Source organism: Metaclostridioides mangenotii, from assembly GCF_018917235.1.
Taxonomy (GTDB): Bacteria; Bacillota; Clostridia; order Peptostreptococcales; family Peptostreptococcaceae; genus Metaclostridioides.
The window spans coordinates 288,357-346,027 of record NZ_JAHLOF010000002.1; the positions used below are offsets into that span (position 1 = coordinate 288,357).

Annotated in this window: 53 protein-coding genes, 1 riboswitch and 1 other annotated feature (1 of these 55 only partly in view); of the genes, 8 read left to right on the forward strand and 45 right to left on the reverse strand. The window is 31.8% G+C overall.

The window, feature by feature from the left end; genetic code table 11:
* From KQI18_RS04595 to KQI18_RS04650, 12 genes are all read right to left on the reverse strand, one after another.
* A protein-coding gene (locus tag KQI18_RS04595) for a selenate reductase (protein WP_216466502.1) crosses the window boundary here: on the reverse strand, positions 1 to 1,037 show its 5' portion. 649 nt of this gene lie to the left of the window's left edge; only the first 1,037 of its 1,686 coding nucleotides appear in the window; its start codon is at positions 1,035 to 1,037; its stop codon lies beyond the left edge, outside the window.
* A gap of 240 nt (positions 1,038 to 1,277) precedes the next feature.
* The gene (gene ssnA / locus KQI18_RS04600) at positions 1,278 to 2,606 is read right to left on the reverse strand and encodes a putative aminohydrolase SsnA (RefSeq protein WP_216466503.1); all 1,329 of its coding nucleotides are present in this window, start codon (positions 2,604 to 2,606) and stop codon (positions 1,278 to 1,280) included.
* A gap of 78 nt (positions 2,607 to 2,684) precedes the next feature.
* The gene (locus tag KQI18_RS04605) at positions 2,685 to 4,265 is read right to left on the reverse strand and encodes an N-acyl-D-amino-acid deacylase family protein (RefSeq protein ID WP_216466504.1); all 1,581 of its coding nucleotides are present in this window, start codon (positions 4,263 to 4,265) and stop codon (positions 2,685 to 2,687) included.
* A gap of 52 nt (positions 4,266 to 4,317) precedes the next feature.
* The gene (locus KQI18_RS04610) at positions 4,318 to 5,505 is read right to left on the reverse strand and encodes a YgeY family selenium metabolism-linked hydrolase (protein WP_216466505.1); all 1,188 of its coding nucleotides are present in this window, start codon (positions 5,503 to 5,505) and stop codon (positions 4,318 to 4,320) included.
* Between the two features lie 97 nt (positions 5,506 to 5,602).
* Positions 5,603 to 6,844, reverse strand: coding sequence for a diaminopropionate ammonia-lyase (gene dpaL / locus KQI18_RS04615; RefSeq protein WP_216466506.1), 1,242 nt, complete (start codon positions 6,842 to 6,844; stop codon positions 5,603 to 5,605).
* 228 nt (positions 6,845 to 7,072) lie between these two features.
* Positions 7,073 to 8,890: a sigma 54-interacting transcriptional regulator gene (locus KQI18_RS04620; RefSeq protein ID WP_216466507.1), complete on the reverse strand. Its 1,818-nt coding sequence runs from the start codon at positions 8,888 to 8,890 to the stop codon at positions 7,073 to 7,075.
* 248 nt (positions 8,891 to 9,138) lie between these two features.
* Positions 9,139 to 9,519, reverse strand: coding sequence for a RidA family protein (locus KQI18_RS04625; RefSeq protein ID WP_216466508.1), 381 nt, complete (start codon positions 9,517 to 9,519; stop codon positions 9,139 to 9,141).
* A 368-nt stretch (positions 9,520 to 9,887) separates the two neighbouring features.
* Positions 9,888 to 10,763: an Hsp33 family molecular chaperone HslO gene (gene hslO / locus KQI18_RS04630; RefSeq protein WP_216466509.1), complete on the reverse strand. Its 876-nt coding sequence runs from the start codon at positions 10,761 to 10,763 to the stop codon at positions 9,888 to 9,890.
* Between the two features lie 75 nt (positions 10,764 to 10,838).
* Complete coding sequence (locus tag KQI18_RS04635; RefSeq protein WP_216466510.1) at positions 10,839 to 11,585, reverse strand: class I SAM-dependent DNA methyltransferase; 747 nt, start codon at positions 11,583 to 11,585, stop codon at positions 10,839 to 10,841.
* A 1-nt stretch (position 11,586) separates the two neighbouring features.
* On the reverse strand, positions 11,587 to 11,856 hold the full coding sequence (locus KQI18_RS14425) for a small, acid-soluble spore protein, alpha/beta type (protein WP_216466511.1): 270 nt from the start codon (positions 11,854 to 11,856) through the stop codon (positions 11,587 to 11,589).
* A gap of 72 nt (positions 11,857 to 11,928) precedes the next feature.
* Positions 11,929 to 13,047 carry an N-acetyldiaminopimelate deacetylase gene (locus KQI18_RS04645; protein ID WP_216466512.1) on the reverse strand — a complete coding sequence of 373 codons (1,119 nt, stop codon included), beginning with the start codon at positions 13,045 to 13,047 and terminating at the stop codon, positions 11,929 to 11,931.
* A gap of 256 nt (positions 13,048 to 13,303) precedes the next feature.
* On the reverse strand, positions 13,304 to 14,497 hold the full coding sequence (locus tag KQI18_RS04650; protein ID WP_216466513.1) for an L-serine ammonia-lyase: 1,194 nt from the start codon (positions 14,495 to 14,497) through the stop codon (positions 13,304 to 13,306).
* Between the two features lie 357 nt (positions 14,498 to 14,854).
* Positions 14,855 to 15,022: riboswitch (Lysine riboswitch) on the forward strand.
* A 239-nt stretch (positions 15,023 to 15,261) separates the two neighbouring features.
* Between KQI18_RS04650 and KQI18_RS04655 the strand changes: the two genes are divergently transcribed.
* The 5 genes from KQI18_RS04655 (at position 15,262) to dapB (KQI18_RS04675) (ending at position 19,798) form a co-directional block, all read left to right on the forward strand.
* Positions 15,262 to 16,263 (forward strand): aspartate-semialdehyde dehydrogenase, encoded by a 1,002-nt coding sequence (locus KQI18_RS04655; protein ID WP_216466514.1) that lies wholly within the window; start codon positions 15,262 to 15,264, stop codon positions 16,261 to 16,263.
* 131 nt (positions 16,264 to 16,394) lie between these two features.
* On the forward strand, positions 16,395 to 17,282 hold the full coding sequence (gene dapA / locus KQI18_RS04660) for a 4-hydroxy-tetrahydrodipicolinate synthase (protein ID WP_216466515.1): 888 nt from the start codon (positions 16,395 to 16,397) through the stop codon (positions 17,280 to 17,282).
* Between the two features lie 24 nt (positions 17,283 to 17,306).
* A complete protein-coding gene (gene dapB / locus KQI18_RS04665; protein ID WP_216466516.1) occupies positions 17,307 to 18,059 on the forward strand; it encodes a 4-hydroxy-tetrahydrodipicolinate reductase in 753 nt (250 codons plus the stop codon).
* A 16-nt stretch (positions 18,060 to 18,075) separates the two neighbouring features.
* The gene (gene dapD / locus KQI18_RS04670) at positions 18,076 to 18,792 is read left to right on the forward strand and encodes a 2,3,4,5-tetrahydropyridine-2,6-dicarboxylate N-acetyltransferase (RefSeq protein WP_216466517.1); all 717 of its coding nucleotides are present in this window, start codon (positions 18,076 to 18,078) and stop codon (positions 18,790 to 18,792) included.
* A gap of 244 nt (positions 18,793 to 19,036) precedes the next feature.
* Positions 19,037 to 19,798: a 4-hydroxy-tetrahydrodipicolinate reductase gene (gene dapB / locus KQI18_RS04675; protein ID WP_216466518.1), complete on the forward strand. Its 762-nt coding sequence runs from the start codon at positions 19,037 to 19,039 to the stop codon at positions 19,796 to 19,798.
* A gap of 139 nt (positions 19,799 to 19,937) precedes the next feature.
* On the opposite strand, the gene KQI18_RS14545 is transcribed toward dapB (KQI18_RS04675), so the two are convergent.
* From KQI18_RS14545 to KQI18_RS04765, 17 genes are all read right to left on the reverse strand, one after another.
* Positions 19,938 to 20,039 carry a hypothetical protein gene (locus tag KQI18_RS14545; RefSeq protein ID WP_216466646.1) on the reverse strand — a complete coding sequence of 34 codons (102 nt, stop codon included), beginning with the start codon at positions 20,037 to 20,039 and terminating at the stop codon, positions 19,938 to 19,940.
* 407 nt (positions 20,040 to 20,446) lie between these two features.
* Positions 20,447 to 21,754: a serine dehydratase subunit alpha family protein gene (locus KQI18_RS04690; protein ID WP_216466519.1), complete on the reverse strand. Its 1,308-nt coding sequence runs from the start codon at positions 21,752 to 21,754 to the stop codon at positions 20,447 to 20,449.
* Positions 21,755 to 21,950: 196 nt separating this feature from the next.
* Positions 21,951 to 23,726, reverse strand: coding sequence for a sigma-54 interaction domain-containing protein (locus KQI18_RS04695; protein WP_216466520.1), 1,776 nt, complete (start codon positions 23,724 to 23,726; stop codon positions 21,951 to 21,953).
* Positions 23,727 to 23,751: 25 nt separating this feature from the next.
* A complete protein-coding gene (locus KQI18_RS04700; protein WP_216466521.1) occupies positions 23,752 to 23,895 on the reverse strand; it encodes a hypothetical protein in 144 nt (47 codons plus the stop codon).
* 82 nt (positions 23,896 to 23,977) lie between these two features.
* Positions 23,978 to 24,538 carry a class I SAM-dependent methyltransferase gene (locus KQI18_RS04705; protein WP_236887655.1) on the reverse strand — a complete coding sequence of 187 codons (561 nt, stop codon included), beginning with the start codon at positions 24,536 to 24,538 and terminating at the stop codon, positions 23,978 to 23,980.
* A gap of 192 nt (positions 24,539 to 24,730) precedes the next feature.
* Positions 24,731 to 25,366, reverse strand: a complete 636-nt coding sequence (locus KQI18_RS04710; RefSeq protein WP_216466523.1) for a single-stranded DNA-binding protein — start codon at positions 25,364 to 25,366, stop codon at positions 24,731 to 24,733.
* Between the two features lie 351 nt (positions 25,367 to 25,717).
* On the reverse strand, positions 25,718 to 26,605 hold the full coding sequence (locus KQI18_RS04715) for a sulfite exporter TauE/SafE family protein (RefSeq protein WP_334299393.1): 888 nt from the start codon (positions 26,603 to 26,605) through the stop codon (positions 25,718 to 25,720).
* A 138-nt stretch (positions 26,606 to 26,743) separates the two neighbouring features.
* Entirely contained in the window at positions 26,744 to 27,751 is a 1,008-nt protein-coding gene (locus KQI18_RS04720; RefSeq protein ID WP_216466525.1) for a proline racemase, read from the reverse strand.
* 30 nt (positions 27,752 to 27,781) lie between these two features.
* Entirely contained in the window at positions 27,782 to 27,976 is a 195-nt protein-coding gene (locus KQI18_RS04725; protein WP_216466526.1) for a hypothetical protein, read from the reverse strand.
* Between the two features lie 178 nt (positions 27,977 to 28,154).
* Positions 28,155 to 28,625, reverse strand: coding sequence for a glycine/sarcosine/betaine reductase component B subunit (locus KQI18_RS04730; RefSeq protein ID WP_216466527.1), 471 nt, complete (start codon positions 28,623 to 28,625; stop codon positions 28,155 to 28,157).
* 13 nt (positions 28,626 to 28,638) lie between these two features.
* The gene (prdD, locus tag KQI18_RS04735) at positions 28,639 to 29,397 is read right to left on the reverse strand and encodes a proline reductase cluster protein PrdD (protein ID WP_216466528.1); all 759 of its coding nucleotides are present in this window, start codon (positions 29,395 to 29,397) and stop codon (positions 28,639 to 28,641) included.
* Between the two features lie 74 nt (positions 29,398 to 29,471).
* On the reverse strand, positions 29,472 to 30,197 hold the full coding sequence (gene prdB, locus KQI18_RS04740) for a D-proline reductase (dithiol) protein PrdB (RefSeq protein ID WP_216466529.1): 726 nt from the start codon (positions 30,195 to 30,197) through the stop codon (positions 29,472 to 29,474).
* A gap of 43 nt (positions 30,198 to 30,240) precedes the next feature.
* Positions 30,241 to 30,531 (reverse strand): CBO2463/CBO2479 domain-containing protein, encoded by a 291-nt coding sequence (locus KQI18_RS04745; RefSeq protein ID WP_216466530.1) that lies wholly within the window; start codon positions 30,529 to 30,531, stop codon positions 30,241 to 30,243.
* 42 nt (positions 30,532 to 30,573) lie between these two features.
* Positions 30,574 to 32,478, reverse strand: coding sequence for a D-proline reductase (dithiol) proprotein PrdA (prdA, locus tag KQI18_RS04750; RefSeq protein ID WP_216466531.1), 1,905 nt, complete (start codon positions 32,476 to 32,478; stop codon positions 30,574 to 30,576).
* Positions 32,479 to 32,496: 18 nt separating this feature from the next.
* Complete coding sequence (prdC, locus tag KQI18_RS04755; protein WP_257431209.1) at positions 32,497 to 33,783, reverse strand: proline reductase-associated electron transfer protein PrdC; 1,287 nt, start codon at positions 33,781 to 33,783, stop codon at positions 32,497 to 32,499.
* 347 nt (positions 33,784 to 34,130) lie between these two features.
* Complete coding sequence (prdR, locus tag KQI18_RS04760) at positions 34,131 to 35,885, reverse strand: sigma-54 dependent transcriptional regulator PrdR (protein ID WP_216466532.1); 1,755 nt, start codon at positions 35,883 to 35,885, stop codon at positions 34,131 to 34,133.
* A 210-nt stretch (positions 35,886 to 36,095) separates the two neighbouring features.
* Positions 36,096 to 36,857, reverse strand: a complete 762-nt coding sequence (locus KQI18_RS04765; protein ID WP_216466533.1) for a polysaccharide deacetylase family protein — start codon at positions 36,855 to 36,857, stop codon at positions 36,096 to 36,098.
* A 343-nt stretch (positions 36,858 to 37,200) separates the two neighbouring features.
* Between KQI18_RS04765 and KQI18_RS04770 the strand changes: the two genes are divergently transcribed.
* Entirely contained in the window at positions 37,201 to 37,425 is a 225-nt protein-coding gene (locus KQI18_RS04770) for an alpha/beta-type small acid-soluble spore protein (RefSeq protein WP_027701095.1), read from the forward strand.
* A 154-nt stretch (positions 37,426 to 37,579) separates the two neighbouring features.
* Positions 37,580 to 38,134: a DUF4364 family protein gene (locus KQI18_RS04775; RefSeq protein WP_216466534.1), complete on the forward strand. Its 555-nt coding sequence runs from the start codon at positions 37,580 to 37,582 to the stop codon at positions 38,132 to 38,134.
* Here the strand turns inward: KQI18_RS04775 and KQI18_RS04780 are convergent.
* Positions 38,118 to 38,984, reverse strand: coding sequence for a YncE family protein (locus tag KQI18_RS04780; RefSeq protein ID WP_216466535.1), 867 nt, complete (start codon positions 38,982 to 38,984; stop codon positions 38,118 to 38,120). The two genes, KQI18_RS04775 and KQI18_RS04780, sit on opposite strands and share 17 nt — an antisense overlap.
* Positions 38,985 to 39,146: 162 nt before the next feature.
* Between KQI18_RS04780 and KQI18_RS04785 the strand changes: the two genes are divergently transcribed.
* Entirely contained in the window at positions 39,147 to 39,392 is a 246-nt protein-coding gene (locus tag KQI18_RS04785) for a TIGR03905 family TSCPD domain-containing protein (RefSeq protein ID WP_216466536.1), read from the forward strand.
* A 38-nt stretch (positions 39,393 to 39,430) separates the two neighbouring features.
* Here KQI18_RS04785 and KQI18_RS04790 read toward each other — a convergent pair whose 3' ends face one another.
* From KQI18_RS04790 to KQI18_RS04860, 15 genes are all read right to left on the reverse strand, one after another.
* On the reverse strand, positions 39,431 to 40,729 hold the full coding sequence (locus tag KQI18_RS04790; RefSeq protein WP_216466537.1) for a bifunctional folylpolyglutamate synthase/dihydrofolate synthase: 1,299 nt from the start codon (positions 40,727 to 40,729) through the stop codon (positions 39,431 to 39,433).
* Between the two features lie 16 nt (positions 40,730 to 40,745).
* On the reverse strand, positions 40,746 to 41,765 hold the full coding sequence (locus KQI18_RS04795; protein WP_216466538.1) for a S8 family serine peptidase: 1,020 nt from the start codon (positions 41,763 to 41,765) through the stop codon (positions 40,746 to 40,748).
* A 202-nt stretch (positions 41,766 to 41,967) separates the two neighbouring features.
* A complete protein-coding gene (locus tag KQI18_RS04800) occupies positions 41,968 to 42,675 on the reverse strand; it encodes a LytR/AlgR family response regulator transcription factor (protein ID WP_216466539.1) in 708 nt (235 codons plus the stop codon).
* A gap of 255 nt (positions 42,676 to 42,930) precedes the next feature.
* Positions 42,931 to 45,597: a valine--tRNA ligase gene (locus KQI18_RS04805; protein ID WP_216466540.1), complete on the reverse strand. Its 2,667-nt coding sequence runs from the start codon at positions 45,595 to 45,597 to the stop codon at positions 42,931 to 42,933.
* 73 nt (positions 45,598 to 45,670) lie between these two features.
* Positions 45,671 to 45,891: a binding site (T-box leader), on the reverse strand.
* A gap of 106 nt (positions 45,892 to 45,997) precedes the next feature.
* Complete coding sequence (locus tag KQI18_RS04810) at positions 45,998 to 46,825, reverse strand: polysaccharide deacetylase family protein (RefSeq protein ID WP_216466541.1); 828 nt, start codon at positions 46,823 to 46,825, stop codon at positions 45,998 to 46,000.
* Between the two features lie 96 nt (positions 46,826 to 46,921).
* On the reverse strand, positions 46,922 to 48,310 hold the full coding sequence (locus tag KQI18_RS04815; RefSeq protein WP_216466542.1) for a [Fe-Fe] hydrogenase large subunit C-terminal domain-containing protein: 1,389 nt from the start codon (positions 48,308 to 48,310) through the stop codon (positions 46,922 to 46,924).
* 139 nt (positions 48,311 to 48,449) lie between these two features.
* A complete protein-coding gene (locus tag KQI18_RS04820; RefSeq protein ID WP_216466543.1) occupies positions 48,450 to 49,328 on the reverse strand; it encodes an FUSC family protein in 879 nt (292 codons plus the stop codon).
* Positions 49,329 to 49,461: 133 nt separating this feature from the next.
* On the reverse strand, positions 49,462 to 50,115 hold the full coding sequence (phoU, locus tag KQI18_RS04825; RefSeq protein ID WP_216466544.1) for a phosphate signaling complex protein PhoU: 654 nt from the start codon (positions 50,113 to 50,115) through the stop codon (positions 49,462 to 49,464).
* A gap of 55 nt (positions 50,116 to 50,170) precedes the next feature.
* The gene (gene pstB / locus KQI18_RS04830; protein ID WP_216466545.1) at positions 50,171 to 50,935 is read right to left on the reverse strand and encodes a phosphate ABC transporter ATP-binding protein PstB; all 765 of its coding nucleotides are present in this window, start codon (positions 50,933 to 50,935) and stop codon (positions 50,171 to 50,173) included.
* Between the two features lie 15 nt (positions 50,936 to 50,950).
* Positions 50,951 to 51,775, reverse strand: coding sequence for a phosphate ABC transporter permease PstA (gene pstA / locus KQI18_RS04835; RefSeq protein WP_216466546.1), 825 nt, complete (start codon positions 51,773 to 51,775; stop codon positions 50,951 to 50,953).
* Positions 51,776 to 52,705 (reverse strand): phosphate ABC transporter permease subunit PstC, encoded by a 930-nt coding sequence (gene pstC / locus KQI18_RS04840; RefSeq protein ID WP_216466547.1) that lies wholly within the window; start codon positions 52,703 to 52,705, stop codon positions 51,776 to 51,778.
* A 441-nt stretch (positions 52,706 to 53,146) separates the two neighbouring features.
* On the reverse strand, positions 53,147 to 53,977 hold the full coding sequence (locus KQI18_RS04845) for a phosphate ABC transporter substrate-binding protein (protein ID WP_216466548.1): 831 nt from the start codon (positions 53,975 to 53,977) through the stop codon (positions 53,147 to 53,149).
* A gap of 185 nt (positions 53,978 to 54,162) precedes the next feature.
* Entirely contained in the window at positions 54,163 to 55,947 is a 1,785-nt protein-coding gene (gene pepF / locus KQI18_RS04850) for an oligoendopeptidase F (protein WP_216466549.1), read from the reverse strand.
* A gap of 21 nt (positions 55,948 to 55,968) precedes the next feature.
* Positions 55,969 to 56,817: a DegV family protein gene (locus KQI18_RS04855; RefSeq protein WP_216466550.1), complete on the reverse strand. Its 849-nt coding sequence runs from the start codon at positions 56,815 to 56,817 to the stop codon at positions 55,969 to 55,971.
* A gap of 119 nt (positions 56,818 to 56,936) precedes the next feature.
* On the reverse strand, positions 56,937 to 57,584 hold the full coding sequence (locus KQI18_RS04860) for an MgtC/SapB family protein (protein WP_216466551.1): 648 nt from the start codon (positions 57,582 to 57,584) through the stop codon (positions 56,937 to 56,939).
* Positions 57,585 to 57,671: the final 87 nt, after the last annotated feature.

The following is a 57,671-nucleotide window of genomic DNA, read 5'->3' on the forward strand; positions in this document are numbered from 1 at the left end:
TTACCGTCAAAAGCTTTTGCAAGTTTTGCAGCAACGTTTATACTTAATGGATATAAACTCTTACCTGACATATACATTTCTTCACCTGGTAATTCATTTTTCTCTATGTGAACAGGGAATGTATTTGTAAGTTTTACTCCAAATGCTAAATCAACTTTAACCGCTTCGCCTTGAAGACGTTTTATCATTTCTACAGCATCGTCAAATTTTAAATCAGCATCGAATTGTTTTTGATCAAATTTAATATAATCATATCCCATATCATCCATTATTTGTCTTACGAAATCATATCCTAATAATGTTGGGTTACACTTTAAGTAAGTGTTTATTTTCTTTTCGTTTAATAAATATGAAACTATTTTCTCTATCTCATCTTGTGGACATCCGTGCATTGTAGATAAAGTTATTGAGTTACATATTTTAGGAGATATAGACTTAACAAAAGCCTCATCTACATTCTTAAATCTATCAAGGTTATCAAGCGCCCATTTTTCGCACTCTTTCCACATATCGTTGCTTGAAGCGTCTTTTAATCCTTCTATAAAGGCATCTATTTTTTTAGTTTGTATTCCTTCTAGGTTATAACCTACACTCATGTTGAATATGAATCCATCTGGATCACCAAATCCAAACTCTTTTGCAACTAACTTACATGCATACCATCCTTTAATATACTCTTCTAAAGCTTGTGGTATATATAATTCTGTAGACCACTCTACGTTGTAACATTCGTCATCAGCACGTATACATGGCTTAGCTATTGGTAAATCTTCTCCATCTAAAGTTTGAACTGTCTTTAATTCTAAGAAACGACTTCCCCCAACGTATGAAGCTACTAAGTTTTGCGCTAATTGTGTATGAGGCCCAGCTGCTGGTCCTAGTGGATTTTCTAACTTATGGTTAAAAACATTTAGCTCTTTATCATTTTCATGAGTGTATAGTTTAGATACACCGTAAATAGTATTGTATTTTTCCTTCTCAACCAATACTCTATCCATTATATCAGCAAATGGAATTTGTCTCATTATATCGCTCATTACTTTACCCCCTATAAGTTTTTGGTTATATTATTTGAATTGACAGCACATTGCCAGTCAAATGCTTAATAAAGATTTTCGACTTTATTTAATAGATTTAAGAACATCATCTGAATAATATTAATTTAACAATTTCAAATATTTTTTATCTATTAATTATTCAACTCGGCTCCTTATATCCTAACAGCAATAATTGTTGTCTCCCTATTAAGGAGCCGAGAGAGTTTTTAAAATTATAGTTTATCTATTCCATAAATTTTGGCTTAGCTCTCTACTCTTAGCAAGTATTTTATCTTCATCAACAACAACTATTTCTCTATTCTTCATAAGAACTTTTCCGTTTGCAATTGTTGTATCAACACATTTTCCGCTTAGACCAAACAATATATGTCCAGCAGTAGTGTTTTCATTAAGCGGAGTATGTGGAGTATAATCAACCACTATAACGTCCGCATAAGCGCCTTTTCTAAGTATTCCTAAGTCATTTTTATAGTAAGCTTTTGCTATCTTTCTATTTGTATCAAATAGCATTTGTGTAGATTCTCCAAATCCAACTCTTGGATCTCCTAGTCTATGTCTGTGAATTATGTTAGCAACTTTTTGTGATTCTAACATGTCTGCAGTATAACCATCAGTACCTAAGCCCACATTTATACCTGCATTTATAAATTCTATAGCTGGACAACAACCTACAGCATTACCCATATTAGATTCTGGGTTGTGTACTATAAATGTGTTAGAATCTTTTAGTAATTTGATTTCGTTATCATCTACATAAATACAATGTACTGCAAGAGTTTTGTCTCCTAGTACATCGAATTCATTTAATCTTTCTACAACTCTCTTACCGTATTTTTCAAGGTTAATGTTTAAATCATCTATACCTTCTGCTATATGCACATGGTATCCAGTATCCTTAAGACCTGCCATCGCTGTAGCACATTTGTTAAGAGTCTCATCTGAAAGAGTAAACGCTGCATGAAGACCAAACATACCTTTTAACATGTCAGTATCATCTTTTTGAGCATGTTTTATGAAATCAACGTTTTCTTTAATACCTTGATCCATTGTGTTTCCGCCATCTCTATCTGATACTTCATAACAAAGGCATGTTCTGATTCCTAAGTCTTTTGCAGCATCAGATATTGCGAATAAACTTCCTTCTATTGCATTAGGGCTTGCATGGTGGTCGAATACTGTCGTAACTCCATTTCTAATACACTCTAAATATGTCGCATAAGCACTGTATTTAGTATCTTCAAGTGTGAGTTTCTTGTCGAGCATCCACCATAATCTCTCAAGAATTTCTATGAAATTAGCAGCAGGTTCGCCTGGTACTGCCATACCTCTTGCAAATGAACTGTAGATATGCATATGAGAGTTTATTAGTCCTGGCATTATTATTTTGCCATCAGCATCTATAAACTCATGATTTGGGTACTTAGCTTTCATATCTGCAGTAGGACCTATATCTGCTATTTTGTTGTCCTCTATAACAACGCATCCCTCATTTAAAAATGGGTTTAATGAATCTTGAGTAATAACTTTCCCGTTACCAACTAATAACATAGAACTATCCCCCTTATATTTTCAAACGTTTGCCTGAAGGCTCTTCCGCTATTTTAAAGTTGTATTTTTTCAAGTTTTTTATCTTAAAACCTTTCCGGCTTTAATCTTATGGTAAACATTTTCCTCAACTACAACTTCACCGTTTATGATTACATAGTCTATTCCTGTAGGGAATTGCATTGAATCTATATAGTCATCAGATCCGCTAACTGTATCTTTATTAAATATAACTACATCTGCAAAGTAACCTTCTTTAAGTTCTCCTCTATCGGCTATTCTAAAAGCATCAGCAGCTTTTTTACTCATTTTGTATACAGCTTCTTCAAGATTAAGGACACCTAATTCTCTAACAAATCTGCCTAGTACCTTAGGGAATGAACCATAAGCTCTTGGATGTGGTTTTCCGCCTAAAAGTCCATCAGTACAAACATTTTGCTCAGGTCTTTTCATAAACGTAATTACATGTTCTTCTTTTCCGTAGAAGTCAACCATACCAACTGCATTTTCTTCATCTCTAAGTAAGTCAAAAGTAGCATCAAGTGGATCTATTCCTCTCATTTCGCCTATCTCTTGTAGACTCTTACCTATAACATCTTTATTTTTATCAGTTTTTACACTAGTTACAAATATTTGATCAATACCTGCAAATTGTATAAAGTTATCCCATCCTTCAATTCCGTTAGCTATATCTTCTTTCATCTTTTGTCTATCGGCATCGTTGTTTAGTCTTTCGATCAATTTATCTGTTCCTCCAGAATGCGCCCAAGGAGGTAAAACAACTCCGAGCATTGTGCTTCCGGCTGCATAAGGATATTGATCTAGAGATACTGTAAGACCTTCATCTTGTGCTTTATCAAGTAACTCTAACATCTGTGGTATGAACTTCCAGTTAGCTTTACCACAAACTTTAAAGTGTGAGAAGTGTATCTTAACTCCTGATTTTTTACCTATTTCAATGATTTCTTCCATTGAAGGTACTATTGTATCAGCTTCACTTCTTTGGTGAACGACAAATGGTCTGTCATATTTTGCAGCCACTTTACATATTTCAATGATTTCTTCAGTCATTGAGTATGCACATGGTATATAAATAAGTCCGCTTGATATACCTATAGCCCCTGCTTTTAATTCTCTCTCTGTGACTTCACACATTTTTTGAATTTCTTCTTTAGTAGCAGGTCTATCTTCAAGGCCCATTGCTTCCATTCTTATATTTCCGTGAGGCACTAAATATGTCTCATTAAGACCTACTCCATTATCTTCCATCATTTTTAGATAATTTTCAGTAGTCTCATAATTCCAGTCGATTTCATCGCTTTCACCATCTAGACCTGCAAGATTTTTTCTCCATGGAGATATAAATTCTTTTGGTAATGGGGCCATGGAAATACCATCTTGCCCCAATACCTCAGTTGTAATACCTTGTCTAATTTTTACCTCATTATATGGATTTACTAAAATCATCAAATCTGAATGGCTATGAGTATCGATAAATCCTGGGCAAACTACTCTCCCTTGAGCGTCTATAACTTTATCAGCTTGCTCATCTAGTTTAGCACCTAATTTAAGTATTCTATCATTTTCGATTAATAGATCGCCTTCATAAGGAGTCGTGTTAGTTCCATCTATTATAAGCCCATTTTTTATTAAAGTTCTCACAAAACCATCTCCAATTCTTTTGTATCAATCACTTAAATATCTTTTGTACAGATTATTTTCCGTAAACTGATTTTAATATACCATAGTATCCTTCAGCACCTAAGAATAATTGTTCTACTTCTATATACTCATCTATAGTGTGAGCTAAGTTTTCTTTTGATGGACCGAATCCTATAGTTTTTATTCCAGCTTCACCAGCATAGTGGCTACCGTTTGTACAGAATGAGTATTGAGTTATTTCACAATCTATTCCAGCTTCTTTTAAACCTTTGTAAGCAGCTTGAACGAATTCATCACTCTCTTCATATAACCAGCCTGGGAAGAATCTTTCACTTTCTATTGTATTTCCTGTGTAACACATTTCTTTTGCAAATGCATAAGAAACTTTAGCGTTTAGTTCTGAATCTTCTTTCATCATTTTTTCTAATAACTCTTGAACTGGAGCTAAAACGCCTTCTCTAGTTTCACCAACTAATAATCTTCTGTCGAAAGTAGCTTTACAGTAATCTGGCACTACTGATGCTCCTGGATATGGAGAAGATTTTATATCAGTTAAAACTAATATACCATCACCTAAACCACCTTGGTTTGGAGGAGTTAAGTTTTGTATTTCTTGTATAACGTTAGCCATTTTGTAAACAGCGTTTATTCCTTTTTCTGGATTAGCAGAGTGAGCAGGTTTTCCAAAAGTTTCTACAACTATCTCAGCTCTACCTCTTTGACCTATTTTAAGGTTTAGCTCTGAAGATTCACCTATAACAACATAGTCAGGTTTAACTGCAGCACTTATTTCTCTTGCAGAAACACCTTCGAATATTTCTTCGTGAACAACACCAGCTACATATAATTCACCGGCAAAGTCTTTATTAGTATCTTTAGCGAAATATGAAACTGCGGCCATCATTGCACTAAGTTGACCTTTCATATCAGAAGTTCCTCTTCCGTATAATTTACCATCAACTATTTTTCCTTCATATGGTGGTTGAGTCCATTGAGATGGATCTGGAACTGGAACTGTATCTATATGCCCATCAAATAATATTTTCTTTCCTGGTTTATTTCCTTTTATACACCCTATTATGTTTCCGTATCTATCTCTTGACCAGCTATCGAATCCTAATTTTTCAAAGTTAGCTTCTATAGCTTTGACTACGTTTTCCTCTTGACCTGAATCACTTGCCTGTCTTATTAAGTCTTGGCAAACTTCTGTTAATTGTTTTTCTCTTACATTATCTAACATTTTAATTCCTCCAACTATTACATATTTAATTTTTATATAAAATTTATTTTTAGCTTCTTTAAAAGTTTTATTTCCGGTTTTAGTTCTAATTTTTTAATTACTTTCTTCCATGTGGTCCATGAACACTTGGGCAGTTACCATCCCAAACTATGCTCTTATACATGTCTGGATCAGTATCTCCTTCAGTACTTATAACTAATACCTGAGAATTTTCATCTAATTTAATCGCTTCTCTAAATTCTTTGAACTCTGGGTTTGTCATTATTTCGAGTACTGTTCCTGCAGGAACTGCTCCTGACTCTCCAGATATTATTTTTTGGTCTCCTCTTAATGGGTTTCCTAAAGTTCTCATACCTTTAGCAGCTACCCAGTCTGGTGCAGATACGAATGCTGTTGCATAGTTCTTTAATACTTCAAAGCCTATTGTGTTTACTTCTCCACAAGCAAGACCAGCCATTATTGTAGGCATATCTCCTCCAACAGCTACAGCTTTTCCGTCTCCTTTTTCAGCTGATCTGTAGTAACAATCAGCCTCATCAGCCTCTACAACTACAGTTATTGGGCACTCATCATAAGCATTCGCTATAAGTCCTTGAACAGCTCCTGCTAATGATCCAACTCCAGCTTGAACAAATACGTGAGTTGGTCTATTTACACCGTAATCTTTTAATTGTGCTACAGCTTCTTTAGCCATTGTTCCGTATCCTTGCATAATCCATGCTGGGATATCTTCGTAACCTTCCCATGCAGTATCTTGAACTACAAGTCCACCAGTTTCATTAGCTTTATCAGTAGCTAATCTTACAGCATCATCATAGTTTAAGTCAGTAATACTAGCTTCAGCACCTTCAGCTTTTATTTTGTTTAGTCTGTACTCTGTAGATCCTATTGGCATGTATACTACAGATTTTTGCTTCAACTTATTTGCAGTCCAAGCAACACCTCTACCGTGGTTACCATCAGTAGCTGTATAGAAAGTTATCTCTCCTAATTCTTTTCTTGTTTCGTCAGATATCATTTTGTCATATGGTAGTTCAGATAAATCTTTTCCTAATTTTTGTGCTATATATTTACCCATAGCAAAAGAACCGCCTAGTACTTTAAATGCATTTAATCCGAATCTATATGACTCATCTTTAACGTAAAATCCTCCAACACCGATCTCTTTAGCTAAGTTTTCTAACTTTACCAATGGAGTAACTGTATATTGAGGAAAACTTTCATGGAATTTTTGAGCTTTTCCTATTTCCTCATCGCTTAGAAACGTTATAAGCTTTTCTTTATCTTCGATTTTTGGTAAATCATTTAATTTCCATTTCATTTCTTTCAATTCTTTCATTTATTTTTCTCCTTTCAATATTTTACATTTTAATATATTTCCGTATATAAATAATAGCAATTGGCATGCCAACTTTTGATTTGAAAGATATTTTTTTTATTCGTAGCGACTAAGCCATTTATATATATTGTCGATTTTTCTGTATAATGCTTAAACTTTATTTAACACAAAAAATTCTCGTTATGAAAACTATTTCCCAATTTGAGAATTATCATAACGAGAATTTATTTATTCGTCCTCTAATTTCCTATACAACGTGGCTAATCCTATACCTAACTTCTTAGCTAACAACTTTTTTGTCTTTGTATCTCTTCCATACTTATCTAGTAATTTATTTATATATAAAAGCTCTAAATCCTTTATTTTAAGTATATTGTTTTCCTCTTCTAATAAATCAGCTGATACTTCATCTACGTACGTATCGACAGATACAGGCAATATCGAATCACTTCTACCATTAATCGGATCGATGTCTTCTCTGTAGTAGTTCAATATATCTACAGGAAGCATATCTTTAAAAATAATACCTTCGTCATCGACCAAGTTCATCATATACTCAACTGCATTTTCTAACTCCCTTACATTTCCAGGCCAGTTGTAATTGATGAGCATATCCTTAACAGGTTCTTTGATTTCGTTTAATTTCTTGTCCAATTCAACCGAATATTTAGATACAAACATCATCATCATATCTTCAATATCTTCTTTTCTCTCTCTTAGAGGAGGTAAATTAATAGGTATTACATTTATCCTGTAATAGAGATCCTCTCTAAATTCGCCTTCACTTACAAGTTGTAGTAGATTTTTGTTTGTGGCTGTTATAACCCTTATATCCAAATCAATAAGTTTATTAGAACCAATTCTAGCAAACTTTCTTTCTTGCAGAACTCTTAGGAGTTTAGCTTGCAAATGCATCGGAAGATCCCCGATCTCATCTAAAAATATAACCCCTTCATTTGCTAGTTCGAATTTTCCAACTTTTCCAGAGCTGCTAGCTCCACTAAATGCACCCTTGCTATACCCAAACAGTTCACTTTCCAGTAAATTTTCTGGTATAGCAGCACAGTTAATAGCTATAAAAGGTTTGTTCCATCTATCTCCTTCAGCATGAATCGCTTTTGCTATAAGTTCTTTACCCGTACCACTTTCACCAGTTATCAAAACTGTTGAATTTGACTTTGCAAGCCTTTTAGTTCTCTGTTTAACCTTTTTTATAGCTTCAGATTTTCCTACTATTGAATCTATATTTTTAAACCCCCAGCCAGTGTTTATCTCATGTCCTAGTTTTGTAGCATATGTTTTATCAAACATTAAGATTTTATCAAAAGCCGGAAGATAAGGATATACAGGTATCTTCTTCGATGTAATATTAAATGTTTCCTTCCCAATTTTAAATTCTAATAACTCTTTTCCATTAGAGAAGGTCTCAAGTAATTTTATCGTTATGAACTTGTTTAATGACTCACTTTTTATACCAAGCTTCTTTAAAGCTATGTTATTTATATACGAAATATGGCTGTTGCTGTCTAAAATCACTACACCTTTTTCGACATGATCCAAAATTTCTCTAAGAGTTGTAATCATCTTATCATTATTGTCACTGATCTCAAATTCCTCAATCTTCATTGATATAAGATCAGAAATATGGTTTATAAAAGTTGTATATGTCTCAAGCTTCTTTTTAATTTCTTTTTTCTTGTTTACATCAGTACTTATTGCCCCTATTACACCAATAGTATGATTATTATATTTAATCGGAACAGCAATAATAACTTTATTTAAACACATTTGATAATGATCGCACTCTATACATACATCACTGTCACAAATATCCAAAACCGTCATCTGTTCGCCCGACACCATAACTTTATTATAAATATACCCCTCTGTAACTACACTTTCATCTATTTTAGACTTGTAGATTCCCGAACCACTTATTCTCATCAATCTATCATCTACAATTTCTATATCTATATCTAACACACTTGCGATAGTTTCGGTATATTTTATCATATATTGCTGGAATTCTTTCAATCTACTTCCCATCAACATACCTCCATCAAAACTTAAATTATATATATAGTGCTCTCTATATATTTTATCACATTTAAGCAATCCTGGTGAAGCAGTTATTGACAATATAGCGATTATTTACAATATTAAGTAAAATTTTATAAAAAAATGCCTTTTATACAGCAAAGCGGAATCGCTCGCAATATAAAAGGCTAAATGTTTTTAGATAGATTTTTTTATATAGAATTTTATATAAACTTTTTCGTAGACTTAACTTTTTATTACTCTATTATTGCCAATGCTTCTATCTCAACAACAGCATCTTTTGGCAATTGTGCAACTTGTACACATGATCTTGCTGGTGGATTTTTTTCGAAGTATGTTGCATAAACTTCATTTACATCATTAAAATCTTTAAGATCCTTAACGAAAACTGTAGTTTTGAAAACTTTGTCCATGCTAGTACCTGCTTCTTCTAATATCGCTTTAACGTTATCTAAAGATGCCTTAGTAGCTAACTTAGGATCAGTCATTAATTCACCTGTTGCCATATCTATTGGAAGTTGTCCTGATGTAGAAACTATGTTTCCAATTTGTATAGCTTGTGAGTATGGTCCTATTGCTCCTGGAGCTTTTTCTGTAGAAATTACTTTTTTTGACATTTAAGTCACCTCCTGCTAAGTTTAGTATGATAATGTTCTGTGAACATTATTTTAAACACTAATAAACCTTATTTATTTAATTAAATAAATCATTTAACTTTGTTGTTAATGATTTATTAATGCTCTTTTATATTTTTAAAAGCAATTCTTATGCCATTTCTATTTTTATCTAATATTTTTTTAATTTATTTTATTGTTCTGTAAAACTAATACATTCAGCATTATATTTTTTTCGCTATATTTTTCAGGAATTAAAATATCAATATACTATCTTATCATTATGAGAAATTTATCATAACGAGAATTTATTTTGATAATTTTGGAAACTTAAACATAATAATTTATTAATTATCATTTATTGCACATCATTAAATTGAATCGATAAGCTCTTTTAGCTCATCTTCAGAAAAATTGTATTTTTGATTGCAGAATTGACAACCTACTTCCGCTCCCCTATCCTCTTCTAAAAGTTCTGCTAAACTGTGTTTACCAATAGATATAAGCGCTTCAGCCATTCTTCCCTTTGAGCAGTCACATTCAAACGTCACTTCATTTTTTTCTAGAACCTTTGGATTCAATCCAACTAGAGCTCTTTCAAGCATATCCTCAGGCTTGCACCCCGATTTTAACATATCAGTAACAGATGGTATTTCAGCAATATTTTTTTCTAACTGAATAATAACTTCTTCTGTTGCATCTGGCATAAGTTGAACAATAAATCCTCCAGCGTATTCAACCTCATCTTCTCTAGTGTACACTCCTAATGAAACTACAGAAGGAGTTTGCTCAGACATTGCAAAGTAATTTGTAAAGTCTTGTGCAATCTCTCCGCTATTTATAGGATAAGCTCCATTATAAGGCTCTTTTAATCCAAAGTCCTTTATTACTCTTATTACTCCATCTTGACCGACCGCTCCAGCTACGTTTAATTTACCATTTGGATAATCCTCTACCTCTACATTAGGATTGGATACATATCCTTTTACTATACCTTTAGAATTAGAAGTAACCAATATACTTCCTATTGGGCCTCCACCTTTTAAAATAACCGTCAATTTATCGCCATCATTTTTCATCATAAGCCCCATTATAGAAGTTGCTGTCAGGGTTCTCCCAAGTGCAGCAGTTGCAACTTTAGTAGTCTTATGTAAATCTCTTGCTTTTTCAACCATATTTGTAGTATCTGCTACAAATGCTCTAACTTGGCCATCTCCTGCAATAGCCCTAAGTACATAATCTTTCATTTTATTTCCTCCAAATATTACTGCTATAATTTAAATTCTATTATTATTTAAATCAAGCTTTTAAATTATATTACACTACTTTTTACATACAAAGAATATTCTCTGTGAAGTATTCATTGGTTCCTCAAAGGTAAAATCTCCATATATCTTTATTTCACTAAAACCTGTATCTTTTAAGTGGTTCACTATTTCTTGTTGCGTATAAGCCCTTTGTTGATGTTCTTCCTCAAACTTATTATACTTACCATCTTCATCCTTTATAAAAAAAGCTAGATCCATATCTAAAGTATTATCTTCTTCGTAAAAATAATTTTGCCACATATATGTTATGTCTTCTCTATTTTCCCCATACATATTATTTCCAAGCACTTGTGACAATTTATAATAAGAGCTTATATCAAATATAAATAACCCTTTATCTTTTAAAAGTTTATATGTTTTTTGAAAAACACTTCTTAAATCATCATCATCTATTATGTAGTTAAACCCATCACATGCGCATAAAATACAATCTAGATCTTCTATATCAAAATCCAATTCTGTTATATCTTGCTCAAGAAGTACAAGTTCTAAACCATCTTTTTCAGCCTTTTCTCTTGCCACTCCTAGCATCTCATATGAGATATCTATGCCCGCAATGTCGTAATGTTTTTTAGCAAGTGGAATTGTTATATTTCCAGTACCACAGGCTAATTCAAGTACGTTCTTTACTTTCACACCTTCTCTGGCTATAATATTTTCAAGATATTTTACCCAGCTGTCGTAATCGACTTCATCCATAAGTTCATCGTATACAAAAGCAAACTCGCTGTATTGCTCCATATTATCTATACTCCTCTTTTTTCCTCTTTCTGTTTCTGGAAGTTAAGATACCACCTATTTGACCTGCTTCTTTTGCAGTTAGCTCTGCCCATCCAAACTCTTTCACTTTATCAAGCAGACCGAGTTCAGATGCTATTTCATATTTCATATAGTCATTATTGGTTATTATCTTAGTGTTTTTTCCATTTACAACTTTAGTTATTTTGTTAACTTCTAATTTTTTATTATCAAAACCTCTATAATTTACATCTTTATCGTTCTTAGCGTTCATTAAAACCACCCCTTATGCCTATATTTTTGTCATATTAAAAAAATTTTATACAAAAAACATAAGGGGCATTTATTAATCTATAGATTTTTTAAACTTCAGTAATTTTTTATATACTTCTATTGCATTCATAAGTATCTTTTCATTGAAGTTGAAATTAATATTGTGAAGACTATTTACATATCCTTTTTCTTCATTTCTAGCTCCTAGCATGAAAAATAAGCCAGGAACTTCTTTTTGGTAATATGAGAAATCTTCTGATATCATAAGCGGGTCTAATACTATTATACTTTCTTCTCCCACTGCTTCTACAAATTCATTATATAAGCCCTTATCGTTGTTAACAGCCTCATAATCATCAATAATTTCAACATCAATTTTGCAGTCATATGAAACTTCAAATCCTGCTGCAAGTTTTCTAAGCCTTTCTTTCATTGTATTATAAACTTCTGGCTTAAAAGTCCTCATTGTCCCTTCTAATCTAATGTTTCCAGCTATTATATTCCTTCTAGAGCCTCCATTTATACACCCTATAGTAAGCACTGCATTGTCTATGGGACTTAGATTCCTTGAAACTATACTTTGAAGAGCACTTACAAAATTACCTGCGATAACAATTCCATCCACACTAGTTTGTGGCATCGCACCATGACCGCTCTTTGAAGTTATATCTATATTTATATCTCCAATTTGAGCTAAAAAATATCCAGGCCTAACCCCTATATAACCTTCTGGTATTTCTGGATATATGTGAAGTCCAAATACTTCATCTATATTATACTTTTTAAACACTCCAGACTTAATAATCTCCTCTGCCCCACCTGGGCCTTCTTCTGCTGGTTGGAATATAAATACTATATTGTCATTTAAACTATCTATATTATTATTTACGTACTCTATAAGCCCTAAAAGAATAGAGGTGTGACCATCGTGACCACATAAATGTTTCGGTCCTTCATCACTATAAAGAGCATCTATATCTGCTCTAAAAGCTAAGGTTTTGTTAGGATTTTTACCTTTTAAAATCCCAACTACTCCTGTCTCAAGAACGGTTTCGTAATCTACACCTAATTTATCTAGGTACTTTTTTATATATTTAGAAGTCTCAAACTCACTTCTCCCAAGCTCTGGAATTGAGTTAAGAGTTTGTCTATGATCATAAAGCTGCTGAGCTAAATTTAATTTTTCTGACATAACAATTCCTCCAATTTATGATATTTTTATATATCTTGATTCAATATATTCCAAAATCTATTGATTATACTGATTTTATCATAAATCGTTTTAATAGACTATCAGTTTATAGTATGATTTATTCTTCTTAATCCTAAACTCAAAATAAGGCGCCAAAGTTATAGTATCAATACTTATAAACTTTAAAGCACCTTATTTATATTATTATAAATGATTTAGTAATCAATCCGATCTATAATGTTATTTATCGTAAATATTAGCAAGAGAAGAAGTGTTTTGCAAGTCCACCCTTAGCAGTTTCTTTGTATTTATCTGACATATCCATACCAGTCTCTCTCATAGTTTCAACAACTTGATCTAAAGTTATCGAATGATGACCATCAGTCAATAAAGAATAATCAGCTGCATCATACGCTCTCTTCGCAGCCATAGCATTTCTTTCTATACAAGGTATTTGTACATATCCGTAAACTGGATCACAAGTCATACCTAAGTGATGCTCAAGACCTATCTCAGCTGAATACTCTATATGTCTTATGTCTCCGCCTTTTAAGTATGCTACTGCACCTGCTGCCATTGAACATGCAGCCCCTACTTCACCCTGACAGCCAACTTCTGCTCCAGAAATTGATGCATTAGTTTTGATTATATTACCTATCATACCAGCAATACAAAGAGCTTCAACTAGTTTTTTATCATCGTATCCGAAATGATCTTGCATTGAGAATAATATTCCTGGAATTACTCCCGCTGCTCCACATGTAGGAGCAGTAACTATAATATTACCAGACGCATTTTGCTCAGAAGCAGCAAGTGCATATGCATATACTAGAGTTGAAAATTCTTTATCTTCCTTATATTTATTATAGAAGTTGCTCGCTCTTCTCTTAAGGTTAAGTTTTCCTGGGATTACTTCATCAGTGCTCAATCCTTCTTTAACAGCATTTTTCATAGCTTCTCTGATTTTATCAAGATAATCGAGGATATCTTGACTATCATTTTCCACTACATAATCAACTAAAGTCTTATTGTTTTCTTCGCACCATTTGATAAGGTCGTCCATAGTCTCTAAAGAATACACACTATTAGCTTTACTGTTTCTCTGTCCTTCCTCTGCTAAAGTTCCACCACCAACTGAGTAAACAGTCCAGTCCGCAGTAACATTTCCATCTTTATCTAAAGCTTCAAGTTTCATTCCATTTGGATGGAACTCTTTAACGATTTCTTCTTGCCAAACTATCTCAACATGTTTTGGTGCTATCGTTTTCTCTATTATATAATCTGTTAAATGTCCTTTACCAGTTGCTGCTAAACTTCCATACAAATAAACCCTAAAGCTCTCAGCATCTGGGTTTTCATTTTTAAATCTCTCTGCTGCTCTTTGAGGTCCCATTGTATGCGAACTCGATGGACCACTTCCAATCTTGAATAATTCTTTTAAACTATCCATTTTTTACCTCCCAATATTTAATTGATTTTTACATCTAAATTTACATTTTTAAATAATAATTTTTTATTTTGACATCTAATTATATTATACATAATTTAAACAATCAATACATAATAATTGTAATAAAAAGCTAATTTATGTTAAATACAACACTTTTAAAACAATTTCATATATATCTTATAATTTACACACTAAAATATAAAACTTATGGTATATTTTTAAACTTTAACTATGTAACATAATCATTTTTCTACTATATAAATTTTGTGTATTTAATATGTAATAAATAATTATACGAATATTAAGTTGATTTTATCTTATTTTTGTATTATCATTAATGTAATTAAATAACCTATAACCTAGGGTAGAGGCGCTTCAACAAAGAGTATTCAATATGAGCTGGCGAGTTTTGATCATTGAAGAAAGGGGTTGTGGCCGAAGTTGGCACTGTGCAAAGGTGTCTTCTGGGATTACATATAATATATGTAATACTGTCGCTTTTTTAAGTGGTGAGCTACAGGGTTTACTTTGAATTGGAATAATTACGTACAAAGTATACCTTTGTACGTTTTTTATTTGTATGGTTATAGACTTTTATATGGATACTGTATTCAAAGAGGATATTTAAGGCATATTTTACAATGTTTACGGCAGTAATCGCAATTTACATAGCAAAAACTTATTCATATAATAGAGTAAAGCAAGTTTAATGATCTACAAATAAAAGAATTTTAAATATAAATATAAGCAATGAGGTGGATTGTATGAAAAAAGTTAATTTAGCAATTGTCGGTGCAACAGGCATGGTCGGAAGAACTTTTCTAAAAGTTTTAGAAGAAAGAAATTTCCCTATAGATAATTTATTTTTATTTTCTTCAGCGAAATCAGCTGGATCTAAGGTAAATTATGCTGGTAAAGAATATACTGTAGAAGAACTTACTGAAGACTCTTTTACAGATAGAGGAATTCAAATAGCATTGTTTTCTGCTGGTGGCACAATTAGTGAAAAGTATGCACCTATAGCTAGCTCAAAAGGTGTTTTAGTTATAGACAACTCAAGTCATTGGAGAATGGACCCAGATGTTCCATTAGTAATACCTGAAGTAAACCCTGAAGCTATAAAAAACCATAAAGGTATTATATCAAATCCAAACTGCTCTACTATACAAGCTTTGGTTCCACTAAAACCTCTAGATGACAAATTTAAAATAAAAAGAGTAATATACTCTACTTACCAAGCTGTATCTGGATCTGGAGTAAAAGGTGTTGAGGACTTAGAAAAAGGCATGGAAGGAAATCCTACAGGATTCTACCCTCATCAAATTTCTTATAACTGCCTACCTCATATAGATTCATTTACTGAAAATGGATATACAAAAGAAGAATTAAAAATGATAAACGAAACAATGAAGATTTTAGACAATTACGATCTAAAAATTACAGCAACTACAGTAAGAGTTCCTGTAAAAAATGGTCACAGTGAATCTATAAATGTTGAATTTGAAAACAATTTTGAGTTAAATGACGTAGTAAGCACTTTAAAATCAGCTCAAGGAGTTGTTGTAGTCGATAATCCTGGGAATAACGAATATCCTACTGCTTTTGATGTAGATGGTAGCGATGAAGTATATGTTGGCAGAATTAGAAGAGATTTTAGTATAGACAATGGAGTTAATTTGTGGGTAGTTGCTGACAACATAAGAAAAGGTGCCGCTACTAATACAATACAAATAGCAGAAAAAGTTATTGAATACGATTTAGTTTAATTTTAGAATTACTAGAAGTAAAAATAAATAATATTTGAGATTTCAATAAATATAGAAATGAATTTAACTAAAAATACATGGTATAATTATTTATATCTATAAAAATTAAAAAAATTGGGAGGTATTTGATTATGTTATTTAAAGGTTCTGCAGTTGCAATTGTAACGCCATTTACAGAAGATGGAAAAGTAAATTTTGATAAGTTCGGTGAATTATTAGAGTTCCAAATAGCTAATGGTACAGATGCAGTCGTTGTTTGTGGTACTACAGGTGAAGCTACTACTATGACAACTGAAGAACAATTAGCACTTATAAAATACGCAGTTGAAAAAGTAAACAAAAGAATACCGGTAATAGCTGGATCTGGTTCTAATAACACTATGCACTCAGTATTTATGAGTCAAGAGTGCGAAAAACTTGGAGTAGACGGATTATTAGTTATTACTCCTTACTATAATAAAGCTAACAAAGCCGGACTTAAGCTTCATTTTGAAACTATTGCAGCTAGTGTTAAGCTTCCAATAATACTATACAATGTTCCTGGAAGAACTTGTGTAAATATAAGCCCAAGTCTAATTGCTGAACTTGCTAAAATAGACAATATAGTTGCTGTTAAAGAAGCTAGTGGTGATTTAGGCCAAGTAGCTAAAATAGCAAGCTTAGTTCCTGATGATTTTGCTATTTACTCAGGTAACGATGACACTATAGTACCTCTATTATCATTGGGAGGCCATGGCGTAATATCTGTTCTTGCAAATATATGCCCTCAAGAAACTCATGATATGGTTGCTAAATTTATAGATGGAGATGTTCAGGGATCAAAAGAACTTCAGCTTAAATTGGATGCTCTTATTGCTGCATTATTTATAGAAGTTAATCCTGTTCCAGTAAAAACTGCACTTAATTTAATAGGGTACGAAGTTGGAGATTTCAGACTTCCTCTTGCTGAAATGGAAGAGAAAAATCTAAGTGTACTAAGAGATGAGTTAGTAAACTCTGGATTTAAAGTAGTAAAATAGTTTACAGTAACATAGGAGGAAAATATGTTAAAAATAATTACAACTGGCTATGACGGTAAAATGGGAAAAATCCTTGCCGATGCTATAAGAGAAGATGAAACATTAGAACTTGCATGTGTATCAGCTAGAGGTATGTCAAGTCAAGAAGGTGGACTTAAAATTTTTGAAGACATGACTCAAATAAGTGAATGCGCAGATGTTGTAATAGACTTCTCCCACCCATCAAATTTGGATAATATTTTATCATATGTGTTAAAAACAAAAACTCCTTTAGTAATAGCTACAACTGGGTATAATGAAGAAGAGAACAATAAAATAACAGAAGCTTCTAAGGTTATTCCTGTATTTAGATCTTACAACATGGCACTTGGTGTCAATATAATGTTGAAATTAGTAAAAGAGGCTACAAAGCTATTAAAAGGATTTGATATAGAAATTGTAGAAAAACATCACAATAGAAAAGTTGACGCACCAAGCGGAACTGCTGTAATGCTAGCAGAAGGAATAAAAGAAGTCCTGTCTGATGTCGAGTTTACATACGGAAGACATGGTAGAGACGCTAAGAGACAAACAAATGAGGTAGGCATACACGCTATACGTGGTGGTACTATCGTTGGTGAGCATGATGCTATATTCGCTGGTGACAGTGAGGTTTTAACAATAACTCACCAATCTGAATCTCGTAGAATTTTTGCAAATGGTTCTATAACAGCTGCGAAGTTCTTAATTGATCAAAAACCAGGCCTATATAATATGGACGACATGTTAAGTATATAAATAAGGAGAAAAACAAATGGTAAATTTAAATGACGCTTACGAAATAGCAAGGTACATCAAAGAAGTAGAGAAAAAGACGCCTGTTAAAATCTACGTTAATTCAACTTCAGTGGAAAAAGTAACAAGTAATGATTTCAAAGTATTTGGAAATGATGGTTCTTATGTATTTATCGGAGACTACGATAAAATAATGGGATTCTTAGACAAATACAAGATTTCAGAGCATGATATGCATATAGAATTTGACAGAAGAAACTCAGCAATACCACTTAAAAATACATTACACGAACATGCAAGAATAGAGCCAGGGGCTATAATTAGAGACATGGTAACTATCGAAAAGAACGCTGTAGTAATGATGGGTGCTGTAATCAACATAGGGGCTGTGGTAGGAGAAGGTTCTATGGTAGATATGAATGCAGTAATCGGAGCAAGAGGAACACTAGGCAAAAATGTTCATCTTGGAGCAGGAGCTGTAGTAGCAGGAGTACTTGAGCCACCTTCAGCAACTCCAGTTATCGTAGAAGATGAAGTATTAATTGGAGCTAACGCAGTAGTTCTTGAGGGTGTAAGAATAGGAAAAGGCGCTGTAGTAGCGGCTGGATCAATAGTAACTACTGATGTAGAGGCTGGTACCGTAGTAGCTGGTTCACCTGCAAAAGTAATAAAAATGAAGGACGAAAAAACACAAGATAAAACTAAACTTATGGAAGACTTAAGAAACTTAGATTAATTCGTTTAGTCTTAATATTAGTTAAAACAAATTGCAAGATCTGAAATTTGATAATATCGAATTTCAGATCTTTTTTATGCAGAGATATTTTATCATGTATAATTTTATACAATTATTTAATTAATAATCACTCTTTATCTAATTACGATTACTATTTTCTTTATACCTACCAAAAACTATGCTACACTTAAGTTAGTTCAACATTTATAAGCAATATGATAAATTAATTTAGTAGGAGGATAACATGTTAAAGATTATAGTAAGTGGATATAACGGCACAAATGGAACTATACTGACAAAATGTATAGATGAAAACGAGAACTTAGAGCTAGTTTGTGGAGTATCAAGATCATTAAATAACGGATCATATGACGGAAAAAACAAACTGTATAAACGTATGGACTACGTTGAAGAAAAATGTGACGTGATCATAGACTTCTCACATCCTTCAAACCTAGATTCTATTCTCAAATATGCGCTAGCAAATAAGACGCCAATAGTACTAGCTACTACCGGATATTCTCAAGAAGACTTAGATCAAATAGACATCGCATCAAAGCAGATACCAATACTCCTATCTTCAAATACATCACTAGGAGTTAACATATTTATAGAACTAGTAAAAAATGCAGCAACACTATTAAAAAACTTTGATATTGAAATAATAGACAAGCATCACAATAGGAAAGAAGATGCTCCAAGTGGTACTGCATCAATGCTAGCAAATGCTATAAAAGAAGTACATCCCGAAAAATACAATACATATGGAAGACACGGGCGAGATGCTAAAAGAAATAATCACGAAATAGGAATACATGCAATAAGAGGTGGAACAATTGTAAGCGATCATGATGTAATCTTTGCAGGCGACAGTGAAGTTATGACTCTAACACATGAAGCCCAATCCGATGTGATTTTTGCTAAGGGGTCACTAGCTGCAGCGGAATATTTACAAAATAAAACCGATGGACTTTACGAAATGAAAGATGTTTTAAATATAAACTAATTAAGAATGTTATAAAGTGTAATTAAATATTTTATAAAAAAGAACCCGTATATCGCAACTTAGTTGATTTTTCTAATATGCATTACATGGGTTCTTTAAAATTCAATTTATTCATTACTTTTTTTAAACCATTACCTTTTTAAAACCATTTTACTCCTATTTCTTTTTCAACTGCTTTGTCATAAATTTTCTTTGCTGTTACAACATCTTGTACTGATATTCCAACGGATTTAAAAAATATTTAGGCGCATGAATATTTGTTCTCAAAGGAACTACGCTTTTTTTTCAGTAAATATTCTAAAAGCTTCTTTATCAGCTTCAATAGTATCTTGCATAGTAAATACTTTTTTAATATCATCCTCGTTTAGCGATAACATATAAAATACCTCCTAATTGTTTCGTAACACATGAAACATTATAATATGTAATAAAAATAAAACATACAACTATTATATGCCCTTAACTAAACTTTGCATACATTTAAACTATTGAGATTTAATCTTTCTTATTTTCTTCTAAGTAAGTTAAAATAGTAGTATATCTTGAATATAAAAATCCTGCGTATTGCATTCTTAGACGCTCTTTGTCTAACATACACTACGCAGGTATTTATACTAAAGATACATTTTAATATTTCTTAGAGCATTATTACTTCACTTTATTCATATCATCCATTACATTTAGTATCACTTCATCTGTAACAGACATTCCTTTATCGCTAACTCTACCCAAGTTTTTTATGCTCTCTTCTACAGTACTACCTACTATACCATTTTGAGAAGGAACTAAACAATCCTGCTTAGCAATTATTGCATTTTGCATAGCTGCTGAAGCTGCAGATGATAATTTAAGAGCGCAACCTGGTTTTGCACCGTCACATATCATTCCACTTAAGTCAGCTATCATATTTTCTATAGCCCCTTCAATTTGATCTTGGGTTGAATCCATTAGCCAAGATAGACCTGCAGCTGCTCCAGTTGATGCTGCAACACCACATCCACATACTGCTGATAATCTTCCCGTAAAATTCTTAATGAATCCAGTAACTAAATGAGATATAGCTAAAGCTCTTGCTAATTTCTCATCTGTTTGTGGAAATTTATCATTATAAGCTACTATTGGAAGTATCGCAGTAAGACCGTGGTTTCCACTCCCATTAGAACTCATAACAGGCATTTTTATACCTGCCATTCTAGCATCAGATGCTCCTGCTGTAAGCATCATTGCATGGTTGATTAAATCATCATTTAGCAATCCTTCTTCTATTGATTTTTTAATTCCATATCCAACACCTATACCAACCTTTTGATCTAACCCAATACTTGCCATTTCTTCATTCATTTTCACACCATCAAGCAAAAACTCTATATCTTTAAAATCTATTTTTTCTACATTTTCAATAAGTTCTTTTATTGTTACGGTATCCATAAGTTTTACTTCTGTATCTGTTGAAGTTGCTTGTATTTTTCGATCTACTTCATTGTTTAATAAAACTTCTCCATCTCTCTCTAAGAATGTGAAGTTATCGTGTTTTGTTCTTATTTTTACTTTAGCACTGTGTTCTTTTCCTTTAAGTATAACTTGTATAAATACTTTTTCTTTAGTAACTGCTGGTGATACTGAAATAGGATTGTTGTCCATATATGTTTCACTCTCTTCAACCTCCTCAGAAGTCAAAGTCTCAAGTACACTTAAACCATTTTCAGAATGTCCGCCGATTATTCCCATTGCTGCTGCTATTTTAAGACCCGCTCTCTTAGATCCTGGTATTCCTACTCCCATACCATTTTTGTAGATATTAGGACTAACCAACATCTCATTTTCTAAAACTTCTTCTCCTAGTAATTCTTTTGCTTTTGCACAAGCTAAAGCAAGTGCCACTGGCTCTGTACATCCAACTGCGGGCTTAACTTCTGCTTTCAACATATCTATTAATTCTGCTCTTATATCTCTCATCATTTCCCCTCCAAAATGTTAATTTTTTATTTATAATTTATATAAAAGCAAGTTCCATGCCAAGTTAAAACCGTTTTTATAATTCCTATAAACCAGTAATTACAATGCTTTCAAAGATTTTCGTTTCATGTTTTGATATAAGGTGAATTAAATGTATTCAAAAAGAAACAAAATAATCCCAGAATGGGATTTAGTCTCAATTTGGGATTATTTCATACTTTTCAAGTTTTCTATAAAGTGTTGATCTAGATATACCTAAAGATTTAGCAGCTAAATCTTTGTCTTTTTTATACTTTTTATATTTATTTAAAGCTTTTATTATCTCTCTTCTCTCTAATTCGTCCAACTTAATAATACTTTCATCTTTTTCATCTGGAATAAAATCCATATTTTTTATTTTTTTAGGAATTACATCTGTAGTTATTATTGTTGATGAAGACATATTTACACTGTACTCTATAATATTCTGAAGCTCTCTAATATTACCTGGCCATCTGTAATTGATCATAGTATTAACAACACTTTCTTCAATGCCTTCAACGTCTTTATCAAGTTTTTTAGAGTATTCTTTTATCATATAATCAATTATCTGCGGAATGTCTTCTTTACGTTCTCTTAGACTAGGAAGTTTTATAGGTATTACATTTAATCTATAGTAAAGATCCTCTCTAAATGTTCCTTCTTCCACCATTTTTTCTAGATCTTTATTTGTCGCAGCAATTATCCTTACATCCACATATATATTAGATTTGCCTCCAAGCTTATTTAGCTCCTTCTCCTGCAGTACTCTAAGTAACTTTGCCTGTAGATGAAGGCTCATATCTCCTATCTCATCTAAAAATATACTTCCTTTGTGAGCAAGTTCAAAGGTTCCTATCTTTCCACCTTTCTTAGCCCCTGTAAAAGCTCCCTCTTCATAACCAAATAACTCACTCTCAAGAAGATTATCTGGAATTGCTGCACAGTTTATAGTGATAAATGGATTGTCTACTCTGTCACTATGGTTATGAATAGCCCTGGCAAATAATTCTTTACCTGTGCCACTTTCTCCTGTAATTAGAACTGTAGATGTAGATTTAGATGCCATTGAAGCCTCTTTCTTAGATTTCATAATAGCACTACTACTTCCAATAATATTATCTAATTTTATCCTGTAATCCTTGTTCATCTTATTGTAATTTTTAATTGCATCTTTTTTATCAATAAAGTCTATGACATAACCTTTTAATGCTCCTTGTAACTCTATCTTATTCATATTATAAATACCTTTTGAGTCATGTCCATTTCTTCTGTAAAAAAAGCCACAAGATTTATTCTTTTTGAAATTATCAATAGAAGGTTTATTTATAAATTCCAACTCTCTAAAAATATTTTTTCCAGTCATCTCATTCTTTAAATTAAATATCTGTATGAATTTAGAATTGTACTTATCTATTTTTCCATTTACATCAATTGATACTACTGCTTTATCCATATTATCAAACAAAGTTTCTAATTTCTTTTTCTCTAAATCCAACTCGTAAGTCTTAATATGCGCCTTTAGTTTACTCGATATAAGATCTGCCATCTTACCCAGAAAATTTATAAGATCATTTTCTTTTCCTTTAATTATCTGCGCTTGTTCTTCGGTAAATGCTATAAGCCCTATAACACCGTAAGATTTATCTTCATATACAATTGGGCAGCATACCTCTGCAAACTCCATACAGTTTTTGTTACCATAACACTCTTTACAAATTTCACTACTCTGAGGATCATCTATAAAAATAATGGATTGCTCTTTATATGATTTTTTGAATGCAGAGTACTCGTTTACTCTTTCGCCTATTTTATCTAGATATATACCTGTCCCCGCGATTCTCACTAAATTACTGTTAACTATAGTTACATCTATATTTAGCACAGATTCAATAGCATATGCTATATTTTGTATATCCTCTTTTATATATCCTAACTCCATCATATGCATCATTCCCTATTAATTTATTCTACTCTTATTAATCTCTATCCCTATTTTTTCTAATTAAAAGTATCTCTCTTATATCTTTCAACACAACTAATATTTTATTCATAGTAAACTGAATAGAGATCAACATTACAAACAACATCACTACTACTATTATCCTATATTCTACGCCCATAATCTACTCTCCTTATTAAGAAAAGACTAGGCTATTAGCCTAGTCTTTTCCATGTTGTATCTATATTTATATATTAACTCATTTATCTTCTTTTTCCTATATAAATGTATTTATTTGTTCTAAATTCTTCTAACTTTCCTTCAAAGTTAAGGTTTAGAAATGCATTAAAAACTTCATGTGGGTAGTAAAACTTAGTGTGAAGTCCGCAAAATCTATCTTTAAGGTATTCTAATTTTACTTTTAAATTTTTGAAATTTAAATCTTCAATAATTAAATCTCCTTCATTTTTTAAAACTCTTCTAATCTCAGATGATGCTTTTTTAAAGTTTTGTATCTCGTCTAATTGATATACAACTATAAGTTTGTCAAAATAATTATCCTCAAATGGTAGATATTCTAGTGTACCTTTGACAACATTACAGTTTTCATTGTGTACTAAAGAATAGCAAACATCTTCGTAATTACCATCTTCAAGTATTGTAACAGAGGTTCCATACATTCTAAGTCTTTTACCTAGGCTCCCAATTCTACCTACTAATAAAATTCTTTCCCCTACATTGTACTTTACTTTCTCTAAAAAACATCTTATTTCATCAGTTTCGCCTGATGCTTTGGTGTTATGCTCGCTCACCTGAAGTAACATGCTTTTCACTTATTTCACCTCTTTAATCCTCTCTCTAAAATAATGTACAAGATACATTATACTAAGTGGCACTCAACTATTCAATAGTAAATCAAAAATATTTTTTTTATTGAAGTTTTCATTTAAAACAAACATTAATAACTGTTCATATTTCAATAAATAGAGCAATTTTAATTGGTTAAATCACTCGGGTTATGCGTTATTATTTTCATAAAGTTTCTTAATTTTTGATATAGAAACCTCGTATGCTACTTTTTTAAGAACCTCACCGTTATCTAATTTTTTTTCATATCCTCTGCTCTGAACTCTACCCCAAAGTTGTATCCTATCCCCGACGTTCAGATTTTTAGCAAACTTTGCATTTCTTCCCCAAACTATTGTTGGTATGTAATCAGATTTGTTATACGGTCTATTTATAGCTACAAGAAGATCTGTAATCTCTCTTCCTAAAGGCGTCTGTCTATATACTGGATTTTTACATATGTACCCATCCAAAAAAATGCTATTTGGATCTTTATTATCTTCTTCTGCAAGTGTTATTTCTCTAACGAAAACTGTAAGTATTAATCGATTTTTATTATCTATTGATTTGTTATATGATCTAAGTTGTCCTGTGACATTCACAATATTTTGTTTTTCAATATCAATATCTTGAAGTAATCTTTCAGAAATCGTTATTGGAAGTATATCAAATGAATCACTCAATCTATCTATTTTTATATCAATATTATAAAATTTTTCTCCAAAAATTTCATGGCTAAACTTTAGCTCACTATCTAGCTCCCCTCTTAAGTTTACAATGTTGTTTTCAGTATTAATCGATATCATATTTTATCCCTCCAAATTGTTAAATTCTTATGTTTTCTTGTTCACTTATACAATAAATATATTTAACTTGAAGGCCTTTTATTACAAATACTTAAGTATTTATTTTGGCTTTTTAATTAGAACTTTTTTAAAAATAATATTTATATATTCTTGTGTTAAATCTTCAATATCAAATCCTTAAATTAAATAATACAATCGCATCCTAGTACTACCATTATAATCCTCCGATGTTTTGTATATTTGATATCAATTAAAAAGCAAAAAAAATAGTAGATCGATTATAATCTACTATTTTTATAATATTAAAACTAACATAGTTTTCTAATAAATTTTTAACAAAATTACAGCCTTTTATTGAACTTCAGCTTTCTTTTTAGAAGCTGACATTAACATAGTAACAGCTGTGTAAGCGATAACTGCAACAACTAGAAGTTTTAGTATATCCATAGGTAAACCTTGGAAGAACTTAATTGCAACTATAACCCCAACTATACCGCCTAGTGCTATACCTAGAGATGCTTTTTTGCTGTATGCTTCTTCTTTTATAAACTTAGAACTTGCAACTGGCATTAACATTGCACAAGATCCCATCATTATTGGGAAAGCAACGTCAGGAGACATTCCTAAGAAATAAACTAGTGCCATACATGGTCCATATAATCCTATACCAGCTGTCATTAAAGCACCTAGTATAAAGTTACCAACTGCACCTATAACAAGTTTAACTCCTGTTAGTCCTGTTGCAGTTCCTCCTCCTGGCATCATGTCAATCCAAGGATGAGATAATAACATTATAATTGCTGTAACTGCTAATGCTATCCCCATTATTAATTGAACTTTTTTCTCGTCCAGTTTAGCTATTATTCCTGCTCCGATATATGATCCAACAACCGCTGACGCTATTAATACTGTAAGTGTAAGTGGATCAACTTTGATAACTGCTGTAAATATAAATGCCTCTAAAAGTACTGGTATTGTATGACAAACATTTAAAGTTCCTGGTATTAGTCTATCAGGTACTTTAATCTTTAAAAACTTAAACATTGCTACTGTAGGTGCGAAAGAACCTATACCCAAAGTGTCACCAAAGTCAGTCACAAAACCTGTGGCGACAGATTTACCAAAGCTAATATCTTGTTCCATTTTACCTTCTTTATTAGCTTTTGCCACGTCTTTACCAAATATAATTCCGAAAAATGCTGCAAATGCAACAAACAAACCACGCACTATGTTGACTATCATCTCAAGTCCCCTTTCTTTTTTTTGTATATTCTGATAATTTACTCCGTACATAATACCTAGACTTTGATTTAACTATGGAGTAGCAAATATTTGTTATGCTACTCTATAGTATTCAAAATCTTGTTAAAACTTTACTTATTTTAAAATAAAACCGTATTTAACTGGATCTTCATCATCAAACATAAAGTTATTGAATCCTGTCATGTAAGCAGAACCACTTATTTTTGGTATTATAGCATCAAAATCTCCAACTTTTGTAGTTTCTACTATTTCACCTTTGAATAAAGTTCCTAGTATACTTTCATATACAAACTTTTCTCCTATTTTTAATTCACCTTTTGCATATAGAGTTGCAAGTTTAGCACTTGTACCAGTTCCACATGGAGATCTATCCACTTGACCTTGTCCAAATATAACAACATTTTTGTAAGTTGCTTCTGGATGAGTTGGCTCATCATAGATTTCTATAAGGTCTACTGTTTTAATATGAGCTAAAGTTGGATGTTGTATTTCTATAGTTTCATTTATGATGTCTCTTAATTTCAAAGATAATTCTGTTAATTTAGCAGCATTTTCTGGTACTATCTCTAATCCTAATTGGCTAGCATGGATTATCGCAAAGAAACTTCCACCAAATGATATATCGAATTTAACTGTACCAACACCTGGTAACTCAACTTCTACACCTTCTTTATATAAGAACGCTGGCACGTTTAAGAAAGAAACTTCTTTAGCTTTACCGTCTACAACAGAAACATCTCCTCTTACTATTCCTGCAGGAGCTTCCATAACTATGTGAGTTGTAGGCTCAGTTACTGGAACAACACCAGTCTCAACTGCAACTGTCATAGCACCAATAGTACCATGTCCACACATATTTAAGTATCCTCCACCGTCCATGAAGATTACACCGAAGTCTGCTTCTGGATCACAAGGTTGAGTCATTACTGATCCAAACATATCATTGTGTCCTCTAGGCTCAAGCATTATACCAGTTCTTATATGATCTAAGTTTTTCTCTAAGAATTCCTTTTTCTCAGCCATTGTGTTACCTTTTATGTTAGGTATTCCACCTACTACTATTCTTGTTGCCTCTCCAGCTGTATGAGAGTCAATTGCTTGAATACTTCTGCTGAATTTCATTTAAAATTCCCCCTTAGTTTTATTTGCCTTTTAAGCCTCTTTAACTTTTCTACTACACTTTTTGAGTTTTAGAAAAGCCAATGCCTTTTTGGCATCTATTTCTTCTACATTATTTTGGCCAATAATTTCAGTCTCTTCATGGCCTTCTGATATATAAAAATCAACTATGGTATCCATATACTTATCTTTAAAAATAAGCCCATGATTTCCCATAACTGTTATCAACAGTTACTATATCTATCTTTTCTAAGCCCTATATTACGTTCGCAAAATCAATATGATGATTGCCAAACATTTTCTAAAGATACTATCGCAATCGGTTCCATTGATTCGACCCAACTAAAAGTACGATTATATAAAAATCCTTACTTATAAAGTTCTCTGAAACTCCTAAATCGCCTCTTTATTTTTCATGGTTTCTCATCTTTAGTTTCAAAAATGCAAGCGCTTTCTTGGCGTCAATTTCGTTTGTATTGTTTTCTCCGACAACCTCTGTCTCTATTCCATCTTTAGATTTGTTAATATCTACTATTGTGTCCATGTATTGATTTGTAACTACAAATTTTGCTTGAACACCATTAAAAGTAACTCCTACAGTAGGTATGTCCCTTTTACCTATTTCTTCAAATGTATTAGCGTAATCAACATGTGAGTTTCCCCAACCATCAGAAGATAAGATAACTCCATCTACACGCATAGCCTCTAACCATGCTGCTGTTCTTTGTCCAACAAAGTTTTTGTACTTGTTGTCTTGAGGTGTACCCAGTACAACAACGCCTACAAAATCAACATCTTTGTCATCTCCTACAACATCTAAAAGAGGATCTCTAAAGTGATGGAGAGAGGTTTCTTTAGTTGAAGGTCCTATTCCCATTTTTTCTCCTCCTTTAAGTCATGGCTCTAAGAGCGCCATCCCTGTATTCATTTGGTGAAATTATCATAGGTACGTTACACATATCAATTATAGATGTACCCCCATGATATCCACTAGGTTCATCAGAAAATAATTGATTGTCATACATAGCTCCTTGTCCCGCAATTTGTTTAACGATGACTACTTTTTTAGCATTAGGTCTAATTTTGTCAAAATATTCACGAGATTCTACAGCATTACGCCCGTCTTCTTTTTTTAAAATTTCTCTAATGTCTTGTATAAATTCATCGCACACTTTGAAAGATTCTTGAGCTAAACTTCTTGAAAATGGCAATCCACCTTTTAGTGTAACATCCATATGTATTATATAGTCGTCTTTGGATGGAGTACCACATCTGTCAAATATCATTTGTTCACTAAGTATACCTTCAGATGATCCAAATTCATGCATTTGTCTACCATCTTCGTCTACTCCGGTAAGCATAATATAAACGCCTGTTAGAGTATGTGTAATTCCTTCTCCAATTCTTCCTAATACTTTCGTAGATATCGGTATTATATCCATAATAGTATTTATTTCTCTATCATGGTCACCTGGTTTAATTATATCTAGTTTTATATCTGTTATCAATTCACAATTCGAAAGTAGTTCATCAACTTTACTAACATTTATTGTAAGTTCGTTTTTATTTATTTTAGTCTTCGGTCCAGATTTAACTTCATTAATGTGAAATGGCTTAATTACAAGCCTTCTCAATATTTTTTCTTCCATTAAACTCACCTTTATTTGTAAGCCCTACTTCTTAATATTTAAGAAGCAGGGCTTTATATTTTGACTATTATCTACTAGATACTAGCGTGATACTCATATGGTAATGGAACTATCTTACCAGCTGAAGGTATCGCTATTAATTGTCTTAAAGTATCTTTAAGAATTCCTGTTTGCATTTCTATGTTATTTGGTTCACCAGCGTTAGCACCCATTGGAACTAATGGAGCAACTGATCTAGGAGATCCGTTTTGTCTAACTACTGGAGGAAGAGCTGCTATCATTATTGTTGGTATACCAGCTTCTTCTATGGCTCTCTGCACGATCGCGGCAGTTCTATGGCAAGTACCTCAGCCAGCTGTCATAACTACACCGTCAACGCCCTCTTCTTTAAGCTTTTGAGCTATTTCTGGTCCAGTTTTTTCAGTGAATGCTGTTTGGTCTCCACCACCACCCATGAATGTGTAGTGCATTGGAGCTATAGCTTTTATAAAACCTTCTTTAGCTAATTCATGTAATCTATCTATAGGGAACATACAGTTTATGTCTCTATTAGCATCTGCGTTATCGTATCCACCATGTGATACCATTAATTCTTCAACTTTAGCTGTATCAGGAACAATTCTGTAAGTTGTGTCTCCTGCTAGATTGAATCTCTTGTCGCTCTTTAAATGTACACCTGCTGCTGTAGCTAAAGCAATTGTCATATCTTTTAATTCTTTAGTTACAGGCGTCCAAACTGGAGGAGGTGTTATTGGTACGAAAATTTCAGACTGAAGTCCTTTTACTGATGTAAGACTCATTTATTTCCTCTCCCTTCTATATTTAAAACATCTAATTTATAATTTACTTATTTTTTTCTTGCATTCTGTTTTGGATTGCTTCTCTAGTTTGTCTTTCTCTTTCCATGTTGTTTAAGTAATCCTGGTTTGGCTCTGGATCCAATACTTCCGGATAGCTTAACAGAAAACCAACTTCCTGACCTAATTTAGGTTTATCTTCAGTTATAAGCATTCTATGCGGTATCTTAAATTGTCCAAGTCTACCTTTTAGGTCTATAGTTACACTGGCTTCAGTGATTTCTACTATTATTCCCTCGTACATTCTTTCTGAAGATATATACTTTAATCTATCCATACTACATTTTCCTCTCTTTGCCAAATTCATTTATATTAGTTACTAAGCTTCGTCTACTTCGTAGATTTCTTTTCTCTTTTTACTCATTGGTAGAGATTGTTCGTTCTCTTCAAGAACTATTTTCTCTCCAGTAGCTTTTTCTATAGCATCAACGTTATTTAATTTAACGTTAGCATTCCATTTTCTTTCTGGAGCCTTAACTTCTTCTCCAACCATAGCTGTCTTAAGCATAGACATTGCTCTTATAGCATCTTCTGGTGATAAAGTATTATTTGAAAGTATTTCGTTTTCTATACCTTGTCTAGACTTGTTGTTATCAACCATGTGAGTCATGTACTTATTACCAACAACTAGAGCACCTTGAACAGCTGAGAATGTTACACCTACTACAGGTATTCCTCTCATACCTATTTGCTCTATATGAGAAGCGAAGTCTATATGGTTGTTACCGAATCCTTCAGTTGTTATTATAGCTCCGTCAACTTCCATAGATTCAACTAACATTCCTAATCTCTTAGATACATAGAATTTCTCAGAGTTTGCTTGTGGAGAACCAACGAATACAACTCCTACTAAATCTACTTCTTCATCTTCCATAGCTCTTATTACTAGTGGCTCTCTGAAGTAATGTCTTGACATCTCTTTAGAAGCAGGTCCTATACAAGTAAGTGCATGTATACCACCATCTAATACTTCAAGTGGAGAAAGAACAACTGGTATATTTCCAAGGTCAACGTTTGGATGAGCTCCTAATGTACCAACTGGCTCAACTGGTAATATTAAGTTGTCATGCATTGCACCTTGTCCCATTATTTCTTTTATTACAACTATTTTTTTCTTTCCTGATCTTCTGTATTGCTCTATAACTTCTTCATCTACAACTAAAGAATTGTCAGCTTTCTTTAAAGCTTCTCTTATTTCTTGTGTAATGTAGTCGAAAGCTTTATGAGCAGCTAATGGTCCAACTCTCTCCATGTTAGTTCCAGCTTTTATAGTTGCTTGACCTTTTATGAATATTTCACCTTTGTCAGCAGCACCTGGTCTTCCCCACATGATGTTAGTTTCAAGAACACCTTCTGAAGAACCGAATTCACCTATTTGAACTCCGTTTTCGTCAGTTCCTGTAAGAACCATAACAACGCCGTCCATTACTCTAGTTACACCTTCTCCTAGCTCACCATCTTCTTTAGTAGCTATTGGTTGAATGTCCATTACAGCTTCACTGTATTTACCGTAATCAGCTGGAGTTATTATTTCTAATTGGAAATCTTTTACTAACTCTTCAGTTTCTTCCGCTTCTTTACAAAGTTCTTCTGCTTTTCTTAAGAAAAGAGTAGTTCCTTCTATTTTAGTTTCATCAGCAAATTCAACTTTTTCTATTTTATAATGAGTTTTCTTTAAACTTCTAAGTAACTTGATTTCATCAGCTGGAGCTGCTACTTCTGCTGCTGCAACTGGAGCTACTGCTGCTGCTTCTACTGCTGGTGCTTGAACAACGCCCATTTGAGCTGCTACACCTAAAGGAATTTCTAAGTTTATATCTCTTCCTTCACCTATATGAATCTTAACAGTTTGTCCTGCGGCTGCAACTGGAGCTACTGGTGCTACTGGTGCTATTGTAGCAACTGGTTCTACTACATCAGCAACTGGAGCTTCTTCTACTGCTGGTGCTGCTTCTTCTACACCTTCCATTGGAATCACTGCGTCTAAATCAGCAGCTGTTATTGGCATTAAAGCGTCTACAGTTTTCACTAATTTCGCTCCTAAAACTTGACCAATTTTTAAGCATTCGTCTGAAATAGTTAATAATCCTGAATCTTCTAAATCCGCAAATATAGCTGGATCTTCTAAATTTGATGGTTCTAATACTGTCCCTGCCTCAGCTCTACAGCAGCATACTGCTGGGTCATTTTCATGAGCTTTCGCTGTTTCTACAGTTATTGACATATTAAAATACCTCCTCTGTTATTTTTTTCTTCTATATAGTCTATGTCCAGCCGCTCTTAAAGTATGGTCTGTACTATGGTATACTGGCAATCCTAACCTAGGTGCCACTTGCATAACTGTGTTAGTTCAATCCTCACAGTTAGCTACTAGTACAGCTTCAGCGCCTTGACTTTTTAGCTTAAGAACTGTTTCAGCTTGTCCTGGACAGATTCCAGGCAAGTCACATCTATATCTTCCATTAACTTCAACCATTCTCTTACATCTTGCTTCTGCAACTATTTCAGCATCCATCATAGAAGCTATTTCTTCTAATCTTGCTTCTTGTGCTCCACATTCACATGCAATTATTCCTAACTTTTTCTTAGTAGTTGGGAATGGCATTGAAACTAATATTCCTCCAAGTGTTTTAACAACAGGACTATCCTCTTCACCGTGTTTACCAGTAAAAGGTCCACCTAAAACGATTTCCCCATATGGCTTAATAAACCCACCAGCTTCTTCGATAAAGTATTTTACAGGCATTCCTATTGGAACATCTAAAAATACGTGTCCTTTGTTTTCTGCACCTTTAACTCTTCCTGCTACTGTTAAGTCTTTAGTAATAACTGGTCTTCTATCTTCAATTGCAGCAACTATATTCTTTATAGTCTCAACGTTTGATATTATAGCATTTGCCTCTAGTGGCAATTGTCCAGGTACTAATTCTACACCTAATAATTCTCTAATGATAACTCTCTCATCACCAGCTGGATACATATTAGATAAAAACTTAACTTCTACATTTGGCTCATTTTTACAAGCGTTTTCTAAAGCAACAACAGCCTCTTTGTGATGTTGTTTTATAGCTATATAAGCTTTATCTGCTTTAGTCATTTCTAGCATGTATTTTAAGCCTTTTACTATAACTTCTGGATGTTGCTCCATAAATTTCATATTATGCTCAAGGATTGGCTCACACTCAGCGGCATTTGCTATTACTACTCCACCAGGTAATTCACCTTTTAATTTAACATGAGTAGGAAAACCTGCTCCACCAGCTCCAACTACACCAGCTTCTTGTATAGCTTCTAGGTAAGTGTCCGTATCTTTTATCTTTACAAATTCTTCAGGTTGATTTTCATCAGCCTCTATAAATATAGAAGCATCTGTTATCTCAACTACTTTACCGTATACACTTGAGTGAATATTGGCTCCAAGCCCTGTTGGTTCAGCGATAAGCTGTCCTTTTTTAACCTCTTGTCCTACTTCAACGATTGGTTTACATGGTGCTCCCACGTGTTGTCTTAGTTCTAATCTAAGTACGATTGTAATCACCCCCTCCTAAATTTATCACTACAGAATATATTAAGCAACTTACATGCCAACTTTTCTTACTAAAGATATTTTCTATAGTGATATTTTACATTATAGCATTTATTAAGGTATTTGCTATATCTAAAACTTTTTATTTTTTTAATTTATCTCGAATTTAACAAATTAAATTGTTAGTTATTCAAATGTTTCCATGAAAATTATGTCGAATTTTAGACGCTTTTGTTGTGTAAATTACTAAATTAATTGATAAAAAATCGTCAAAGCCATGAATTTACTAGATCGTTAATTTATTTTCTAAATTCGTCAATAATTAGTCATACGTCGATTATTCGACATTTTTATTTTTGGTATTTTATATCGTATTGTTCCATCTTATAATACAGTGTAGTCCTTGGAATATTCAGTATTTTTGAAGCCTTAGCTTTATTGCCTTCAGCCATTTCCAAAGCTTTTTTTATATTTTTTATTTCTAGTTGCTGCGTAGCTTTAGTTAGATCCATTGGATAGTTTTCTTCTATAGTAGGCTGTTTAGTTTGTTCTACTAAATAACTAGGTAGGTCATCAACATTAATAGTATCTGAGTTAGAAAGAACTACTATATTCTCTATAGTATTCCTAAGTTCTCTAATATTTCCTTTCCATCTACAAGTTTGAAGTACTTGTAACGCTTCTTTAGTAATATTTAATAACGGTTTATTATTCAGAGCGCAAATTTCTTCTAAAAAACTGTGTACCAGTAAACCGATATCCTCTTTACGTTCTCTTAAAGGAGGAATATTTATTTCAACTACATTTAATCTATAGTATAAATCTTCTCTAAACTTTTCTTCTTTTACCATTGCTTCTAGATCTTTGTTAGTGGCTGAAATTACTCTTACATTAATTTTTATAGTTGTATCTCCGCCAATTCTTCTTATTTCTTTTTCTTGTAGAACTCTTAAAAGTTTAGCCTGCATATTTAAAGGTAAATCTGCTATTTCATCTAAAAATACTGTTCCGTCTTTAGCTAGTTCAAAGATTCCTGACTTACCTTTTTTGCTCGCGCCAGTAAATGCTCCTGATTCATATCCAAAAAATTCACTTTCAAAAAGTTCATTTGGTATAGCACTACAGTTAACCGGAATAAATTGCCCTTTTCTATTGCTATATTCATGTATGGCTCTAGAGAATACTTCTTTTCCAGTTCCACTTTCACCACATATAAATATGCTACTATTTGTTTTCGCAACTTGTTTTGCTATAGATTTAGCTTTTTCAAGCTTGTAACTCTTTCCCAGTATATTGTCAAAACTACCTTTTGATAAGTTTTTAACCTCATCCTGTAGATATTTTAACTTATCGTGAGTCTGCTCTAATTCTATAGATAAATTTTTTGCTTCGGTTACATCTACCTCAGTACAAACAACTCCTATAAATTCATCCTTGTAAAAAATGGGTTTTGCATGCACAAGACCGTGCATTCCCTTCTTTTTATATGTGTAATAAACATCACTCATGCTTTTTTTAGTATTTAACACTTTTTCAGAGACAGTTCCTTCAAGAAAATCACTCATTGGACGTCCAACTAACTCTTCTGATTTTATATCATAGCGATCTTCCATAAATTTATTCCATAAGATTACTACGCCTTCCTTATTTATTGCGCAGATACCCTCTTTTATTTCACCTATAATATACTTTAGCGTTATACCATAATCCTCTAAATGCATATACAGGTAGTCTCTAATATGTTCCTGAGTAAGTACACCTACAATAGTGTTGTCTTCCATAACAGGCAATATACCTATTTTTTTTTCTATCATAAGATCTCTACACTCATCTAGATTTATTCCTTTTTTTACAGTAATCACATTTTTTTTCATAACCTGATCAACTGTTTTACTCTTACTCTCTTCACGGTTATCAAGATGATGTATATCTGTCATAGATATAATTCCCTTTAGTTTTTTGTTTTCGCCTAGAACTATCAAAGTTTTTTTATTTGTCCTTATCATTTCATTTATTACTTCTTGTATGGACGAATTGGCATTTACAAAAGCTATTTCCAAATCCATAACTTCTTCAACCTTTTTTACTTCTGGAATAGAAAACATGACTTCCCTCCCTCTGATTGATGTATACTTTAATTTTAACACAATCTAAAATAAATTGATTAAAAATAGATCAGGCATACAACTTTTTTATAAATCTTAATTTAAATAATTAAAAAAAGGATTACAAAAAAAAGGGAGAAAAGCATAAACATCTAACTAAAACTTCTTTCTTAGAGTTCCATCTTTTCCCCAACATTATTCTTTTAATTTTTATTTTTGTTTTTGCTCTCCTTTGGAATTTATTGTATATTTCTCCTTATATATGATATTCGATACTTTATCCATTTTATATCTATCCTTTTCAAGCGATGTAAGAATAGTGTCTAGATAGTTTTCTACATTATCTACATCTGCATGGAATAGTACAATAGATCCAGGTCTCACATCTTTAACAACTCTCTCTATAACATGATTAGCACCTATTTCTTTCCAATCGGTAGAATCTAAATCCCATTTTACTACTTTGTAACCAAGCTCTTCGCATATTTTTAATGATTTATTATCAGTATCACCATATGGAGGTCTAAATAACATCGTATCGGCACCGGTTGCTTCTTTTATTTTGTTACGTGTAGTATCCAATTCATTTACAATATCCTCTTTCGATATCTCTTTAAAATTAGCATGAGTATTAGAATGACTACCTATCTCATGACCATCATCATATATTTTTTTTACACTTTCTTTATTGTCATCTATCCAACTACCTACTAAAAAAAATGTAGCTTTTACATTATGTTTATCCAGTATCTGCAAAATTTTATCTATATTATCAGCACTCCAGGCGACATCAAAAGTAATTGCAATTTTTTTATCATCAGTATCTACTCTATAAATCGCCATTTTAGAGTTATCATTTACATCACTAAAGTACTTTATGCCATAAGAAAAAGAAAAAACTAATCCAATAGCTATACAAAAATAAATCATACAACTTATCAATACTTTAGTCCTTCTAAAATTTGATCTCATATCATCCCTCCATTAAATTTTAACCATATATTAAAACTTATTTTTAAAAAGCACAAAAAATTACTGTTAATTCATTCAACCTATTTTTTTAACATTTAATTAATAAACAATATCGGCATTAAAACTTTATTTTTTAATTTTTTTTACATTATTTCCTATTTTTCTCAGTATATAATGTGTTTTATTTGGACAAATTACTATTAACATCACATTGATAAAAAACTTATCAAGCAATTCGTAAAAAGTATGTTCTTGGATAGCATGCATCCAAACAACATCGTTTACAAGTTTGGTATCTCTTTTATAAAAGTGTTGTTGACATAATATGAGGAGGATAATTACTATGACAAATTCAAGTTCAAACAACAGAACAGTTGTACCAGAGGCCAAAGCTGCATTAAACCAAATGAAATTGGAAATAGCTAATGAATTAGGTTTATCTAACTATGATAATATAGATAAAGGTAATCTACCATCTAGAGTAAATGGATATGTTGGTGGATATATGACTAAGAGATTAGTTGAAATGGGCGAAAAACAATTGGCTGAAAATAACTGGAATAAATAGTAATTTTGACATCCAGGAAAAATAGGGTACCTTTTTGGTACCCTATTTTTTTATCTTAATAAACATTATGTTATCATTAAATTGTACTTTCAATTTTTCACTTTTTAGTTTAATATATTAGTAGATTGTAAAATAGTTTTGGAGGATGATAAGTATGTTTGAAAACTCATCTGAGGAATTAGCATACCATAAACTTTTAGTATTATATATATTAGAAAAAATTAAAGCTGATTTAACTAACTCTCAAATAACACAAGTTGTTCTCGAGACGGAAATGATAAATTATTTTTCACTACAACAAATGCTATCCCAATTGATGGACTCAAAACTTTTGAAGATCCATAAAAAAAACAATCGAGAATACTATACTCTTACACAAAAAGGTCTAGAAACTCTTGAATGTTTTTGTACGAGGATACCAGAAAACGTAACTGAAAAAGTCGATCACTATATAGAAGTAAATGGAGAAAGTCTTCTTAATGAGACTCAAGTAAAAACTAGTTACGTAAAGCAAAGTGATAATGAATTTATCGTTAATCTAAGAGTTATAGAAAATCAATCGAATTTAATAGATTTAAACTTAAACGTTTCATCAGAGAAACAGGCAAATCTAATTTGTAACAATTGGAAGAATAATGCTTCATACATGTACGCTCAAGTAATAGAATTACTTGTTCGCGATACAAAAGAGCCTACAGACACAATATAGCTGTAGGCTCTTTGCCTACTTTTATAATCTTTAACAAGCTATGGTTACAAGTTTCATATACCTTAATACAACTTCTGTCAGTATCAGATACTAGAAGTATTTCTTCATCTTCTGGTATTGCGAGTCCCTGAGGAACCCCATTTACTCCAATATCATCTATTTGTTCTCTAGTCTCGTAATCAAATATTTTTACACACCCATAGCCTAAATCTGTTATATATATTTTTTTCTTACTGTAATTAAATCTAACCTCTACTGGCAAAAGAAAATCATTCATAATTTCTTTAATTTTTAAGTCTTCTTTATCTAATATAACAACTTTTCCATCAAGTGTTGGTACGTAAATATCACCTTTTAAATTATCTAATCTCAAATGCCATAATTTATACTCGACCGTAACGCTTTTTTCTACAGATTTTTCAACAACATCTATACATGCAATAGAGTCGTTAGATGGAACATATAACTTTTTATCCTTCACACTAAAATCAAATCCATGTGGCATCTCACCAACCTTTATTACTGCTACAGGTTCGAGCGTAGACCTGTTTAGAACATAAATACTATCAGTATCTCCGTTTGAAACAAATATATCGTTATCGTTAAGTATAATTTGATTTAAACTTCCTCCGATAGATGCACTCTCAACCACATTTCCATTCGATAAATCTAAGACATAAAGTACTCCATCTATTAAACTTGGTACATAAATTAAGTTTTTATCTTTATCAATGCAAAAATGGTGAGGATATATATTTTCATCAAGGAGAATCTCTCTTTCTAATTCTAGTGTTCTTCTGTCTATTACACTTATGCTCTGTGACAAATAATTAGAAATGTATATTTTCAAGTTAAGCCTCCTCTCACAACCCCTAAATTATATCCATACTTAAATAAATATGATGTTAATAGCAATTATGTTATCAATTATTTAAAGTTGCAATATTATAATTAAGTTGTTATCATGTTAATATCAATATATAAAAATATCATAGAATTGGAGACATTATTGATGAAAATAGTTTATAAACCATCTGGCGTATGCTGTAGAGAAATGAAATTTGAAGTTGATGACAACAATAAGATTACAAGCGCTGAATTTATTGGCGGATGTAACGGTAATTTATCGGGTCTTAGAAGTCTAATAATTGGACAAGATGCAAATGATGTTGCTTCTAAACTTGAAGGAATACAATGTGGTGGTAAATCTACTTCATGTCCTGATCAACTATCTAAAGCAATAAAACAGTCACTTTAAAATAAAAGTGACTGTTTTCTCATCTATAAGTTAAATTTTTATTCTATATTTTTTACTATAGTTCTAATTGCCCCTATCATATATAGAGATCCAGCTGCAATTATAACATCATCTTTATTTGCATTTTTAAGAGCAAGATTAACTGCATCATTTATATCTTTTATTGCTACTACATCTTCTATATAGTTCGAAATTTTAATTTTTAAATCATCTACTTCCATAGATCTGTCACTTATAGGATAAGTTACTATAACCTTGTTAAAGTATGGAGTTAGCACTTCTAATACACTATCGATTTCTTTATCTTTAAGCATACCTATTATAAGAGTTTCTTTTTTATCCGAGAAATTTTTTTCTAATACTTTAGCTAAAGATTTAGCACCATCCAAATTATGAGCACCATCTATTATAAAAAGTGGGGCCTCTTTTATTATCTCAATCCTTCCTGGCCATTTAGTATCGAGTAATCCTGTTTTTATATTCTCTATATTTACATTTATTTTTTTATGTATATTTAAATATTCTATAACATTTATAGCAAGTATAGCATTTTTTATCTGATGTTCACCAATAAGCTTCATCTCAAGATTTTTATATTCATAAGTTGAACTAGTATAATTAAATACCTGAGTATTTATATCTGATCTCACTATTTCTATAGAATCAAAATCAACACCTATATATTTTGCATCTTTTTTCCTACAGATTTCTCTAATTACTTCTTCTGCTTCATACTCTTGCTTATAAACCACAACTGTACCGCTATTCTTGATAATACCAGCTTTTTCATAAGCTATTTTAGAAATTGTATCACCTAGAACTCCAATATGATCTAGACTTATTGATGTAATTACACTAACTAATGATTCTTTTATAACATTAGTTGCGTCATATCTTCCTCCAAGACCAACCTCTAGTACAACATAATCTACATTGCATAAATTATAATAGTATAATGCCATAGCTGTTACTATTTCAAATTCAGTAGGATTTGAATATCCTTCTTTTAACATTATTGAAATTTTTTTATCAATAATGTTAACTATATTCGCTACTTCTTCTTTAGGTATCTCATTTTGATCTACTCTTATTCTTTCTGTAAAATTTTCTAAATAAGGTGATGTGTAAAGGCCAACGCTGTAGCCTGCATCGATTAATATATTTGATATAAATGAGCAGACAGATCCTTTTCCATTCGTTCCAGCAACATGTATTATATTTAAATTTTCTTGAGGGTTACCCAATAACTCTAACAATCTTGTGACAGTTTCTAATCCTAATTTTATACCGAATCTATTGGTGTTTGAAATATACTGTAATGCTTCTTCGTAATTCATTTTATATCCTCCAATGTTATTGCTTAACTTTTAAATGTCTTTCAACAAGTTCTGTCACAGTATATATTGACACTAAATCGTGTCTCTTTATACTCATAAAATCAAAATTTATACCAAAATACTCTTCTAATCTTCTCAATAAACAATAACTATTCATTCTATTTAGACCAATATATTTATTAAATAAACTACACTCATATATAAAATTATCCTTTTTAGGTATTTTTAAAAACTCTTTGATAATATCTACTACATCCAGAAATAGTTGATTATCAATGCCGTATATCCCAACTTTAAAGTCCGGATATCTATGGACTTCTTTTAAATCTTTATTTAACCATCTATTTCTTTTCGACATAATTTCAAGCTTTTTGTTTAAACTCTTAAATGACATCATCGGATCATTACTCAATATTTTAGCTATTATCCCTGTTAGTTTTGCTGCTGCATAGCTATTACTACTATCGGATAAATTATATGTATTATCTATATTACACACCATCCTGGGACTAAAATCAATGATACATTGTACCTTTGCCTTTTCATTATACCAAAAAATATCTTCTTCATTTAATATGCTACCTTTTACACCGATAACATTTGAAAATATAGCTGGAAAACTGTCACTTTTTGTATTATCTGTAGGACATATTATAATTTTACCATTTTCATAAAGTTTCCAGCATATATCATTAAGTCTTTTTATGTCTATTCTGTCATTTACTGAAATATTCATTAGAACTAATCTAATATCACTATCTAATATAAAATGTAGTCCTTCTTCAATAATATCTAAATTTGAATCTCCGAATTTATTTAAAACTTTTACTGACATTACTTCTACGTTGTTGTATTCTTTCTTTATTATAGATGCACATGCCGTTCCATGACTATTATCATCTACGTAGTTGTCAGTTTCAAATATATAGTTATGAATACACTCATAACTTATACCAGAAATCTTACTATCTTTTAAATAATCATGATATCTATAAATACCTGTATCTAAAATTGCTACTTTTACGTTATTATTCATATGAATAGACACCCCATTATTAAGATTTTTCCATTGATCTATACCTATTCAAACTTTTAAATCTCGCTAAAAAACACTATTTTTGCACGAAAAATTAGCACTATTTTCTAACTTTAATTTTCAACAAAGAATAAAATATACATATAAATCAAACACACTCTTAATATAAATTAGGATATGCTAAACTTTTTAGCTATATTTCCTACAATGTAGCTCCTAATGCAGATGCTAACTTAATCTTTAAATCCTTTGATCTGTGTTTACTAATTGGAATTAAATTATCTCCTAATGTGATCGTATTGTTCTCGATTATATCAACTTTTACTAAATTGACAATATAACTCGTATGGCATCGATAGAACTTCTTTTGATTTAACATTCTCTCTATCTGTTTCATACTCATATTATGCCTATAATCTCGATATTCAGTATGAATTATAACATCTCTCCTGTCAGTTTCAATAAACAGAATATCATCTACAAATATTTTTATTGACTCTTTTTTACCGTTTAGAAGTAAATACTCGTCTTTTCTCTCCAGCAACATGTCAATACATGGGTTTAAGTTGTCCCTAAACTCATCGTTACTTTGACACTTCATCAAATATCTGTAAGCATTGACTTCGTATCCATATCTAGCATAATCAGCAGTAGCAGTCATAAAAATAATTTCTACTTTTTTGTCAAATTTTCTAATCTCTTTTGCAGTTTCAATGCCGTTCATTTTATCCATTTGAATATCTAATAATACAAAATCAGCGTCTTTGGGATAATTATCTATTAATTCCTCTCCTGAAGCGAATTCAATGATTTCGTATTTGAGATCTCTTTCCTTGAGGACACTTTCAGTTTGATCTCTTGCGACCCTTCTCGCTACGACTTCATCATCACATATTAAAACTGTTAACATAATTAATCACCCCAATTGTTAATTACTTATACTTCAATCAATATGATAACTTCTATTTACATTGATTTTAACACATATTTACAATTATATCACTCATTATATGTGTTTATTTCAATATAATCTGACTATGTATAATTTCTGGAGTATAAGTTTTAGCTTTGCAAAAAATTGAAAGAGGCAGACTCAAAAGTATATATAATTACTTCTGAGTTAGCCTCAAATTTTGTCTTTTATAAAATGTTATGATTAAAAAATCTATTTAATTTTATCTTGTAAATTATTAAGTCTATCTTCTACAGATTTTAGCATTTCCTCAAATTTTTCCTTTTTTGATTTCTCTTCATCAACTAAACTTTGAGGTGCTTTTGATAAGAAACCTTGATTTGAAAGTTTACCATTAACCCTTTTTATTTCTTTTTCTATATTGCCTTTTTCTTTAGAAAGTCTTTCGATTTCCTTTTCAAAGTCTACTAGCTCTGCAAGAGGGATAAACATCTCTCCTCCATCATTAACTATACTTACAGCATCTTCTGGTATTTGAGATTTTTCTCCTGTTATTTCTACTTTTGAAGCAGACGCTAATGTCATGAAATAGTTCTTCCCTAATTCAAAGGCTTCTTTTGACCCATCATTCGGTACTATAATAACTTTTGCTTTTTTAGAAGGAGGAACATTCATTTCAGATCTAACATTTCTTATACTTCTAATTCCACTCATTATAGTTTCCATCATTTGTTCTTCATCAGCCATACAGTCTTCTTCAGTGAATTTAGGCCAATCTGCCACTATGATAAAGCCTTCAGTTCTTGGTATATGTGTGTATATTTCCTCAGTAATAAATGGCATAAAAGGATGAAGTAACTTAAGTATTTTCTCCAGTACATAAGTTAATGTGTAAAGAGCCGATTTTTTAGCTTCTACATCATCTCCGTATAATCTAGGTTTTACAATCTCAATATACCAGTCACAGTACTCTGACCAAGTAAAGTCAGATATTTTCTGTAAAGCTATTCCTAAATCAAATTTATCCATATTTAATGTAGCTTCTTTTACTAAGTTATTTACTCTTGATATTATCCATTTATCCCCTAGAGTCAAATTGCCTTTTACATCTTCTCTACTTATATTTTTATATTCGTCGCCTTCAATATTCATAAATACAAATCTAGACGCATTCCATAATTTATTTGCAAAATTTCTAGCATACTCTACTCTTTCCATGTAGAATCTCATATCATTTCCCGGGGAATTTCCAGTTATTAAGGTGTATCTTAATGCATCTGCACCAAATTCGTCGATTATATCAAGTGGATTTATACCATTCCCAAGAGATTTGCTCATTTTTCTACCTTGTGAATCTCTTACAAGCCCATGAACTAATACATGATCAAAAGGTTTTTTATCCATACAAAACATTCCAGCAAAAGCCATTCTTACTACCCAGAAGAAGATTATATCGTATCCAGTTACTAATACACTTGTTGGATAATAGTAATCTAATTCTTCTGTTTTATTTGGCCATCCTAGTGTTGAAAATGGCCAAAGTGCTGAACTAAACCAAGTATCAAGTACATCTTCATCTCGTTTAATATCAGTGCTACCACACTTACTACACTTTTCAGGTGCTGTATTAGCAACCATAATTTCCCCACAATCTTGACAGTAATAAGCCGGTATTTGATGACCCCACCATAGTTGACGAGATATACACCAATCTCTTATGTTTTCTAACCATTGTAGATAGGTTTTATCAAATTTATCTGGTACAAATTGTAAATCCTTATTTTTCAATATTTCTATTGCTGGTTTAGCAAGCTCATCCATCTTAACAAACCATTGTTCAGATAATCTTGGTTCTACTACTGTGTGACATCTGTAGCAAGTACCTACATTGTGATCATGCTCTTTTATTTTTATTAAATATCCTGAATTTTCTAAATCTTTGATTATAGCTTTTCTGCATTCGAATCTATCCATGCCTTCGTACTTTCCACAAAGTTCATTCATAGTTCCGTCTTCATTCATTACGTTTATTTGCTCTAGATTATGTCTTTGCCCAACCTCAAAATCATTAGGGTCATGAGCTGGCGTCATCTTAACTACACCTGTACCAAACTCTAAATCAACATAATCATCAGCGACAATTTTTAATTCTCTTCCTACAAGCGGTAGAATAGCTATTTTTCCTATATATTTTTTATATCTATCGTCTTCAGGATTTACAGCTATTCCTGAGTCTCCAAGTATTGTCTCTGGTCTTGTTGTAGCTATTTCTAAAAAATCATCACTATCTTTAATTTGATATTTTATATGATAAAAATTACCATCTTTATCCTCATATTCAACTTCTGCATCAGATAAAGTCGTCTTACAATCTGTACACCAGTTAATTATTCTATTTCCTCTGTAAATTTGACCTTTATCATAAAGTTTAACAAAAAATTCTGTAACGGCTTCATTACACCCTTCATCCATTGTGAATCTCTCTCTATCCCAGTCACATGAATTTCCAAGTTGCTCAAGTTGGTTAACGATCTTTCTGCCGAATTCATTTCTCCAGTCCCAAGCTCTATTTAGAAACTCTTCTCTTCCAAGTTCGTATTTACTTTTTCCTTCTTCTTCTCTTATCCTCTCAACTACTTTAACCTCAGTCGCTATCGATGCGTGATCAGTACCAGGTATCCACAGAGATTCAAAACCATCCATACGTTTCCATCTTATAAGTATATCTTGTAAAGTATTGTCTAGTGCATGTCCCATGTGTAATTGCCCTGTTATATTAGGTGGTGGCATAACTATTGTAAATGGCTTCTTATTTGGACTTGGAGAACTTTTAAAATACCCTTTATCCATCCATGTTTTATATAGTCTAGATTCAAATTCTTTTGGATTATATGTTTTTGCCATATTGATTTCTTTCATATATTCTACCTCCTATTTAAATTAATTTTTATATTTATTTGTTTTTAAGTAATAAAAAAGAGCTTTAAGTCCAACAAAGGACGAAAAGCTCGCGTTACCACCTTAATTCCAAAGCACATAAGTACTTTGACTCTTTATAGAATTTAACGGTCCAACCCGTCTAAACCTACTACTACTTCAGCTTAGAAACTCCGAAGCTACCTTCAGTAAATCTTTACTTGGGATATCTTTCAGCCGGTGAATATCCCTCTCTAAAAGCAGTTTTTACTTACTCCTCTTCTTCACAGTATTTAATGTAATTACTATTATACAACTATTCTTTAATTTGTCAATCACTTTTTTATTATTTTCTGAATTTTCTAAATTATACTAAGCTTTCAGTAAATCGTTTTGCTAAATATTATTTTAAATTTTCCAGCCAATAATTTTTTGGGTTCTCATTTTCAGTTATAGGAAGTATGGTGTAATCCCTTTTTTTGAGAATTTTAATAATTGATGTTAGAGCCTTTACACTCTGCTCTTTCTCATGTATCAAAACTACAAGTTCATCTCTTTCCCGACCGTAATACATGACATTACTCACAATCTGATCTTCACTTGATTTCCAGTCTTGTGTATCTAAATTCCAATCCCAGATCAAATAGTTATTAGCAACAAGCTTTTTGTAAGAACCTTCAGGCATATATGGTTTACTGCCATATGGTAGTCTTATTAAATTAGATGTATGACCTGTTATTTTTTTCATAGTTTCCTTACAGGTATCAAATTCATTTAATGTAGCATTTGGACTCTTGTATAGACTTTTTACATCGTGCGTTACACTATGAAATCCTATACTGCTTCCTTCGCTTTTTATCCTCTTAACCTCAGATTCGTATTTTTTCATGTTTTTATCAATAAGAAAAAATGTAGCCTTAACATTGTTCTCCTTTAGTATATCCAATAAAACATTAGTGTATTTACTCGGACCGTCATCTATAGTTATGTACGCCACTTTTTTAGGAGTGGCTCCTGGTCCTTTATTTTCTTCTAGAGAAGTTTCGTGTATAATTTCACTAAGGGTTTTCTTTTGTAAAAATTGGCTTAACTCTTTTTTATCTGCATTTACTGCTGAAGTCTGTACACTTTCTTTACTTTCTCTAATATCAGCTCTAACTGCAATAAAAGCTATAAAAACAGCTAAACCAATAATCAAACTAATTATTGTTTTTTTGTTTTTTAAATCCATCCCCCAAATCTCCCTCTATTACATACATTAAAACTTTATAACAATGTCTTTTCTAATATTCTATTGTAAATACACCAAGTTTATAACTCAAATTCTTTAATTTTTACTAACAAAATCTCTACTGAATATTTTTTTAACTTGCTCTTCCTCTTTTTCACCTAATGACTCTAATCTCTTTATACCTAGAGATGTTAAAAACTGTAGTACATTTACATTGTCAAATGGTGTCTTCATATGTGTCTCTTCAGCATATTCATTTACATTTTGAGTTCCCTCTTCAACACTTAAGATTCTCTTAGGACCTCCTACACAACCGCCTACACAACCCATTCCTTCTATAAATGTAGCTTCAAGTTCTTTATTTATTACTTTTTTCATTCCTTCTTTACAATTTTTAGCCCCATCGAATGAAGTAGAGATAAACGGTATATCTTTATCCAATTTTTTTACTGACATTTCAACTGCTTTACTCACTCCACCGGTTCTTGCATAAACTCTTCCTGCAGTTGAAGCTTCAGATCTTTCATCATCTTCTAGCTCTTCAAGATTAATATTTATTGCATCAAATATTTCTTCTAATTCTTTGAATGTTAAAACGAAATCAACCGCATCTTTTATATCATCCAACGTTGCTTCTTTTTTCTTTGCTATACAAGGACCGACAAAAACTACTTTTGCATCTGGATCCAAAAATTTAATTGCTCTACCACAAGCTACCATAGGCGAAACAGATGGAGAAACATTTTCTAAAATTTCCGGAAAACTATGTTCTATTAAACTTACCCAGATTGGACAACAGCAACTAGTTATAAAATATCCATGGTCTTTGTTTTCCATATGATGTTGATATTCATATGCTTCTTTTGCCGTCAACATATCCGCTGCTAGTGAAACTTCAATCATATCTTTGAATCCCATTTTTTTAAATGCAGATCTTAATTTACCTGGAGTGACCTCTTTTCCAAATTGACCCACAAATGCAGGTGCAACTATCGCATAAACAGGCTTGCTATCATCCTTTAGTAAATCTATCATAGGAATAAACTGTATCTTGTCAGATATCGCTCCCATTTTACATGAGTACATACAATCTCCATATGCACTTAATGAAGATTCTTCATTCATGTGTTTATCTCTAACAGAACACGATTCGTCTTTTCCGTTATTTTCACAGAATTTACATGCATCTTTTATTACAGAGACTATAGGCTGTTGAACCTCACCTAAATCTCTAGCTTCCTGTAAAATATCTTTCACTGTTTTAGAGGAATCTTCTGCTACTTCTAAACCCATTACTACTCTAATAAGGTTTACAACAGTTTGTTTATCAAATTTCTCTTGATATGAAATATCTTCATCTAAAATTCTATCTGGTATATTGTCTATCCCATCAGTTTGACCATACCATATTGACTTAACTAGTTCATTAAAAATCAACATTTTGTATTTGTCTAGTATTTTTACTTCACTTTCTATATTGTTCATAATCGTCCTCCTTAGTATTTGGCGAAACCATATAATTCGTCATAAAATCATTAAAAATAAAAAAGTACTTCCTGGTTTTATACTCAATATAAGTATAATATTTCCGGAAATACTCTAATTTATTTACAATTCAATAAAACTACTCTAAAGTTATTGAAGTATTTAGTTGATTTAAAAATTCTATCTCACGAAGAATCTTCATCAAGTGGTAATTAAACACAGGACTCTTTTCTTCATCAATATTCCAGTCCAACTTTTCTAATCCAAAAACATCCTTTAGATAATCGAAAGTCTCTTGTTTTAGATAAAGTTTATCCTCCAATAGACATATCGATTGCATATGAAAATAAATTTCCCTACATATGTTTATAGTTCTTTCTAAAATTTCTACATTTTTATGATTTAAACTATAATCAACTTCATCAAGATATTTGGAGTATATGCTTTCTAATTTTTGAATTACTTCTTTTATCTCTGTAGCATCCTTTTCCTCATTATCGATTATCCTAACCTTAACCCAATCAAGGGTCATATTTTCTATCATTTTAAATTTATCTAAAGTATTGTCAAAATAATTTGGTCTAGCCAAAACATAGTTTACTACTATACCAAATACTACACCTACAGATGTATCTATAACTCTGTGTATTGAGTAGTATACAGGATCACTTGTTCCGACACCTAAATGTATCGCAAGAAACGTAACACATCCCACTACAACTGATTTTATTTTTAAAAGATTGCATATATATATTGTTATTATTATACCGAGGCCACATAAAAATGGATCTCCTGGATTAATTAATGCAAATATGAAACCTACAATACCACCTAATATAGTACCTGCAACTCTATTAAACCCAGTTTTTAACGATCCTTTTACAGTATCCTGTACTGATATAATACACGCCGTTGCGGAAAAGAACAGATTTTCAGCGGCATATTTCCCCAGTAACATACAAAAAATTACGGCAATCCCCGTTTTTATAGTTCTCATTCCTAATTTTGGTAGCTTCAAAACACCGACCTCCGAAAAGGTATAATTAATAATAACTGTTTGTAATACCTTTTTTAATAGTATAACATATATTATTATATTTTTCATTTTGAGTATGCATGTATAAAACTGCCAATGCAAAAAAAGAGATAGGTTAACCTATCTCGACCATATCTCCATCCACTGCATATATAATTTGCTCACATATATTAGTTATATGATCTCCAATTCTCTCTAAGTATCTCCCTATAAACAAAAGTTTAACTCCTTGGTCAATAGTTTCCGGCTTTCTATGCATAATACCAAGAGAATCTCTCTTAACAAGTGTGTATAAATAGTCTACTTCATCATCCCTATCTCCAATGCTATAAGCTAATTTAGTATCTAAAGTCTCTAGTGATTGTTTAGTTTGCTCCATCATTTCTACACATACTTTTGACATCTTAGGTATGTCTATAAGGTCTTTTATATACGCTTCACTACCTATTTCTATCATTTCTTTCGATATATTAGCAGCATAGTCACCTATTCTCTCCAATTCAACAGCTATGTTTCCAAATGCATATATAATCCTAAGATCTCTTGCCATAGGTTGTTTTAATACTGTTAGTTCGATACTCTTATCTCTTATCTGTTCTCTTAATCCATTTATAACTTCATCGTCTTTTATTACTTCCTTAGCACCTTCTAAATCCTTATTAACCATACAAGTTACAGATTTAGTTATGGCTTCTTCACACTTCTCCATCATATTTATAATGTACTCTTTTAAATTGTCTATACTTATATCCAAACTATTATTTTTCATTGTTATCTCTCCAATATATTTATATATAATTTAATATGATCTATATACCTAAATTCTATCCGAATCTACCAGTTATATAATCTTCAGTACGTTTATCAGAGGGATTTGTAAACATAGTTTTAGTATCTCTAAATTCTATAATCTCTCCATTTAAGAAAAATGCAGTTTCATCAGAAATACGAGCAGCTTGTTGCATATTATGTGTAACTATAACTATTGTATACTGACCTTTAAGACTACCTATAAGCTCTTCAACCTTCGCTGTAGAAATTGGGTCTAACGCAGAAGTTGGCTCATCCATTAATATAACCTTTGGTTTCATTGCCATAGTTCTAGCTATACATATTCGCTGTTGCTGCCCTCCTGAAAGCCCAAGAGCTGAAGATTTAAGACTGTCCTTAACATCATCCCATATTGCTGCACCTTTTAAACTTTCTTCTACTATTTTATCTAATACTTTTTTGTCTTTTATACCTTGTATACGAGGCCCATAAACTATATTATCGTAAATGCTCATTGGAAACAAATTTGCCCTTTGAAATACCATCCCTACTTTAGTTCTAAGATCTATAACATCTTGAGATTCATAAATATCTTTTCCGTCAACTAGAATTTTACCATCTATAGAGACACTTTCTATAAGATCATTCATCCTATTTAGAGTTCTTAAAAAAGTAGATTTTCCGCAGCCTGATGGCCCTATTAAAGCAGTTACTTTGTTTTCTTTTATATTTATATTTATATTTTTTAAAGCTTGCTTCTCTCCATAAAATAAGTTTAAATCTTTAACACTAATTTTTATATTGTTGTCCAAATACATAGTTACACCTCTCGTTTAATAATTAGCTCTATTGAACTTTTTAACTACAAATTTTGTTAAAATATTTAGAACAAATACTAGAACTATTAAAACTATACCAACGCCAGTTGCAGCTGATATATCACCACTCTCTTTTGTAAGTAGATATGAATGTACTGTTAAAGTTCTCGCACTGTCGAAAATTCCACCTGGCATATTTGCCACAGTACCTGCTGTTAAAAGCACTGCTGCAGACTCTCCTATAATTCTACCTACTGATAATATTATACCAGATAATATACCTGGTATTGCACTAGGAAGTATAACTTTGTACAATGTCTGAAATTTTGTAGCACCAAGTGCCAGCGACCCCTCTTTATACACTTGTGGCACAGTTTTCAAAGCTTCTTCAGTTGTACGTATTATTACTGGCAAAATAATTATAGATAATGTCAATGATCCAGCTAATATTGAATAACCAATCCCAAGTGTGACAACAAAGAATATACCTCCAAACAATCCGTATATTATTGATGGAATCCCAGCTAGGGCTTCAGTTGCAAATCTAACTATAGTAACTAATCTCCCTTGCTTTGCGTATTCTTGTAGATATATCGCACTAAGTATACCTAGTGGCGTCGCAATCAATATTGATAAAGCCACTGTATAAAGAGTTGTAATAATCATTGGTAAAATTCCACTTGCTCCCGTAGTAGAATAACCACTAGTCAAGAACTGTAAATTTAGTTTTGAGATACCTTTGATAAAAATAAATCCAACTATTGATACTAAACACGCTATTGTAAAAAATACAGATAAAAATATTAACGCTTTTAGTAAGTTTTCTTTAAACCTTCTCATTTATTTAACCACCTTGTTGGAAATTTTGTTTAATATAAGATTTAACGCTAGTATGAATACAAATAGCACTACACCAGCAGCGAATAACATATCTTGGTGAGTTCCATATGCATATCCCATTTCAAGTGCAATATTTGTTGTAAGAGGTCTTACACTATCAAGCAGAGATGTAGGCAGCAAAGTCGAATTACCTGCTACTAGAATTATTGCCATTGTTTCTCCAAGAGCTCTTCCAAGTCCTAAAACTATGGCAGATAAAATCCCTGATTTTGCTGCTGGGATAACTACCCTAAATACTGTTTCTATCTGTGATGCTCCTAAAGCCAGAGAACCTTCTTTATAAGCTTTAGGCACTGCTCTAATTGCTGTTTCTGATACTGATACTATAGTTGGCAAAACCATGATTGATAGAACAATTATAACTGCCAATAGTGTTTGTCCTTTTGGTGCATTAAATACATTTTGTATAGCAGGCACGATTACCACTAATCCAAATATACCGTAAAGAACAGATGGTATCCCTGCTAACAGCTCAACTGCTGGTGAAATTATCTTAGCAACTTTATTTGGTGCTAGTTCAGCGACATAAACTGCTGTTAGTACCCCAATTGGAACACCTATTACAAGAGCTCCTAAAGTACCTACTACAGAAGCAACTATCATTGGCGCAATTCCGAAAACACCTATCGAAGGCACCCACTCATTTCCTAATAGAAATTTTGTAAACGAGTAATGTTCAAATACGAATGGCTTTAATCCTTTATAAAACACAAAGCCTATAATTATAAATAAACACGCTACACCTAATAGTGCACTGATCATAAATACATGTTCAGCTATTTCATCAGTTAAATACTTCAACTTATTTTTGTTAGGTAATTTATTTGCGCTTTTTTTTTCAAATTTAACATCTCCTGATTTTGCTAACATTTAAATCCTCCCTTACAAACAATCTATTATATTTAAAAAGTTATAATACTCTGCTTGTTTATGTTTAATTTTCGTTCTTATTCTCTATAATTATTGTATATTTTTAAAGTTAAATTGGTGTTATAGAGAAGTTAAGCATCCGTAAAGTTCGTTAAGGTTTATAAGCTATTCTGGGTATAAAAACGAATTATTTTTATTTTATTTAAGTAAATCATTTGCTTTATTTAATTTGAATAATAAAAATTAATTTTTTAACTTCACAAAATAAGGCTATTATCTCACATGAAATAATAGCCCTAAAACCAATACCGTTATATATATAATGCCCTGTTTAAGCTTAAATTAACCTTTATGTCTAATTATTTTATACTGTTAAAAATATCTAATCTGTATAGAAAAAACATAAATTATTTAAAAAAGTTTAATACAATTATAATTTTTCTAGTTTACACTAACAAACCCATGTTTTTCAACTACTTTTTGGCCCTCATCACTAAGTATAAAGTCTATAAACTTATTTCCATTCTCTGAAATTTTCTCATCTTTATATATTAGTAAAAATGGTCTAGATATAGAATATTTATGGGATTTTACATTATCACTATTTGCAACGACTCCATCAATTGAAACACCCTTTACAGACTTGTCTACATATCCTAGAGATATATATCCTATTGCATTTTTATTATTTGCCACAGTCGTCTTAATATTTCCTGATCCATCGCTAATTAATGCACTTTTTACAAGTTGCTCTGGCCCATATCCTACAATTGATTCAAACCCTTCTCTAGTTCCAGAGCCATCTTCCCTAGACACTACTACTATAGGACTGTCATGTCCTCCTATCTCTTTCCAGTTAGTTATTTTCCCTGTAAATATATCTTTAACCTGTGCCTTAGTTAAATTACTCACATCATTCTCGCTATTAGTAATTACAGCTATTGCATCTAAAGCAATTTTAGTCTCAACTAAATTTGATTCTTTTTCATCACCTTTTAAGTCTCTTGATGTCATACCTATTTCAGAAGTTCCTTCGATTGTGTTTTTTATTCCAGATGATGATCCAACTTGTTGGACTTCTATATCTATATCATCGCTCAATGTTTTTTTATACTCTTCTACTAAAGGCTCCATTACAGCTCCAACTGAAGTTGAACCTGACACTGTCACTTTAGAACGACCTCCGCTATTAGCATCTTTATTACATCCCACAAATAATATCCCAGTCATTAATACCACGGTCAAAATCAGTACTTTTTTATATTTAAACATCGATGTTATTCCTCCCATAAAAAAAGTTATTATGCAAATAAAGCCATATTTACATAATAACTATTTTTTGTTAAGTCGATATTACATACTTGTTAAGAAAAAGTAAATATAGCGACCATTTATTTTATAATAGTTTAATATTATCCATCAGCTTTAATTAAAGTACTATAATATCTTATAAGATTTTATAGTAGCTTCTCTAAATCATCTACTAACTTTTTAAATACATTTATAGCCTCTTCTATGGATTCCTTTTTCTCCATATCTACACCAGCACCTCTAAGTTGGTTTAGTGGATAGTCTGATCCTCCGCTCTTTAAGAAATTTAAATATTTTTCTTTAGCCGATTCTTCTCCTGTTAGTATTTGTTTACTTAAAGCACTAGCTGCTGAAAATCCTGTGGCATATTTGTAGACATAGAAGTTAGAATAGAAGTGTGGTATTCTCGCCCATTCTAGCCCTATTAATTCATCTACTACTGCTGATTTTCCGTAGTATTTTTCGTTTAGTTCAAAATATATATTAGTAAATTCCTCTGCTGTAAGTGGTTCTTCAGCTTCTATTTTAGCATGTGTCACTTTTTCGAATTCCGCAAACATTGTTTGTCTATAAACAGTCGTTCTAAACTGCTCTAAATAATAATTTAGAAGGTATATTTTCTCCTCTTTTGAGTCTGACTTTTCAAGTAAATAATTTATTAAGAGTAGTTCATTTAATGTAGAGGCTACCTCTGCTACAAATATTCTATAACTAGAATAAATATAAGGCTGAGTTGATTTCGAATAATAACTATGAACAGAGTGACCCAGTTCGTGAATAAGTGTGAATAATGAATTTAAATCATCTTTATAACTCATAAGTATATAAGGATGGGAATCATAGCTACCCCAAGAGTAAGCTCCACCTTTTTTTCCTTCATTTTCGTAAACATCTATCCATCCTTCTGAAAAGGCCTTCTTAATAACATTTAAATAATCTTCTCCAAGTGGTGCCAGAGCTTTTAATATTATATCTTGTGCTTCTTCATATTGTATCTTTATATCGTATTTATCTGTTAGTGGAACATATAAATCATACATATGTATTTCATCAAGCTCCAAGAATTTTTTCTTTAATTCAATATATTTATTTAAAACAGGTAAGCTTTCGTCCATAGATGCTATTAGATTCTCATACACTTCTACATTAATATCATCTTCAAATAATGATGCTTCTATTGCTGAGTTATGATTTCTAACTTTAGCATAAAATATTTCTGATTTAATTGCACCATAAAGAGTTGATGCAAATGTATTTTTGTAAGTTCCATAAGTGTTAAATTCTGCTTCAAATGCATCTTTTCTAACCCTTTTGTCTTTACTTTTGATATACAAAGAGTAATTTGAATGAGATATCCTAACTTTTTCACCATTTTCATCTTCTATCTCAGGAAATTCCATGTCCGCATACGCTAACATATCGTATACATTCTCTGGTACTGATGTTAATTCTGATGTTGCAGCTAATAGTTCTTCTTCTCTTTCACTAAGGGTGTGAGGCTTATCTCTAAGTATTTCATCTATGAATTTTTTATAGAAAGAGGCTTTTTCATCTTCTAAAAATCCATTTAAAACCTTTTCATCCATTGCAATAATTTCAGGCACAATATATGAAGTTGCCATGCTTAACTCCGACGATAACATTTCAGTTCTAGATGCATCTCCTTGATATGAGTTGATTCTAGTATCTTCATGCTGCTTCATATGAGTATATACATATAAGTTTTGAACTAATCTATTTGCATTTTCATAAACGCTAAGTGCATTTAAAAAACTTTCTCTATTATCACTTAACTTTCCTTTGTATTTTTTTACTTCATTTATATATTCTTTTACAATTTTTATGTCTTTTTCTATATTTTCTTTGCTTGAATACATCTTATCAAGTTGCCATTTGAATTTATCATCTATTTTACTTCTATCTGTTCCCACTATTAACACTCCTTTTATATGTTATAAAACAGCTACAAGTATCGCTCCTTCAGAAGTAAATGTACCCATTATAGGGCCAATACTTGCTGTTAATATCTCTTTAAAATCATAATGTTCTTCTATGAATTTCTTAATTTTAGATGCCTTGTCTGGACAGTTAGAATGTGCAATTGCAATTGACTTGCCTTTAGCTTCTCCGACATTTTTCTTAACGTAATCAAAAAGTTTCTTTAGGCTGTTTACTTCCCCTCTCGCTTTGTCTATAGGCTTCACCAAGCCTTCATCAATCTTAATCAGTACTTTGTAATTTAATACACTGATTAATTTTCCCGCAATTGGATTAACCCTTCCACCTTTTACTGCATTTTCTAATGTATCTAAAACTCCGAAGAATACGATATCATTTTGCTGTCTTTCAATATCTTCAAGTATTTCATCCATGTTTTTACCTTCTTTTATAAGTTTTGCACATCTAGATATCATCAGTGCAACCCCAATAGAGCCACTTTTACTATCTACAACTTCAATTCTCTTTTCTGGATGTTCCTCCAGGTACAGTTGTTTAGCTAGAACAGCATTGCTATAAGTGCTAGATAGTTTAGAAGTCAAAGTTATTACTAATAGCTCCTCGTGCTTTTCATCTTTAAAAAGCTCTATAAACCTCTCTGGCGAAGGGCTAGATGTCTTTGGCAATTCTGCACTTGACCTCATTTTCTCATAGAAAGTGACATCATCAAGCTCTAATCCACCTACATACGTTTCATCCCCAAAAGAAACATTTATTCCTACTAAGTCCGGATTAGCTCTATCTAATATTTCTTTTGGAAAATCACAAGATCCATCCGTCACAATCTTAATATCTTTTTTCAAACTCTACACCTCAGTCTCATTAGTATTATATTTTATTGTAATTATATTATTTGATATACCTTATATTCTATACATTTTGGTAAGAATATTCCATCTTTATTTTTTGTAGATTCCTATTTCTACTCTGAACATTTTATAGATATAATACCTTCTAAATTTTTAATTTCATTAGCTACAATACCAAAAACTATTCTTCTATCGTGGAGTACAGTTAAAATAAGCTCCCAAGATTCACTATCACAATACTCAACATTAATATTTTTTACCATTACTCTCTCTTCTTCTAATTTGTTACAGATAAGCGAAAGTAATTTTATATCTTCGACTTTTATCCTTATAATATTTTTTTCGTTTTTAAACAATAACTCTGATCCAACTCTCAGCAAGAACAGTGTAATCACAATAGATAGCCATCCTAGTATTGATAGCATGTAATAGCCACATCCTATAGCTATACCTAGACAGGCAGTTGCCCACATACCAGCTGCAGTAGTAAGTCCTTTGACCCCTACTTTAGTCTTTAATATTGCTCCTGCTCCCAAAAAACCTATCCCTGTTAAAACTTGACCTGGTATTCTAGATGGATCGGCTGAATTATAATTAGAAACAAGTTCTAAAGATACCATTGCAGATATACATGCACCTAGTGCAATAAGTATATGAGTTCTAAAACCTGCATACTGATGTATTTTTTCTCTTTCCAAGCCAATTAGTCCACCCAACACTAAAGCTAAAACTAACCTAGTAGCTATTTCCCATGAATTCATAAACTATAACCCCCAATTTCCCAATTTAATTATATCCTATTATAATCACCGATATTATATAAATATAATCTTAAAAATTAAAATTAT

Coding starts and splice junctions, on each gene's coding strand:
- ssnA (WP_216466503.1), bottom strand. CDS start 2,606: ATGTTATTAGTTGGTAACGGGAAAGTTATTACTCAAGATTCATTAAAC.
- KQI18_RS04610 (WP_216466505.1), bottom strand. CDS start 5,505: ATGTTAGATAATGTAAGAGAAAAACAATTAACAGAAGTTTGCCAAGAC.
- dpaL (WP_216466506.1), bottom strand. CDS start 6,844: ATGAAAGAATTGAAAGAAATGAAATGGAAATTAAATGATTTACCAAAA.
- KQI18_RS04620 (WP_216466507.1), bottom strand. CDS start 8,890: ATGGGAAGTAGATTGAAAGAATTCCAGCAATATATGATAAAATATACC.
- KQI18_RS04625 (WP_216466508.1), bottom strand. CDS start 9,519: ATGTCAAAAAAAGTAATTTCTACAGAAAAAGCTCCAGGAGCAATAGGA.
- hslO (WP_216466509.1), bottom strand. CDS start 10,763: ATGAAAGATTATGTACTTAGGGCTATTGCAGGAGATGGCCAAGTTAGA.
- KQI18_RS04635 (WP_216466510.1), bottom strand. CDS start 11,585: ATGGAGCAATACAGCGAGTTTGCTTTTGTATACGATGAACTTATGGAT.
- KQI18_RS14425 (WP_216466511.1), bottom strand. CDS start 11,856: ATGAACGCTAAGAACGATAAAGATGTAAATTATAGAGGTTTTGATAAT.
- KQI18_RS04645 (WP_216466512.1), bottom strand. CDS start 13,047: ATGTCAGAAAAATTAAATTTAGCTCAGCAGCTTTATGATCATAGACAA.
- KQI18_RS04650 (WP_216466513.1), bottom strand. CDS start 14,497: ATGGATAGTTTAAAAGAATTATTCAAGATTGGAAGTGGTCCATCGAGT.
- KQI18_RS04655 (WP_216466514.1), top strand. CDS start 15,262: ATGAAAAAAGTTAATTTAGCAATTGTCGGTGCAACAGGCATGGTCGGA.
- dapA (WP_216466515.1), top strand. CDS start 16,395: ATGTTATTTAAAGGTTCTGCAGTTGCAATTGTAACGCCATTTACAGAA.
- dapB (WP_216466516.1), top strand. CDS start 17,307: ATGTTAAAAATAATTACAACTGGCTATGACGGTAAAATGGGAAAAATC.
- dapD (WP_216466517.1), top strand. CDS start 18,076: ATGGTAAATTTAAATGACGCTTACGAAATAGCAAGGTACATCAAAGAA.
- dapB (WP_216466518.1), top strand. CDS start 19,037: ATGTTAAAGATTATAGTAAGTGGATATAACGGCACAAATGGAACTATA.
- KQI18_RS04690 (WP_216466519.1), bottom strand. CDS start 21,754: ATGAGAGATATAAGAGCAGAATTAATAGATATGTTGAAAGCAGAAGTT.
- KQI18_RS04695 (WP_216466520.1), bottom strand. CDS start 23,726: ATGATGCATATGATGGAGTTAGGATATATAAAAGAGGATATACAAAAT.
- KQI18_RS04700 (WP_216466521.1), bottom strand. CDS start 23,895: ATGGGCGTAGAATATAGGATAATAGTAGTAGTGATGTTGTTTGTAATG.
- KQI18_RS04705 (WP_236887655.1), bottom strand. CDS start 24,538: ATGTTACTTCAGGTGAGCGAGCATAACACCAAAGCATCAGGCGAAACT.
- KQI18_RS04710 (WP_216466523.1), bottom strand. CDS start 25,366: ATGATATCGATTAATACTGAAAACAACATTGTAAACTTAAGAGGGGAG.
- KQI18_RS04720 (WP_216466525.1), bottom strand. CDS start 27,751: ATGAAATTCAGCAGAAGTATTCAAGCAATTGACTCTCATACAGCTGGA.
- KQI18_RS04730 (WP_216466527.1), bottom strand. CDS start 28,625: ATGGGAATAGGACCTTCAACTAAAGAAACCTCTCTCCATCACTTTAGA.
- prdD (WP_216466528.1), bottom strand. CDS start 29,397: ATGGAAGAAAAAATATTGAGAAGGCTTGTAATTAAGCCATTTCACATT.
- KQI18_RS04745 (WP_216466530.1), bottom strand. CDS start 30,531: ATGGATAGATTAAAGTATATATCTTCAGAAAGAATGTACGAGGGAATA.
- prdA (WP_216466531.1), bottom strand. CDS start 32,478: ATGTCAATAACTGTAGAAACAGCGAAAGCTCATGAAAATGACCCAGCA.
- prdR (WP_216466532.1), bottom strand. CDS start 35,885: ATGTTTTCTATTCCAGAAGTAAAAAAGGTTGAAGAAGTTATGGATTTG.
- KQI18_RS04765 (WP_216466533.1), bottom strand. CDS start 36,857: ATGAGATCAAATTTTAGAAGGACTAAAGTATTGATAAGTTGTATGATT.
- KQI18_RS04770 (WP_027701095.1), top strand. CDS start 37,201: ATGACAAATTCAAGTTCAAACAACAGAACAGTTGTACCAGAGGCCAAA.
- KQI18_RS04775 (WP_216466534.1), top strand. CDS start 37,580: ATGTTTGAAAACTCATCTGAGGAATTAGCATACCATAAACTTTTAGTA.
- KQI18_RS04785 (WP_216466536.1), top strand. CDS start 39,147: ATGAAAATAGTTTATAAACCATCTGGCGTATGCTGTAGAGAAATGAAA.
- KQI18_RS04790 (WP_216466537.1), bottom strand. CDS start 40,729: ATGAATTACGAAGAAGCATTACAGTATATTTCAAACACCAATAGATTC.
- KQI18_RS04795 (WP_216466538.1), bottom strand. CDS start 41,765: ATGAATAATAACGTAAAAGTAGCAATTTTAGATACAGGTATTTATAGA.
- KQI18_RS04800 (WP_216466539.1), bottom strand. CDS start 42,675: ATGTTAACAGTTTTAATATGTGATGATGAAGTCGTAGCGAGAAGGGTC.
- KQI18_RS04805 (WP_216466540.1), bottom strand. CDS start 45,597: ATGAAAGAAATCAATATGGCAAAAACATATAATCCAAAAGAATTTGAA.
- KQI18_RS04810 (WP_216466541.1), bottom strand. CDS start 46,825: ATGGATTTAAAAAACAAAAAAACAATAATTAGTTTGATTATTGGTTTA.
- KQI18_RS04815 (WP_216466542.1), bottom strand. CDS start 48,310: ATGAACAATATAGAAAGTGAAGTAAAAATACTAGACAAATACAAAATG.
- phoU (WP_216466544.1), bottom strand. CDS start 50,115: ATGAAAAATAATAGTTTGGATATAAGTATAGACAATTTAAAAGAGTAC.
- pstB (WP_216466545.1), bottom strand. CDS start 50,935: ATGTATTTGGACAACAATATAAAAATTAGTGTTAAAGATTTAAACTTA.
- pstA (WP_216466546.1), bottom strand. CDS start 51,775: ATGAGAAGGTTTAAAGAAAACTTACTAAAAGCGTTAATATTTTTATCT.
- pstC (WP_216466547.1), bottom strand. CDS start 52,705: ATGTTAGCAAAATCAGGAGATGTTAAATTTGAAAAAAAAAGCGCAAAT.
- KQI18_RS04845 (WP_216466548.1), bottom strand. CDS start 53,977: ATGTTTAAATATAAAAAAGTACTGATTTTGACCGTGGTATTAATGACT.
- KQI18_RS04860 (WP_216466551.1), bottom strand. CDS start 57,584: ATGAATTCATGGGAAATAGCTACTAGGTTAGTTTTAGCTTTAGTGTTG.